Source organism: Pseudomonas sp. PICF6 (assembly GCF_009831705.1).
Classification (GTDB): domain Bacteria; phylum Pseudomonadota; class Gammaproteobacteria; order Pseudomonadales; family Pseudomonadaceae; genus Aquipseudomonas; species Aquipseudomonas rhizophila.
On record NZ_WUUD01000026.1, the window covers coordinates 392,378 to 441,225 of the forward strand.

At 59.6% G+C, this 48,848-nt stretch carries 35 protein-coding genes, 3 tRNA genes and 3 pseudogenes; 7 read left to right on the forward strand and 34 right to left on the reverse strand.

Annotated elements, in window-relative coordinates:
- Window positions 1-249: 249 nt before the first annotated feature.
- Both GSM73_RS18305 and GSM73_RS18310 read right to left on the reverse strand, forming a co-directional pair.
- On the reverse strand, window positions 250-1,833 hold the full coding sequence (locus tag GSM73_RS18305) for a peptide chain release factor 3 (protein WP_047229034.1): 1,584 nt from the start codon (window positions 1,831-1,833) through the stop codon (window positions 250-252).
- A 165-nt stretch (window positions 1,834-1,998) separates the two neighbouring features.
- Window positions 1,999-2,907: a hypothetical protein gene (locus GSM73_RS18310; protein WP_160893418.1), complete on the reverse strand. Its 909-nt coding sequence runs from the start codon at window positions 2,905-2,907 to the stop codon at window positions 1,999-2,001.
- A 176-nt stretch (window positions 2,908-3,083) separates the two neighbouring features.
- On the opposite strand from GSM73_RS18310, the pseudogene GSM73_RS18315 reads away from it, so the two are divergent.
- Window positions 3,084-3,275, forward strand: a pseudogene (locus GSM73_RS18315) (glycine/betaine ABC transporter ATP-binding protein); the annotation flags it as partial.
- A gap of 3 nt (window positions 3,276-3,278) precedes the next feature.
- On the opposite strand, the gene GSM73_RS18320 reads toward GSM73_RS18315, so the two are convergent.
- Both GSM73_RS18320 and GSM73_RS18325 read right to left on the reverse strand, forming a co-directional pair.
- Window positions 3,279-4,850, reverse strand: a complete 1,572-nt coding sequence (locus GSM73_RS18320; RefSeq protein ID WP_076383539.1) for a hypothetical protein — start codon at window positions 4,848-4,850, stop codon at window positions 3,279-3,281.
- A 50-nt stretch (window positions 4,851-4,900) separates the two neighbouring features.
- Window positions 4,901-6,346 carry a DUF2599 domain-containing protein gene (locus GSM73_RS18325; RefSeq protein WP_160893419.1) on the reverse strand — a complete coding sequence of 482 codons (1,446 nt, stop codon included), beginning with the start codon at window positions 6,344-6,346 and terminating at the stop codon, window positions 4,901-4,903.
- A gap of 629 nt (window positions 6,347-6,975) precedes the next feature.
- Here GSM73_RS18325 and GSM73_RS18330 point away from each other — a divergent pair.
- On the forward strand, window positions 6,976-8,139 hold the full coding sequence (locus GSM73_RS18330; protein WP_047229038.1) for a type III PLP-dependent enzyme: 1,164 nt from the start codon (window positions 6,976-6,978) through the stop codon (window positions 8,137-8,139).
- A gap of 191 nt (window positions 8,140-8,330) precedes the next feature.
- Complete coding sequence (locus GSM73_RS18335) at window positions 8,331-10,856, forward strand: sulfite reductase flavoprotein subunit alpha (protein WP_160893420.1); 2,526 nt, start codon at window positions 8,331-8,333, stop codon at window positions 10,854-10,856.
- A 139-nt stretch (window positions 10,857-10,995) separates the two neighbouring features.
- Here GSM73_RS18335 and GSM73_RS18340 read toward each other — a convergent pair whose 3' ends face one another.
- From GSM73_RS18340 to ptsP, 4 genes are all read right to left on the reverse strand, one after another.
- Entirely contained in the window at window positions 10,996-12,537 is a 1,542-nt protein-coding gene (locus GSM73_RS18340; protein WP_160893421.1) for an alkaline phosphatase, read from the reverse strand.
- A 200-nt stretch (window positions 12,538-12,737) separates the two neighbouring features.
- The gene (locus tag GSM73_RS18345) at window positions 12,738-14,480 is read right to left on the reverse strand and encodes a PTS fructose-like transporter subunit IIB (protein ID WP_107321866.1); all 1,743 of its coding nucleotides are present in this window, start codon (window positions 14,478-14,480) and stop codon (window positions 12,738-12,740) included.
- 14 nt (window positions 14,481-14,494) lie between these two features.
- Window positions 14,495-15,436 (reverse strand): 1-phosphofructokinase, encoded by a 942-nt coding sequence (gene pfkB / locus GSM73_RS18350; RefSeq protein ID WP_047229042.1) that lies wholly within the window; start codon window positions 15,434-15,436, stop codon window positions 14,495-14,497.
- Window positions 15,436-18,300, reverse strand: coding sequence for a phosphoenolpyruvate--protein phosphotransferase (gene ptsP / locus GSM73_RS18355; RefSeq protein ID WP_160893422.1), 2,865 nt, complete (start codon window positions 18,298-18,300; stop codon window positions 15,436-15,438). Before ptsP ends, pfkB begins: the two co-directional genes overlap by 1 nt.
- Window positions 18,301-18,589: 289 nt before the next feature.
- On the opposite strand from ptsP, the gene cra reads away from it, so the two are divergent.
- Together cra and GSM73_RS18365 are read left to right on the forward strand one after the other, a co-directional pair.
- Window positions 18,590-19,585, forward strand: a complete 996-nt coding sequence (cra, locus tag GSM73_RS18360) for a catabolite repressor/activator (RefSeq protein WP_139049123.1) — start codon at window positions 18,590-18,592, stop codon at window positions 19,583-19,585.
- A gap of 20 nt (window positions 19,586-19,605) precedes the next feature.
- Window positions 19,606-20,382, forward strand: a complete 777-nt coding sequence (locus tag GSM73_RS18365) for a TatD family hydrolase (protein ID WP_160893423.1) — start codon at window positions 19,606-19,608, stop codon at window positions 20,380-20,382.
- A 58-nt stretch (window positions 20,383-20,440) separates the two neighbouring features.
- Here the strand turns inward: GSM73_RS18365 and GSM73_RS28260 are convergent.
- From GSM73_RS28260 to GSM73_RS18385, 5 genes and pseudogenes are all read right to left on the reverse strand, one after another.
- Window positions 20,441-21,013: pseudogene (locus GSM73_RS28260) on the reverse strand (methyl-accepting chemotaxis protein); the annotation flags it as partial.
- Between the two features lie 333 nt (window positions 21,014-21,346).
- Window positions 21,347-22,438 (reverse strand): annotated as a pseudogene (locus tag GSM73_RS28265) (methyl-accepting chemotaxis protein); the annotation flags it as partial.
- A 307-nt stretch (window positions 22,439-22,745) separates the two neighbouring features.
- On the reverse strand, window positions 22,746-23,582 hold the full coding sequence (ampE, locus tag GSM73_RS18375; protein ID WP_160893424.1) for a regulatory signaling modulator protein AmpE: 837 nt from the start codon (window positions 23,580-23,582) through the stop codon (window positions 22,746-22,748).
- The gene (gene ampD, locus GSM73_RS18380) at window positions 23,579-24,139 is read right to left on the reverse strand and encodes a 1,6-anhydro-N-acetylmuramyl-L-alanine amidase AmpD (protein ID WP_047229048.1); all 561 of its coding nucleotides are present in this window, start codon (window positions 24,137-24,139) and stop codon (window positions 23,579-23,581) included. The genes ampE and ampD overlap by 4 nt, the downstream gene beginning before the upstream one ends.
- A 64-nt stretch (window positions 24,140-24,203) precedes the next feature.
- Window positions 24,204-26,414, reverse strand: coding sequence for a DUF1631 domain-containing protein (locus GSM73_RS18385; protein WP_076383531.1), 2,211 nt, complete (start codon window positions 26,412-26,414; stop codon window positions 24,204-24,206).
- A gap of 288 nt (window positions 26,415-26,702) precedes the next feature.
- Here GSM73_RS18385 and nadC point away from each other — a divergent pair, with 288 nt between their 5' ends.
- Window positions 26,703-27,551 (forward strand): carboxylating nicotinate-nucleotide diphosphorylase, encoded by an 849-nt coding sequence (nadC, locus tag GSM73_RS18390; protein ID WP_160893425.1) that lies wholly within the window; start codon window positions 26,703-26,705, stop codon window positions 27,549-27,551.
- A 38-nt stretch (window positions 27,552-27,589) separates the two neighbouring features.
- Here nadC and GSM73_RS18395 read toward each other — a convergent pair whose 3' ends face one another.
- The 17 genes from GSM73_RS18395 to rlmE form a co-directional block, all read right to left on the reverse strand.
- Window positions 27,590-27,895: a DUF6388 family protein gene (locus tag GSM73_RS18395; protein ID WP_047229051.1), complete on the reverse strand. Its 306-nt coding sequence runs from the start codon at window positions 27,893-27,895 to the stop codon at window positions 27,590-27,592.
- A gap of 201 nt (window positions 27,896-28,096) precedes the next feature.
- A tRNA-Thr gene (locus GSM73_RS18400) sits at window positions 28,097-28,172 on the reverse strand.
- A gap of 125 nt (window positions 28,173-28,297) precedes the next feature.
- Window positions 28,298-30,403, reverse strand: a complete 2,106-nt coding sequence (gene pnp, locus GSM73_RS18405; protein ID WP_047229052.1) for a polyribonucleotide nucleotidyltransferase — start codon at window positions 30,401-30,403, stop codon at window positions 28,298-28,300.
- A 175-nt stretch (window positions 30,404-30,578) separates the two neighbouring features.
- Window positions 30,579-30,848: a 30S ribosomal protein S15 gene (gene rpsO, locus GSM73_RS18410; protein WP_024684882.1), complete on the reverse strand. Its 270-nt coding sequence runs from the start codon at window positions 30,846-30,848 to the stop codon at window positions 30,579-30,581.
- 142 nt (window positions 30,849-30,990) lie between these two features.
- Complete coding sequence (gene truB / locus GSM73_RS18415; protein WP_076383530.1) at window positions 30,991-31,908, reverse strand: tRNA pseudouridine(55) synthase TruB; 918 nt, start codon at window positions 31,906-31,908, stop codon at window positions 30,991-30,993.
- A gap of 3 nt (window positions 31,909-31,911) precedes the next feature.
- Entirely contained in the window at window positions 31,912-32,313 is a 402-nt protein-coding gene (rbfA, locus tag GSM73_RS18420; RefSeq protein ID WP_003177871.1) for a 30S ribosome-binding factor RbfA, read from the reverse strand.
- A 159-nt stretch (window positions 32,314-32,472) separates the two neighbouring features.
- Window positions 32,473-34,995: a translation initiation factor IF-2 gene (infB, locus tag GSM73_RS18425; RefSeq protein ID WP_047229053.1), complete on the reverse strand. Its 2,523-nt coding sequence runs from the start codon at window positions 34,993-34,995 to the stop codon at window positions 32,473-32,475.
- 27 nt (window positions 34,996-35,022) lie between these two features.
- Entirely contained in the window at window positions 35,023-36,504 is a 1,482-nt protein-coding gene (nusA, locus tag GSM73_RS18430) for a transcription termination factor NusA (protein ID WP_047229054.1), read from the reverse strand.
- A gap of 59 nt (window positions 36,505-36,563) precedes the next feature.
- The gene (gene rimP, locus GSM73_RS18435) at window positions 36,564-37,022 is read right to left on the reverse strand and encodes a ribosome maturation factor RimP (protein ID WP_025211790.1); all 459 of its coding nucleotides are present in this window, start codon (window positions 37,020-37,022) and stop codon (window positions 36,564-36,566) included.
- 140 nt (window positions 37,023-37,162) lie between these two features.
- Window positions 37,163-37,239: transfer RNA gene (locus tag GSM73_RS18440), tRNA-Met, on the reverse strand.
- A 97-nt stretch (window positions 37,240-37,336) separates the two neighbouring features.
- A tRNA-Leu gene (locus tag GSM73_RS18445) sits at window positions 37,337-37,422 on the reverse strand.
- 21 nt (window positions 37,423-37,443) lie between these two features.
- Complete coding sequence (gene secG, locus GSM73_RS18450) at window positions 37,444-37,827, reverse strand: preprotein translocase subunit SecG (protein WP_047229055.1); 384 nt, start codon at window positions 37,825-37,827, stop codon at window positions 37,444-37,446.
- Between the two features lie 4 nt (window positions 37,828-37,831).
- Window positions 37,832-38,587 (reverse strand): triose-phosphate isomerase, encoded by a 756-nt coding sequence (gene tpiA, locus GSM73_RS18455; protein ID WP_047229056.1) that lies wholly within the window; start codon window positions 38,585-38,587, stop codon window positions 37,832-37,834.
- Between the two features lie 66 nt (window positions 38,588-38,653).
- Window positions 38,654-39,991 carry a phosphoglucosamine mutase gene (glmM, locus tag GSM73_RS18460; RefSeq protein WP_160893426.1) on the reverse strand — a complete coding sequence of 446 codons (1,338 nt, stop codon included), beginning with the start codon at window positions 39,989-39,991 and terminating at the stop codon, window positions 38,654-38,656.
- Between the two features lie 16 nt (window positions 39,992-40,007).
- On the reverse strand, window positions 40,008-40,859 hold the full coding sequence (gene folP / locus GSM73_RS18465) for a dihydropteroate synthase (RefSeq protein WP_139049105.1): 852 nt from the start codon (window positions 40,857-40,859) through the stop codon (window positions 40,008-40,010).
- 8 nt (window positions 40,860-40,867) lie between these two features.
- Window positions 40,868-42,781: an ATP-dependent zinc metalloprotease FtsH gene (gene ftsH, locus GSM73_RS18470; RefSeq protein WP_047229059.1), complete on the reverse strand. Its 1,914-nt coding sequence runs from the start codon at window positions 42,779-42,781 to the stop codon at window positions 40,868-40,870.
- Between the two features lie 192 nt (window positions 42,782-42,973).
- Window positions 42,974-43,624: a 23S rRNA (uridine(2552)-2'-O)-methyltransferase RlmE gene (gene rlmE, locus GSM73_RS18475; RefSeq protein WP_047229060.1), complete on the reverse strand. Its 651-nt coding sequence runs from the start codon at window positions 43,622-43,624 to the stop codon at window positions 42,974-42,976.
- Between the two features lie 107 nt (window positions 43,625-43,731).
- Between rlmE and GSM73_RS18480 the strand changes: the two genes are divergently transcribed.
- Window positions 43,732-44,040 carry a YhbY family RNA-binding protein gene (locus GSM73_RS18480; protein ID WP_003177852.1) on the forward strand — a complete coding sequence of 103 codons (309 nt, stop codon included), beginning with the start codon at window positions 43,732-43,734 and terminating at the stop codon, window positions 44,038-44,040.
- A 10-nt stretch (window positions 44,041-44,050) separates the two neighbouring features.
- Here GSM73_RS18480 and GSM73_RS18485 read toward each other — a convergent pair whose 3' ends face one another.
- The 4 genes from GSM73_RS18485 to GSM73_RS27530 all read right to left on the reverse strand — a co-directional run.
- On the reverse strand, window positions 44,051-44,455 hold the full coding sequence (locus GSM73_RS18485; RefSeq protein ID WP_047229061.1) for a hypothetical protein: 405 nt from the start codon (window positions 44,453-44,455) through the stop codon (window positions 44,051-44,053).
- 28 nt (window positions 44,456-44,483) lie between these two features.
- Window positions 44,484-44,960: a transcription elongation factor GreA gene (greA, locus tag GSM73_RS18490; protein ID WP_027911987.1), complete on the reverse strand. Its 477-nt coding sequence runs from the start codon at window positions 44,958-44,960 to the stop codon at window positions 44,484-44,486.
- Window positions 44,961-44,962: 2 nt separating this feature from the next.
- Window positions 44,963-48,184 (reverse strand): carbamoyl-phosphate synthase large subunit, encoded by a 3,222-nt coding sequence (gene carB / locus GSM73_RS18495; RefSeq protein WP_047229062.1) that lies wholly within the window; start codon window positions 48,182-48,184, stop codon window positions 44,963-44,965.
- Between the two features lie 105 nt (window positions 48,185-48,289).
- A partial coding sequence (locus tag GSM73_RS27530; RefSeq protein WP_256676952.1) for a carbamoyl phosphate synthase small subunit occupies window positions 48,290-48,848 on the reverse strand: 559 nt, incomplete at its 5' end.

Consider the following 48,848-nt stretch of genomic DNA (forward strand, 5'->3'; position numbering starts at 1 on the left):
CCGCTATCGCGAGCAAGCTTTGCTCCCACGGAGGAATCTGGGCCGAACACAATTTTTTTGCCCGCTGAAGTTCCAGTGTGGGAGCGAGCCTGCTCGCGATGGCGGTGGGTCAGCAGCTTTGAGATTGACTGACACTGCGCCATCGCGAGCACGCTCGCTCCCACCGGGGGTTGGTGGTGCCTAGTCGTTAAGTGGAAATAAAAAACCCCGCAGCTTTCGGTGCGGGGTTCTGGGTGTAAAGCTCAGCGCTTAGTGATGCTCACGCGTCGCACGGAAGTTCACATCCGGCCAGCGCTCTTCCATCAGCGCCAGGTTGACCCGGGTCGGGGCCAGGTAGGTCAGGTGACCGCCGCCATCCAAGGCGAGGTTTTCCACGGCTTTGTTGGAAAACTCTTCGAATTTCTTCTTGTCGCCACATTCGACCCAACGAGCGGAGTACACGGTGATCGGCTCGTAGGAGCACTCGACCTTGTATTCCTCCTTCAAACGGCTGGCGACGACGTCGAACTGCAGCACACCGACAGCGCCGAGGATGATGTCGTTGCTGCGGGTCGGGAAGAACACCTGGGTGGCGCCTTCCTCGGCCAGTTGCTGGAGGCCCTGGCGCAGTTGCTTGGATTTGAGCGGGTCTTTCAGGCGCACGCGGCGGAACAGCTCCGGGGCGAAGTGCGGGATGCCGGTGAAACCCAGGGCTTCGCCCTCAGTGAAGGTGTCGCCGATCTGGATGGTGCCGTGGTTGTGCAGGCCGATGATGTCACCGGCAAAGGCTTCTTCCAGTTGCTCGCGTTCCGAGGAGAAGAACGTCAGGGCGTCACCGATGCGTACGTCCTTGCCGGTGCGCACGTGGCGCATCTTCATGCCTTTTTCGTATTTGCCCGAGCAGATGCGCATGAAGGCGATGCGGTCGCGGTGCTTGGGGTCCATGTTCGCCTGGATCTTGAACACGAAGCCGGTAAACTTCTCTTCCACCGGCTCCACGGTGCGCTCGTTGGCGACGCGGGCCAGCGGGCGCGGTGCCCAATCGACAACGGCGTCGAGCACATGGTCGACACCGAAGTTGCCCAACGCGGTACCGAAGAACACCGGGGTCAGTTGGCCGTCGAGGAATTCCTGCTGGTCGAACTCATGGCAGGCGCCTTGCACCAGCTCCAGCTGCTCGACAAAACGGTCGTACTCGTCGCCCAGGTGGGCGCGGGCCTCGTCGGAGTCGAGCTTCTCGATGATTTTGGTTTCGGTGCGTTCATGACCATGCCCGGCGGTGTAGACGATGATGTAATCGTCGGCCAGGTGGTACACGCCCTTGAAGTCGCGATAGCAGCCGATCGGCCAGGTGATCGGCGCGGCCTTGATCTTCAGGACCGCTTCGATCTCGTCGAGCAGTTCGATCGGGTCGCGGATGTCACGGTCGAGTTTGTTGATGAAGCTGACGATCGGCGTGTCCCGCAGACGGCAGACATCCATCAGGGCGATGGTCCGTGGCTCGACGCCTTTACCGCCGTCGAGGACCATCAGCGCCGAGTCCACCGCCGTGAGGGTGCGGTAGGTGTCTTCGGAGAAGTCTTCGTGGCCCGGGGTGTCGAGCAGGTTGATCATGTGATCGCGATACGGGAACTGCATGACCGACGTGGTAATGGAAATACCCCGCTGTTTTTCCATTTCCATCCAGTCGGAGGTGGCATGGCGGTCGGACTTGCGAGATTTCACCGTGCCGGCCACCGCAATCGCCTTGCCCATCAGCAAGAGCTTTTCGGTGATGGTGGTCTTACCGGCATCGGGGTGGGAAATAATGGCGAAAGTGCGGCGTTTCGCGACTTCGGCGGCCTGTTTGGTCATGGGAAATCGCCTGGCAGGTGATTCAAAAAAGGGCGGCGATTATAGCCCAGAACCCCCTCTATGGACCACCTGCGCAAGAGCAGCCTAACGACTCGCCACCCATCGACGGCACACGTCCAACGCAAGAATCAGACATCTTCATCACCGCTGCCCAGCCCCAGAGGTTCAGGATGAGATAGCCTGATCAGCGGGAATAAACTCAAATCTCGCGTCATTTGCGGCCGTTTGGGGAAGCGTAATCTTGATCATGGGGATCCAAATGCCGGTCTGCGTTTTAAAGTCCCGTTGATCATATTGAGCGCCAACCTTACCCGTATCATTGATGTAAAAAACGGCCTCAATCGGAAGGGTCTGACCAATATTCTGAGCCCACTTTCTCACGCGAAATTCATTCTGCGTACCAAATGCGGAGGCTGGAAGTTGCCCCTGGGCCTTCACGCCCTCGGTGAACGCAACGGCGCCTCGTTCATCCAGCTCGTCACGAACATCGAAGCCACACAATGCACCGTACATACCTGCGTTAGCGTTGAAATGGGCAATATAGTGCGCGGCTTTGGTAATACCTTGGGATTGGCAAGGTCGGCTGTTGGGGCGATTGGGATATTGACCACAACCTTCGTCAGGTCGATGGTCAGTGGCGCCGTCGACTGGAAAGAAGCACAGCACCGCCAATGCGATCTTTCCTGTCGGTTTAAAAAAATCGGGATAAAGAATAAAGCCGTTATTGTAGCCAAATACTAATTTGCTGAACTTCGCGTCTTTACGCAGCCAGGAAAAAGAAACGCCCGTCGATGCTGGGTTGGGATTCCAAAAATGAAACTGCGTGGAGTGTTGGGTTGCCCGTAGCGTCACCCCTGTGCATAAAAACGACGGCGCCGAGGGGTTGTTGCGACACATGGTCAAGACGTTGTTATAGGCTTCCGTGAGATAGGCCGCTATTTCTGGACCGGTACCTGCGCCTTGGACGCCAACAGCCTGTCCTGACGGCTCATCAATAGTGCTCCTATCCAATTCATGTGTTGCACAGCCAGCCGTCAACAATAAAAACAGCACAATGCAAAATTGTCTTTTCATTTCAGACTCCCATACATGAACAGACAAGGCTCTAAGTAAGCTATGTCTTTTTCAGGCTTTTTCCGTTAACAGTTTTATCTACGCTACAAGAGCGCTCCCCTTCGAACACCTGTCAACTTTCACAGTGCTCAATACTTATTTGAAATAAAAAACCGAGTGTTCCTTCTTAATCCACCAGAGAAGAAGTGATCAGCGAGAGCAATCAGAACAAGGCCCAGGGTTTTGTACGACGCCGCGACTTGCACCGTCAGAACGGCGCCTGCTCGCAGTACCTGAGCGAATGAATCGATGCCGAGTACCTAAGCTCCGGCAAGTCCCGTGGGGGTAAGACCAGTATTGTTTCGCCAGCCGAGACAGCGTTGGCCTGACGTTTATAGCTGGACCCGGAGCACTTGGGAAAACAACCACTGCGGGCTGAGTTTGGTAAACACCGAATAATTGATCAGCACCGTTTTTCCCTTGTGTTTCGAGACCCAGGTCGGGTCAAGAACGAAAGAATTGGGCTTACCGGCCGTAACCAGCTGATGGGCCGTATCAAGGAAGGTTTCCCCTATGACACGTACGCGCAGGGTCGAGCCCGACGGAGCTGGAGAGTTGACTGTGACTGTCCCCGAGGCATAACTGGGTGCCGGAAGCACCAGCGCCTGGGGATCGATGGTCAGAAACCGCACCCCAGACTCCAGGGTTTCACCGGCACCGCTTTTCTTGATGGTGTAGCTCACCGGTACGGTGAGCCCGATGCTATCGACGACCTCAGTGCGGGGAATCAGCACCTGTTTGTTCGCGGGAAGCTCGCCGTATGCGACCGGCGGACTGCTGTATGGCACCCGGCCTCCCCACCGAACGCTCAAGATATCGGAGGCGGCAATTGCTTCGGTGGGCAATTGCACGATGAGGTATTCATCCCTATAGATATCCTGAGTGTTCAGACGGTCGCCAGAGACTGTGCTGTAAGCCTTGGGAATGGTGGGTGCAGCAAAAGCGGGCATCGGGATAACCGGGGAGATCGCTTGGTCCGCACTCACATATTGGAAACTGAAATGACCTTGTGGGCTGGGAGGCAATGTGACGCGAACGATGGGGATAAAAAGACCGTTGGTGCGCTCATGATATTTTTTTTGGTCGATTCGGGAGGCTTCCAGATCGTTTGAGCCGGTGATCCAGAAAAACGCCTGGATGGGCAGCGCAGCCGGATTTTTTTCTGGCCAGGCTTCGATGCGAAGCTCGTTGTGATTCTTGAAATTAAAATCGGCGCCCCCTGCCTCAAGCTCAACAAGTTTTCTGACTTGCAATCCCGCATTGAAGTTAGCCACGGCTTGCTCATTCAACGCATCGTTGAGCATCCACGCGCAACTGGCAGGATTTCCGTAACTGACCCTTCGAAAATGGGTCAGCCAGGCCCTGGCAGTGAAAATATTCTGTTCATTACAGGGTTTACTCAGGGGATAGACGAACTGAGTAATGCTGTCACGGCAACCGCGGGCGCCCGGTTTGCTGCGATAGATCGTCGCGCCATCGTAGGGAAAATAACAGATGATCGAGGGCCTTATTTTTCCCTGCGGAGCCCGGAGGGTGGGATAAAAAATATAGCCATGCCGCGCTTCGTTGTTGCCCCATGGCGCACCACCGAACTTGGCGTCGGCCCTCAGGTAGGAAAATGAAACCGCGCCGCTGGTCCTGGAAAATTCGCTATGGTCCCAAGGATCGAAGTTTCCTGCGTTGGTTGTGCGTGCCACGACACCCGTGCATAAAAAAGCCGGTGCCGTGGCAGCGCCACAGTTGACCGCGGTGTCGTAGTAGTTGCGGGTCAAGGCGGCTGCGGTTGCTTCTCCTGATTGCACGCTCGTGGCCACGAGCGCTTCGCTAAAGGACAGCGGCGAAACACAAAGACTGCCCAGTAGAATCAGCAGCTTTGTTGATTTTTTAAGCGTGAGAGTTGCCATGTTCGTCGTCTTGAGTATCCCGGTCGGGTCAGCAGGCTGATCTGACCCTTTCAATGAGGATTACACCGGTTATCACCCGGCAATTTAATAATCACATCGTGGGCCACATAGGGACGAGCGGGCTCAAGGCTCCACGTAGGTTTATTCTCGGCGATATCGGGGGAATCAAGATGGCAGGCCAACTGACGGCGCATGCTGCTGCCCATGTTATCGAAATTCCAGTCCTTGCGATTCGGTTCAAGGGCAGCAGCCTTGATCGCCAACTCGGCCAGCACGACATTGCTTTTCCCTACGCCGGCTTTTCTTCCGCAGGCCGTGGGCGTGACCTTAAGCGATGAAATTTTTCCCAATACGGGTTCTACATAATTGTTATCCCACTCGATCTTTTCTATGTAGTTATCGCAGGAACGACTATCCACCGGGGCTTGAACATGCTGATCGGCGGGGTAGTAAGCAAATTTCGCGTCCTCAGCGATCGAGTTCGGAAATTGTATTTTTATGATCGGCTTCCACGTATTGCCTTGCTCTACCCATCGGCGCTGATCATCTCGAGCAAACTCACGAGACGTAAAAGTCTTTGTAGTTCTGTCAATGTAATCAATACCACTCTCATAAATAAAAGCAGCGATAGGGAGCTCCAGGTACGTGGCTTTTGCTGAGTCGCTGTCACTGGCGACAGGCGCATCAAACTTCACCCGTTCCTGACTGCCCCAGTCCCTTTTCCAGTATTTATTATCCGGCCAGGTTTCAATTCGCAGCTCCGACTGGGTATGGATCGCATCGTCCTTTTCCTCTGGATCATTGGCCAAAATTTTTCGTGCCTCGACAAACGTATTGAATGCATCAGCCTTGTTATAGGTACCGAAGTAGTCTCTCGTGGTATCAAAGCCGCATTGAAACTTGTGCGCTTTGGTGGCTTCAGGGTCTCGGGTTTGACGGTCATAGTGCTCCATCCACGCCTTGGCATTGCTGATGCCCAGCTTCTGGCAATAGTCCTCGACAACGCCGAGGGAGTTCCCATTCTCCTGATAATCGCCGCAGCCGCTGTTGTTTCGATAATTCGTCCAGGAATCAATAGGAAAGGCACACAATACTTTGATTTTGAATTGCGTCTTTTCATTCACAAAATCATTGGGCACCAAGGCAAAGCCATTGAACCTGAGCATGCCAAGCCCATTGAACTCCACATCTTTTCTTAAATATGAAACCGATGTACCTCCGGCCGCTATACCGGTGCCTCCCGCTTCCAGGCTATGCGATAACGGACTGGGATCCCACGGCAAATAACTTTGTTTACTGGCGATCCCTCGAAGTATCAACCCAGAGCAATCAGACGCCAACCTGCCACTTCCACAATCCCGTGCGGTCAATCGATACCAGTACTCCATCAATTTGGCCGTATCGGTGCCAGGGCTTGCCTGCAACAGGCTGGAGCCCGATACAAAACCGAGAAACAAAGAAATGTTTAATATCCGTATGACCCGACGCTTGCGCATGACTCTCTCCTAGAGCTTTTCATCGCTCAGCTCAATCAGTTATGCAATCTCGCCTAATAACCTGCGTTCCCGGCATAAACCCAACACCGGTTTTATTCAGCGGCGAGTACAACTGGAGTCTTGAGTATTCGATGATCGCTTCGTCGCGCCCACTGTCGACACTTACAGTTTTTTAGATCTGTTTAAACGATTTCCTCATAACCGGCCGCCAATCAGTCAACAAATGATCTGCCATGAAACACCCTTCCAAGCTGCCATGTGCAAATGGCCAGCCTGGAGGCCTGTGTCGCATTGCCGAGGAACATCTGACTGTCACACAGGTCGGTTACATCAGGAGCTGTCGCGGGCCGCACGACGAATGAGTGCAAAAACGCGACATTTTTTGTTGATCTCAGGCCCCTCACGCCCTAAAGTTCGCGCCGAACGTCCATGCTGGAAACGATCCATCCGGCTCAAGTACTGACGACGAGACAGCAAGGCCAAGGGAATCAAGCATCCCGTGGCCTTTTTGCTTTCGGCGACATGCCTTGGGAAGTAGGCGAACCAAAGTGGGGATACGGAGGACGTTCACGAGGGCTGCTTGCCCTTACACCCATTGATCCTGATGTTTGCCAGTAGGAGTCCCAAGTATGTCGATCCAGGTCGAAGATTATTTCGCGCGCGAGACCTTTCAGAAAATGAAGGCGTTCGCCGACAAGCAGGAAACCCCGTTCGTGGTGATCGACACCGCGATGATCTCCCAGGCCTACGATGACCTGCGCGCAGGTTTCGAATTCGCCAAGGTCTATTACGCCGTCAAGGCCAACCCGGCAGTGGAAATCATCGACCTGCTCAAGGATAAAGGCTCGAACTTCGACATCGCTTCGATCTATGAGCTGGATAAAGTCATGAGCCGTGGCGTAGGCCCGGATCAGATCAGCTACGGCAACACCATCAAGAAATCCCGGGACATCCGCTACTTCTACGAGAAGGGCGTGCGCCTGTATGCCACCGACTCCGAAGCCGACCTGCGCAACATCGCCAAGGCCGCGCCGGGCTCGAAAGTCTACGTGCGCATTCTTACCGAAGGCTCGACCACCGCTGACTGGCCGCTGTCGCGCAAGTTCGGCTGCCAGACCGACATGGCCATGGACCTGCTGATCCTGGCCCGCGACCTGGGCCTGGTGCCGTACGGCATTTCCTTCCACGTCGGTTCGCAACAGCGTGACATCAGCGTCTGGGACGCGGCCATCGCCAAGGTCAAGGTCATCTTCGAGCGCTTGAAAGAAGAAGACGGCATCGTGTTGAAGCTGATCAACATGGGCGGTGGCTTCCCGGCCAACTACATCACCCGCACCAACAGCCTGGAAACCTACGCAGAGGAAATCATCCGTTTCCTCAAGGAAGACTTCGGCGACGAACTGCCGGAGATCATCCTGGAGCCGGGCCGTTCGCTGATCGCCAACGCCGGCATCCTGGTCAGCGAAGTGGTGCTGGTGGCCCGTAAATCCCGTACCGCCGTCGAGCGCTGGGTGTACACGGACGTGGGCAAGTTCTCCGGCCTGATCGAAACCATGGACGAAGCCATCAAGTTCCCGATCTGGACCGAGAAGAAAGGCGAGATGGAAGAAGTGGTCATCGCCGGCCCTACTTGCGACAGCGCCGACATCATGTACGAAAACTACAAGTACGGTTTGCCGCTGAACCTGGCCATCGGTGACCGTCTGTACTGGCTGTCGACCGGTGCCTACACCACCAGCTACAGCGCGGTGGAATTCAATGGCTTCCCGCCGCTGAAGTCGTTCTACGTGTAATTCGCTGGTCGCTGGACCCGAAAGCCCGTGACTGTGTCACGGGCTTTTTTGCAATAGCGCAAAACGCGCCCATCAGCGCAATGCTATTGACTTCAGGCTTGTCTGAATCATGTGGCTTTTATGTGTGTTTATGAATGGTTCTCGATAACATGCGCGCCATGATGAACAGCAATGACTGAAAGGCGAGTGACGTGTTTAAGAAAACCCTGTTCCAGTTGCACTGGTTTTTCGGCATCAGCGCCGGGCTGGTCCTGGCGTTTATGGGCATTACCGGTGCCGCGGTGTCGTTTCAGGACGAAATCCTGCGGGCGTTGAACCCCCAGGTGTTGATGGTCCCGAAACAACCGGAAGGCGTCCTGCCGCCTGCCGAGCTGGTGCAACAGATCGAGGCCGCTTCCGGTAAAACCGTCGCCATGCTTTGGGTCGAGACCGAGAGCGGCCACGCCGCACGGGCAATTTTCGCCGCCCCGCCTGGGGAAAAGCGCGGGCCCATGCGCTATTTCAACCCGTACAACGCACAATTCATGGGCGATGTGGTGGGCCAGGATCTCTTCGCTCTGATACTCAGGCTGCATCGCGTCCTGGCCTTGGAGGATGTAGGTCGACAGATTACCGGTGCCTGCACGCTGATCCTGGTGTTTTTCTGCCTGTCCGGGCTGTACCTGCGCTGGCCACGCCAATGGAAAAGCTGGCGTGCCTGGCTAACCCTCGACTGGGCGAAAAAAGGCCGCAGCTTCAACTGGGACCTGCACTCGGTGGCGGGCACCTGGTGCCTGGCGTTCTATCTGCTGGCGGCCCTGACCGGCCTGACCTGGTCCTACGATTGGTACAACAAAGGCGTGACTCACCTGCTCTCCGATTCCCCCGAAGAAGAACGGGTGCGCAACCGCGGCCCAGCGCCGAGCGGCCCGCCGCCGGTGGCCGACTATCGGGCCATGTGGAGCAGCATCTACAGCGCCGCGGGCCCTGGCCTGATCGCCTACAACGTGCGCATGCCGCCGGTGGCCGGGCAACCGGCAACGGTGTTCTACCTGCTGAAAAACTCGCCTCATGACCGGGCGCTGAACCAGCTCATCCTCGACCCGGCCACCGGTGTCATCAGTGGTCACAGCCGCTACAGCGACAAGAGCCTCAAGGCGCAGTTGCTGACCAGCGTCTACGCCTTGCATATCGGCAGCTATTTCGGCCTGATCGGGCGGATCCTGGTGACGGTCGCCGCGCTGACCATGCCGCTGTTCTTCATCACCGGCTGGTTGCTGTACCTGGACCGTCGCCGCAAGAAGCGCCAAATCAAGAATGCCCGCCAGGAGCTGGGTGCCAACCGCAGCGATGCGCCCGCCTGGCTGATCGGATTCGCCAGCCAGAGCGGTTTCGCCGAGCAACTGGCCTGGCAGACCGCCGGCCAGCTCCAGGCGGCCGGTTTGCCGGTGAAGGTCCAGCCGCTGGCCGGTGTCAGCGAGCAGGAGCTGAGCAATTGCAGCCACGCCTTGTTCGTCGTCAGCACCTTTGGCGACGGCGAAGGACCGGACAGCGCCCGGGGTTTCGAGCGCAACGTGTTGGGTCGGACCATGAGCCTGGAGCGCCTGCAGTATTCGGTGCTGGGCCTGGGCGATCGGCAATACGAAAACTTCTGCGGCTTCGCCCGACGCCTGCACACCTGGCTGTCGGAGCACGGCGGCAAGACTCTGTTCGCTCCGGTGGAAGTCGACAGTGGCGACCCTTACGCCTTGCGTCACTGGCAACAGCAATTGGCCGAACTGACTGGCCAGGCTCCGCTGGACACTTGGCAGGCGCCCAGTTTCGAGAACTGGACCCTGCACCAGCGCACCTTGCTCAACCCCGAGAGCAGCGGCTCTGGCGTGTATCTGTTGGGCCTCACCGCGCCCGGCCCGAGCAGTTGGCTGGCCGGTGACCTGGTGGAAATCCTGCCGCGCAATGACCTGTCGGCCATCGACCATTTCCTGGAGGGCCTGGGCATCGCCGGCGTTGCTCGCGTGCAGGTCGATGGCTTGCCCCAGCGCCTCGATCAGGCCCTGGCCAACCGCCAACTGCCGGAAAATCGCGCCCATCTGGTGGGCATGCATGCCCAGGCCCTGGTGGATGCCCTGGCGCCACTGGCACTGCGCGAATACTCCATCGCTTCGATTCCCGCCGATGGCCTGCTGGAACTGATGGTGCGCCAGGAACGTCACGCCGACGGCAACCTGGGTATCGGCTCCGGTTGGCTCACCGAACATGCGCCGCTGGGCAGTGCCATCAGCCTGCGGGTACGCCGCAACAGCGGCTTCCATCTGCCGCCTCAGGGCGTGCCCATGATATTGCTGGGCAACGGCACCGGTCTGGCCGGCCTGCGCAGCCTGCTCAAGGCGCGCGTGGCCGAGGGCATGCAGCGCAACTGGCTGCTGTTCGGCGAGCGCCAGCGCGAGCATGATTTCCACTGCCGTGATGAGTTACAGGAATGGGTGACATCCGGCGATCTGGAACGCCTGGACCTGGCGTTTTCTCGGGATCAGGAACAGAAAATCTACGTCCAGGACCGCCTGCGCGAATCCTCGGCCCTGCTCAAGCAATGGCTGGCCGACGGTGCGGCGATCTATGTCTGCGGCAGCTTGCAGGGCATGGCGTCGGGCGTGGATCAGGTGCTCAACGACGTGCTCGGCGCCGCGGCAGTGGAGCGCTTGATCGAACAGGGCCGGTACCGGCGGGATGTCTACTGACAAGCCACCCGCTAAAACACTGCCCTCTGTGGGAGCGAGCCTGCTCGCGATGGCGGAGTATCAGACGGCACTTTTGTCGACTGACACAGCGCATCGCGAGCAGGCTCGCTCCCACATTGATTGGTGGCGTACTTGAAACTCAGACCGGCTGCAACTTCTTCTCGAACACTGCCACGCCCTCCAGATCCCGCAACACCACGCTCATCTCCCCGCTCTGGCCGTCGATGTTCACCTCGCCAAAGAACTGGTATCCGGCAAACGGCGACGTGTTCTGCGCCGGGGGGGCTTTCTGGAACACCACTTCGGGACCGAACGTCTTGTCCAGAGGATTGGGCCCGAAGCTGCCGGCATTCAACGGCCCGGCGACAAACTCCCAGAAGGGTTCGAAATCCTGGAACGCGGCCTGTTCCGGGTGGTAATGGTGGGCGGCGCAATAGTGCACGTCAGCGGTGAGCCAGACGTAGTTGCGCACCTGATGTTTGCGTAGGTAGCCGAGCAACTCGGCGATCTCCAGTTCACGGCCCTGGGCCGGCCCCGGATCACCGTTGGCGACCGCTTCCCAGCGCGACACGCCGGGGCTGACTTCGCCGTCGGGCACACCCAGGCCGATGGGCATGTCGGCAGCAATGACTTTCCACTGGGCACGGGACCGCTTCAGTTCGCCCTTGAGCCAGTCCAACTGCTCGCGACCGAGAAAGGGTTTGGCCCCGCCGAGGTTGGCGTCGTTGGCTTCGCGGTAGCTGCGCATGTCCAGCACGAACACATCCAGCATCGGCCCGTAAGCGAGCTTGCGGTAGATCCGCCCGCCGCCGTCGGCCTTCTGCAAGCGCATGGGGGCGTATTCCAGCCAGGCCTGCCGCGCACGACCAACAAGACTGTGGATATCCTTGGTCTGGTAGCGTTCATCCAGTTGCTTGCCCGGCGACCAGTTGTTGACCACCTCATGATCGTCCCATTGCCAGATCTGCGGCACTTCGGCGTTGAAGCGGCGCACGTTCTCGTCCATCAGGTTGTAGCGGTAGTTGCCACGATACTCGTCCAGAGTCTCGGCGACCTTGCTCTTGGCTTCAGTGGTGAGGTTGCGCCAGATGCGCCCGCCTTCGGTGGTGATCTGCGCCGGCACCGGACCGTCCGCGTAGATGGTGTCGCCGCTGTGGATAAAAAAATCCGGCAGGCGCAAACGCATGGCTTCGTAGATGCGCATGCCGCCAATGTCCGGGTTGATCCCGAAGCCCTGGCCGACGGTGTCGCCGCTCCAGACAAACCGGATGTTGCGCTTGAACTGCGGCACGCTGCGCAGGTGACCGAGCCAGGGCTCACTGGCGACACCGGTCTGGGCGTCTTCAAAATGCACGCGGTAGAAAATTGCCTGGTCAGGCGGCAGCCCGGTGAGCTCGACCCGAGCGGTAAAATCGCTGCGGCTGTCAACCAGTGGCGAGACAAAACGCCGCGGGTTGGGCAACTGGCTGCGGGTGTCCCATTCCACCACCATCCGGGCCGGGCGGTCGCAGCGGCTCCAGATCATCGCCCGGTCGCCCTGCAAATCGCCAGACTGCACGCCATCGGTGAGCACCGGGCGATCCTTGACTGAGGCAATCACCGCCGGCGCCAGCCCCGGCAACAACAACCCCGCCCCCACGGCTTGCATCACACGGCGACGGCCCAGGTCAAATTCGCTCATGGTGTTTCCCCCAAATGGGGAAACTTAAGCATGGCAGTGTTAATCAGGCGTGACAGGGATCTTGTGAACACCCCAAAACCACTGTGGGAGCGAGCCTGCTCGCGATTGCAGAGTATCAGGCAACCCATTGTCGACTGATACACCGCTATCGCGAGCAGGCTCGCTCCCACAGGGAATTTTCATTGTTCAAACTTAAGTGATCAGGCCTTGGCCGGCTCCAACGCCATCTCCACCACTTCCGGCCGCTTGAGCAGCGCATAGGACACCGCCGTCAGCAGACTCCCCGCCACGATCGCCAGCAAATACAACAACGCATGGTTGATGGCGTTAGGGATCAGCATCACGAACAGCCCACCGTGAGGCGCCATCAGTTTGCAGCCGAAGTACATCGACAGCGCACCGGTCAGCGCACCGCCGGCGATGCTGGCCGGGATCACCCGCAACGGGTCCTTGGCGGCGAACGGAATCGCCCCTTCGGAGATGAAGCACAGCCCCAGCACCAGCGCCGCTTTACCGGCCTCGCGTTCGGTCTGGGCAAACTTGCGACGGGCGATAAAGGTTGCGATGCCCAGGCCAATCGGCGGCACCATGCCAGCGGCCATGGCCGCCGCCATCGGTGCATAACTTTGCGACGCCAGCAGTCCCACGGAAAACGCATAGGCGGCCTTGTTGATCGGCCCGCCAAGGTCGACACACATCATCGCCCCCAGCAAAACACCCAACAGAATCGCGTTGGTGGTGCCCATGCTGTCGAGGAAATGGGTCAGGCCATCCAGCATGCCCGCCACCGGTTTGCCAACGATGTAGATCATCACCAGACCGGTAAACAGGCTCGCCAGCAGCGGGATGATCAGGATCGGCTTGAGCGCTTCCAGGCTCTGGGGCAGGCGCGCGTAGCGGTTGATCGCCTTGGCCGCGTAACCGGCCAGGAAACCGGCGATGATCCCGCCGATGAACCCCGCGCCCAAGGTGCTTGCGAGCATCCCGCCGATCATGCCGGGCGCCAGGCCGGGACGGTCGGCGATGGAATAGGCGATGTAGCCGGCCAGCAACGGCACCATCAGTTTGAACGCGGTGTCACCGCCGATCTGCATCAGCGCCGCCGCCAGCGTGCCGGGCTCCTTGAACGCGGTAATGCCAAACACGAACGACAAGGCGATCAACAGACCACCGGCCACCACCATCGGCAACATGAACGACACGCCGGTCAGCAGGTGCTTATAGACACCGGTCTTCTCCGTTTTTGCCGCAGCACTGGCACCGCCCGACGCGCTTTCCTGGCGGCCTTCGGCAAGCGCCTTGTTCAGCGTGGCTTCGGCCTGCTTCAAGGCAATGCCGGTGCCGCAGCGATAAATTTTCTTGCCGGCAAAACGCTCGGTGGCGACTTCGATGTCGGTGGCCAGCAGCACCACGTCGGCCTCGGCGATGGCCTCGGGGCTCAACGGATTGCGGGCGCCCACCGAGCCCTGGGTTTCCACTTGCAAGTCGTAACCGAGCTTCTTCGCTGCCTGCTGCAACGCCTCGGCGGCCATGAAGGTATGGGCCACGCCGGTTGGGCAAGCAGTGATGGCGACCAGACGAGGAGCCCGCTCAGCCGAAACCGCAGGTGCCTCTTCCAGCACATCCGACTCGACAAAAACCTTGGCCTCTTCGGCGCCGCGACGCAGCACCGAATCGACATCCTGCAAGGCCTGGGCCGGGGTGCTGCGGAACAGACGTTTGCCGACGAACCGCGACATATCCACCGGGCCGCTGGCTACCAGCAACACCCACTCGGCCGCTTCCAGGGTCGCCGCCGATAATTGGCGCTCCGGATGGGCCGCGTCATGGACTTCCACGCTGGTGCTCCAACCCTGGCGCTGGGCTGCCGCGTCCAGCAGGCGGGCGCACAACACACTGGTGACCATGCCGTTCGGGCAGGCCGTCACAATGGCTAATTTCATTCTTGCGAACCCTCTTATTGTTCGGTCAGGGGGCGCACGCGCACGCCCTGTTCAAGCGACGCCAGCAACGCGGTGTCATGGATGCCAAAACCGATCTGCGTCACGGCCATGGCGGCGATGGCCGTGGCGGTGCGCAGGGTCTGTTGCGGCGTATCGGCGCTGAGCAGGCCATGCAGCATGCCGGCCAGCAGCGAATCGCCGGCCCCCACGGTGCTGGCGACAGTGACGCTGGGCGGCGAGGCATGCAGCGCCGAACCGACACTGAACCAGTTCACGCCGTCGGCGCCGTGGGAAATCACCACATGCTCGATGCCTTGGGCGTGCAATCGTTGCGCCGCTTCCGCCTGGGCAAATTCGCTCACCACGTCGCAACCCAGCGCATCGGCCAGTTCCTCGGTGTTTGGCTTGATCAGCCACGGCCCCGCCGCGAGGGCGACGCGCAAGGCTTCGCCGCTGGTGTCGAGGGCCACGTTCAAGCCCAGTGCCTTCAAGCGAATGATCAGCGCCTGCAACCATTGCGGGCTGACGCCCCGGGGCAGGCTGCCCGCCACTACCACGGCATCGTGGCCCGGGGCGATGTGTTCCAGTCGCTCAAGCAACGCTTGCTGCGCGGCGTCATCAACCACCGGGCCTGGACCGTTGAGGTCGGTGATGCGTCCGTCCTGCTCGGCCAGCTTGATGTTGCTGCGGGTCTCCCCTGGGACGCGAATAAAGGCGTCGACAAAACCGCGCTGGGCGAACAGCGTTTCGAATGCCTGGGCGTTGTCTTCACCGAGAAAGCCACTGACGGTCACAGTGTGGCCGAGGTCAGCCAGCACCTGGGCCACGTTCACGCCCTTGCCGGCGGCGTGGCTGTGCATGGCATCGCTGCGGTTGACCTGACCGGGTTCCAGGCGCGCCAGTTCCACCGTGAGGTCGAGCGCCGGGTTGAGGGTCAGGGTAAGGATCTTGGCCATTACAGCGCCTCCACTAATGCGCGCACGTCATTGGCGCTGCCCACGGCCAAGGCCTCTTGGGCGAGGATTTTTACCTGCGCCAGGCTCACTTCGCGTACCCGCGCCTTGACCTCGGCAATGCTGCGGGCCGAAACACTCAGCTCGTCTACGCCCAGGCCCACCAGCACCGGCACCGCCAAAGGGTCGGCCGCCAGCTCACCGCACACGCCGACCCACTTGCCATGCGCATGGGCGGCACGCACGGTGATGTCGATCAGTTGCAGCACCGCCGGGTGCAGGCCGTCAGCCTGAGCCGAAAGGGTTGGGTGACCGCGGTCAATGGCCAGGGTGTATTGCGTCAGGTCGTTGGTGCCGACACTGAAGAAGTCGACTTCCTTGGCCAGCACCGGCGCCAGCAGTGCCGCGGACGGCACCTCGATCATGATCCCCAGTTGCAGGTCCGCCACCGGGATCTCCAGGCGCAGGCGCTCGGTCATGTCCCGGGCCTGACGCCACTCATCGACGCTGCCCACCATCGGGAACATGATCCGCAACGGACGGTTGTCGGCAGAACGCAACAAGGCGCGCAATTGCGCTTCCATGACCTGCGGACGTTGCAAGGTCAGGCGAATGCCTCGCACGCCGAGAAACGGGTTTTCCTCTTTCGCGATCGGCCAGTACGGCAGCGGTTTGTCGCCGCCCACATCGAGGGTACGCACCACCAGCGGTCGCCCGGCCAGGCCATCGAGCACCTTGCGGTATTCGGCTTCCTGAGTCGCTTCATCGGGAGCCTGGGTATGAGCCATGAAAATCAGTTCGGTGCGCAACAGGCCAATGCCTTCGGCGCCCTGCTCCACCGCACTGGTGACCCCGGCGCTCTCGCCGATGTTGGCGAACACTTCCACGGCATGACCGTCACGGGTCAGCGCCGGTTGATGACGTTGTTCGGCAGCGACCTTGAGACGTTGCTCGCGGGTGTCGCGCTCTTCGGTGGCCCGTTGCAGCGTGGGCGCGTCGGGGTCCACGTGCAGGCGACCGCGCTGGCCGTCCAACAACAGTGAAGTGCCCGGCGCCAGCAGCAACACCGCCGCACCGGCCCCCACCAGCGCCGGGATCCCCAGGGCTCGGGCGACGATGGCACTGTGGGCGGTGGCGCCGCCGCGCGCGGTGAGAATCCCCGCTACGCGGGCGGGGTCCAGACGGGCGACGTCGGATGGGCCAACCTCGTCCATCACCAGAATGTAAGGTTGCTCGGGTTCGCTCGGGGTTTCGACGCCGCACAACTGCGCCAGCACACGCCGACCGACGTCCCGCAGGTCGGCGGCACGTTCGGCGAGCAGTGCGTCCTGCAGCGCTTCCTGTTCTTTGGCAGCCGCTTCGATCACGCCCATCCACGCCGCTTGCGCGCTCTCGCCCAGCTTCAATCGAGTGTCGACCTCATCGGTCAGCGCCGGGTCGTCGAGCATCTCCTGATGGGTGATAAAGATTTCGCGGATGGCCTTGGCCTTGGCGCGTTCGACCAGACCTTCGATGTCGCGGCGCACTTGGTTCAAGGCGTTTTGCAGGCGCTCACGCTCGATGGCCGCTGATTCGCCGCGCAATGGATACTCGAAGGCCTGCAACACCTGGATGTGGGCCGGGCCGATGGCAATGCCCGGAGCGGCGGCAACGGCCTGGATCAAGCTGCCGGATTCGGGCGCCAGCACGACGGCAGCAACCTCGGCCATGGTGGTTTGCTGTGGCGCACTCGGTGGCGGCAGCGGCTCGACTTCTTCGCCAAGGCCCTCTTCGATGGCGGCCAGCAGCGCCGGCAAGGCGTCAGCGGCGATGCTCGGTTCGGCGATGAACTCCAGGACCTGGCCGCGACGAGCGCCCAGGCTCAGCAATTTGCTCAGGCTCTTGACCGACACGGCGCTGTCCTGGCCGTCGACGATGCGCACGCGGATCTCGCCTTCGAAGCTTTTCGCCAGTTGCGCGAGGATCTTCGCCGGACGCGCGTGCAAACCATGGGCATTGGCCAGGCCGATGCGGGCGCTGGGCCAATCGGCGGGCAGTTCGCCGCCCAACACTTCCAGCACCTTGCGGCTGCTGGTGGCGCGACCCAGTTCATGGCCGCGGCCTTCGATCAACAACGCGCAGAGCCTTTCGAGCAAAGCCTGGTGAGCCTCGCCGAGGCTGGCGAGACAGAACAGACCGCTCAAGGGCTGACCGAGGTAACGGATGGGCTTGTCCGGCGTGACGAAGGCCAGGCCCGGACGCTTGACCGTCTGTTCGCTGTGCAGCCACCACAGGCCATCGCCCAATGGCAGCGCCTCGACCTGCTGCAACACTCCAGCAAAGCCGTTGCTCACACAGTCGGCCTGGCGCAGCAGACGGGCACCGCGCCAGACCAACTCTTCGAGATCGTCGGCCGACACGCCGAGGCCGATCATCTGCGCATCCAAGGCCAGTTCCTGTGGCGCGCCTTGCAGCAGCTTCAACAGCGCTTCGGCCGAACCTGCGCGGCGCAGGGCCTGGCCCAGGTCGGTCTCGCCGAGGGCGCGGGTCAGCAGTTGCAAAAGACGCAAGTGTTCGTCGGACTTGGCCGCGATACCGATCGCCAGGTAAACGATCTGACCGTCACCCCAGTCCACACCGTCGGGGAACTGCAACAGACGCACACCGGTGGAGTACACAAGATCGCGGGTTTGCGGGGTGCCGTGGGGGATGGCAATACCTTGGCCAAGAAAGGTCGAGCCCTGGGCCTCGCGAGCCTGCAAGCCGGCCAGGTAACCCTCGGCTACAAGGCCATCGGCCACCAGTTTGTCAGCGAGCAATTGCAGCGCGGCGTCTTTATCCACAGCCGTCTGGGCCATGGATATCTGCTCTAGAGTGAGCTCGAGCATGCTTTCTCCTTTTTGGCGTCGGGTTGGCGCCAGGTATTGTTTTGAATGAATCAGCTTAGCGTTACAGGACGGCTTTTGGCGCTATCGCGGCAGACGGGCCAAAAAATCCTGCTAACCTTGAAAATACGCCTGCTGAAACGTTTAATCTAGAAAGATTGGCACGTTACTCGATAATCTCTCATCCTTGAAGTGCAACTTGTCGCCGCTGTCGCGACAGTAACCGTCGTCCTGAATCGGGTAGGATGCCCCTCATTGTCGGGGCAAACTCGAAAAAACAAGGAAAACCGGGTTGAAACTCAGTGATATCGCCCAGTTGGCCGGTGTGTCCGTGACCACCGCCAGCTATGTCATCAATGGCAAGGCCGAACAGCAACGCATCAGCAGCGCCACCGTCGAACGCGTACGCGCCGTGGTCGAGGAGCATGGCTTCACGCCCAACCCCCAGGCTGCCGGGTTGCGCAGCCGGCATACGCGCACGCTGGGTTTCATCCTGCCAGACCTGGAAAACCCCAGTTACGCCCGCATCGCCAAACTGCTGGAACAGGGTGCCCGAGCGCGGGGCTATCAATTGCTGATCGCCAGCTCCGACGATGCGCCCGAGAGCGAACGGCAACTGTTGCAACTGTTCCGCGCCCGGCGCTGCGATGCGCTGATCGTCGCCAGTTGCCTGCCTGCCGGGGACGACAGTTATCGCCAGTTGCAGGCCAAGGGTATCCCGATCATCGCCATCGACCGGGTGATGGAGCCTGCGCACTTCTGCTCGGTGATCAGCGATGACCGCCAGGCCAGCCTGCAACTGACCCGTAGCCTGCTGGAAACCAATCCCCGCCAGATCGCGCTGATCAGCGCCCGGCCCGAATTGAGCATCAGCCAGGAACGCACCGCCGGTTTCAACGAAGCCCTGGCCGGGTTCGAAGGCCAGGTGCTGATCGAGCACGGCGAGTCGTTCAGCCGTGAATGCGGTCGCCAGTTGATGGACGAATTGCTCGCGCGACTGGGGCACCTGCCTGATGCGTTGATCACCACCTCCTATGTGCTGCTGCAAGGGGTGTTCGACGCCCTGCACGACTTCCCGCTCAAGTCGCGCCCACTACGGTTGGGCACCTTTGGTGATACGCAACTGCTGGACTTCCTGCCGCTGCCGGTCAACGCCATGTCCCAGCAGCACCAACTGATCGCCGACAAAGCCCTGGCGCTGGCCCTGGCCGCCATCGAAAACGATGATTACCAACCCGGTGTGCAGGCCATCGCACGCACGTTCAAGCAGCGCATTCATCAGGGCTGAGTATTCTTCAGGATTGAAGCATGGAACTGATCGATACCCACACCCATCTGGATTTCCCCGACTTCGATGCGGATCGCCCGGCGCTGCTGGCCGAAAGCCGCGCCTTGGGCGTGCGGCAGATGGTGGTGCTGGGGGTGTATCGGGATAACTGGCAACGGGTGTGGGATCTGGTGCAAAGCGACCCGGACCTGCACGCCGCGCTGGGCCTGCATCCAGTGTATCTCGACCAGCATCGCCCTGATGATCTGGGGCAATTGCGCCAATGGCTGATCCGCCTGGCTGGGCATCGGCAGTTGTGTGCGGTGGGGGAAATCGGTCTGGACTACTTCATCCAAACCCTGGATCGGGAGCGCCAGCAGGCATTGTTCGAGGCGCAACTGCAACTGGCGGCGGAATTCCAATTGCCGGCGCTGATCCATGTGCGCCGCAGCCACGCCGCCGTGATCGCCACCCTCAAGCGCATTGACCTCAAGCGCGGGGGGATTATCCACGCCTTCGCCGGCAGTTTTGAGGAGGCTCGCGAGTACATCAAGCTCGGCTTCAAGCTCGGCCTTGGTGGCGCCGCCACTTGGCCTCAGGCCCTGCGCATGCATCGGGTACTGGCAAAACTGCCGCTGGACGCGGTGGTGCTGGAAACCGATTCGCCGGACATGGCCCCGGCGATGTTCCCCGGCCAACGCAACAGCCCGGCGCATTTACCGGCCATTTGTGAAGCACTGGCTGGGATCATGACAATCAGCCCTGAGCAGCTGGCAGAGGCCAGCACGGCCAACGCCCGCCAATTGTTCAATTGGTGACCCCCTGTGGGAGCGGGCTTGCTCCCACATTGGATCGGTGGTGAGCACCATCCTTTAACTACACCCGAAACGCATTGATCAACTGCTTGAGCTGCACCACCTGGGCGGACAACTCACGGCTGGCGTCCTCGGTCTGGTGCGCCCCTTCGGCGGTGCGTTCACCGGCGCGATTGATCTCGACGATGTTCTGGTCGATGTCATGGGCCACGGCCGTCTGCTGCTCCACCGCTGCAGCGATCTGCTGGTTCTGGTCGACGATCATACCGACGGCACCGAGGATATTTTCCAGCGCCTGCTGGACCTTTTCCGACTGCCCCACCGTGCCACTGGCCATCTCATGGCTGGTGCCCATGGCTTTGACGGCAGCACCCACACCGCCGTGCAGGCGGGTGATCATTTCTTCGATTTCTTCGGTCGATTGCTGGGTGCGCTTGGCCAGGGTCCGCACTTCGTCAGCCACCACCGCGAAACCGCGCCCCTGCTCTCCGGCTCGTGCGGCTTCGATCGCGGCGTTGAGCGCCAGCAGGTTGGTCTGTTCGGCAATGCTCTTGATCACGTCCAGCACACGACTGATGGCCTGGCTGTCAGTCGCCAATTGATTGATCACCTGCACCGACTGATCGATCTCGCTGGCCAAGCGCACGATGCTGCTCTGTTGCGACTCCACCAGCCCGCGCCCGCTGAGGGTTTCGTCGTTCACGCTGTGGGCGCTACTGACCGCCGCGGCGGCGCTACGAGCCACTTCCTGGGCGGTGGCCGACATCTGGTTCATCGCCGTGGCGACCAGCTCGATCTGGCTGCGCTGCCCGGACACGGCCTGGTTGCTCTGGGCCGACACCGCCTCCACCTGCCCGGCCTGGCGCTCGACCTCGGCAACGGTCCGGCCGACCTGTTCGATCAGGTCATGGATCTTCGCCACCGTGCCATTGAACACTTCACCCAACTCCCCCAACTCATCCTTGCTGCGCGCCACGAAGTTGACCGTCATGTCGCCTGCGGCGACCTTGTCCATCATCTCGCCGAGATGTTTGAGGGTGGTGCGGGTCGAGGCGTAGAAGCCGGCGTACAGGTAAAAGATCAGCAGAAATACGGCGACCAGCGCAACAGCTTGCAGCACCATGTGGCTGCGGTTCTGCTCCAGGCGATGCTGCAACTGAACATCCAGAAAACCCAGGGTCACATCGTTCAGTCGGTAGGTCTGCTCCATCAGACTGCTGACCTGCTCGTAAAACGGCAGCCATGGAGCATCCAGCGTGTCAGCCATCACCACCTGTTCTTCGATCAGTTCACCGGCTTTCTTCAAGGTTGCCTTGCTGCCTTCGGCCTGACTGGCAAGCGCCTGCTCGGCCGCCTTGCTGGAACCCAGGGCGTCCTGAAGCTTGAGGTCATATTCACCCTGCAGCTTTTCGATTTGCCCCAGCAACTCGTCGAACCGGGTGCTCGACGCCGAATTGAGAAAGCCCAGGCCCAGGGACGCAGCGCCCAGCGCACGGCCTTCACCCAGGGTTTGGGTCACGTTGGGGGTCACGCTGATGATCAATTCGCTCAGTTGGCGGATGTCGCCCTGGTTGTCGCGGCTCAGGCCAGCCTGGCTGGCGATGATTTGACTGAACATCTGCGCGCTGTTGAGCAGCTTGCCAATCAGTGCGCTTTTGCTTTGCAGGGAGCGCTCGGCCTGCTGGGCCTTGAAAGCGGCAATCATTTCGTCGCGCTTGGCATCGAAGGCGCTGACCTGTTCAGGATCGACGGCCATGGCTTTCAAGCTCTGCAACCGCGCCAGGACCTGCTTTTCAAGGGCGCCGATCTTCGCCTCCACGTCCCCGGCCTTGCCGGACTGACCGAGGCTGGCATTGATCTGCACCAGATTGTTCAGGGTTTCCAGGTCGCGCCGCAGGGTCAGGCTGTTGCCCAGCAGATCGAGGCTTTGCAGCTCCACTTGCGTGCCCTGGAATTCGCGATAGGAATCGCGCACCAAAAAGAAATTGGTCACCAGCATCGGCAGCAGGAACAACACGCTGATCAGGCTGAACTTCATGCCGAAGCTCAGGCGGTTCATCAGCGCGACGGCGGGCCAGAGCAAACTCTTCACAAGGAAGTCTCCCGGTTGTATTTCTTGTTTTTATGGGCAGGCGCACAGAGACAGCAGATAGCCACTATTTGGGCGCTGTCCCTGTATAGCCTAAATCGGCGGGAAGATTTGTAACTTAAGGTTAACGACGAGCCGTGGCACGGTTCTTGTGGCGAGGGGATTTATCCCCGCTGGGGCGCGAAGCGGCCCCTAGCTATCTTAAAGCCCGCAATCAAATGAGGCTGCTGCGCATCCCAGCGGGGATAAATCCCCTCGCCACAGAGCGTGCGTTTGCCTAAGCCAGCACTGTCCACAGTGCAAACCCGGCATACCAGAGCACCGCCGCACGCAACAACAGCTCCCACAGCCGATCCAGGCTGTTGATGCCGTCCGGGCCCGCGACAGGGTCGGGAATCTCGCCGGCCATCAGCCCGACCTTGCCGATCAGGTCTGCTGCGCTGATGTTCCAGTTCAGCAACTCATGCAGCATGACCCGGCTGACTGCCACGAAGTTGCCCACCAGGGCGAAGCTCGCGGTCAGCAACCGCACCGGCACCCAATCGAAGGCATGGCGCAACTGCGTCGCCCGCTCGGCCACGCCGGGGTTCTGACTGTGCTCGGCGGCCAGCGCCAGCAGGCGATAGCTCAGCGCCGCGACCGGCCCGAGCAGGAAATACCAGAAAATCACCGCGAAAAAACTCTGATAGGCCTGCCACAGCAGATGCCCCTGGACCCGCTCCAGCAACTGCTCGCCGCTATCGGCCTCGATATTCAGGTCGCGCTTGGCCACATGGTCGGCCGCCTGCAGGTCTTCCCGTCGCCAGGCGTCACGAAACGGCCCCAGGTCAGCGAGCAGATCCCCTCGACCGAGGCTGTAAATCACCACCAGCAGATGCACCGGTAGTGCCAGCAGACCATAGGCCACCGGCTCCAATACCCACAGTAACAAGGCCAGTAGCGCCACGGGCAGCAGGACCAGCACAACCAGCACCAGCCAGGGCCGGTTGACCCAGCGTGGGTTCGTCTCGAGTTTGTTCAGTTCGCGCAGCCAACCGCCGTCACGCTGGACCCGATGGCGCAACGCCGAGAATTTCTCGATCCAGATCGCCAGCAGCAGCACCAGAAAACTCATTGCCCTTCCCCTTCTATCAAGGCAGCGCGGTAGCGCGCCCAGTCGAATGCCGGTCCCGGATCGGTCTTGCGACCCGGGGCGATGTCGCTGTGCCCGCAGATGCGCTGCAGCGTGATCGCCTTGAACGCCGCCTGCAACTGCCGGGTCAGGCAGACCAATGCGGCATATTGCGCGTCAGTGAAGGGCAGATCGTCGGTGCCTTCCAGCTCGATGCCCAGGGAAAAATCGTTACACGTCTCCCGCCCTTCAAAGCACGAAACGCCCGCGTGCCAGGCACGATCCAGACAGGAGACAAACTGGGTAATCGCGCCGTCACGCTCGATCAGAAAATGCGCAGACACACGCAGATCGGCGATACCGGCAAAATAGGGGTGTTGCGTGACATCCAGACGATTCTGGAAAAACTCCTGCACCTTGCCCGTGGAAAACTGTGCCGGCGGCAGGCTGATGTTGTGGATCACCAGCAGTGAAATTTCGCCTTCGGGGCGCGCATTGAAGTTGGGTGATGGGCAATGCCGCACGCCATCGCACCAACCACTGGCGGGGTCCAACTGCATACAGGTTCCTTCGATGACGTCAGTGAATGCCGCCAGTATGCCGCGATCGGCCCTGGCTGTGCGATCACTTGCCGCGATTGAGCTGACGCAGATTGCCCAGCACCGATTCCAGCGCCCGGTCGAACAGCAAGGTGTCGTCCAACAGACGCGCCGTCCCTCGGCGAAATTCCAGGGCCAGGCTGGTGCGGCTGTGCTCCAGCACTTTGAGGCCCGTGCGGTTGACGAAGACATATTTGCCGGTGGCCTCGATGATCGCCGCCAGTTTGCAACGCAGGCTGTTGTCATCGTCCTCCTGGAACTCAACCCAGCTTCCCAATCGCAACTGATCGACCTGAAGCAGGCCCACATCATCGGCCGGCAAGTGCACCGCCGCACTGTCTTCCGGGGCCTTTTGAGCGGTGCGCAGGACAATTTTCTCCGAAACCTGGACCATGACCGGCGAATTGAACGACTGGGTTTGTTCCGTTGCCTGTCCCATGCGTTCGAGGGCCAGCACGTGGAGGGTTTCCAGCTCGCTGAAAAACTCGCTGGTGGCAAACGGGTCGAACGCCGAACGGCTCAGGCCTTCACGCAAGGCTTTGAGCAGCTGCGGCACTATCGTCAGCAAGCGCAGGCCGGCATCCGGTTCTTCGTGATGCTGGACGCTCCAGATCAGTTCTTCCAGCGTCAAAACGTCGGCCTGCCACTCGGCTGAATATTTGCCGTGCTTGAAGCAGGTCAGCAATAACACCTGGCTCCAGGCGTGCTGCACAAACTCCACCACCGCCTGCGGCAACACTTTGCCCAGCATGACCTGATTCAGCACGCCTTCGACGCGCAGGCGCGCCAGTTCGGCCTTGGCCCGACCTTCTTCGGCGTCACGAATACGCTGTTCGAGCAATTCGCTGCGACGTCTTTCATCGCTGGTGAAGGCCAGGAAATCGGCCAGCAATTCAGAGAAGATCGCCGGGTCATCGACAAAGTCATTCAACAACCGCTGCACCACCTGTTCGATGCGCAGATAGAGGCTGTCGCGCTGATGGTCGTCGCAATCGCCCCAGCCGGTGGCAGCAGCGGCGATTTCATTGAGCAGCCGTCGGGCCGGATGATTGCCCCGGCTGAAGAAGCTCTTGTCCTGCACCGCAACCTTGAGCATCGGAATCTGCAGACGGCCGATCAACGCCTTGAAGGAGTCCGGCAGGTTATGGTCGTCGAGGATGAATTCAAACATCATCGAGATCAGGTTGATCACGTCTTCATCGGCGTCGTCGACCACCCGCGACTTGCCGCTTCTGACGCTGACCCGGGTCAGCAACTGTTCGAGTTGGCTGCGCAGGTCGAACTCATCCTCGATGGCAGGCGCCGGCACGTACTGCTGCAAATGGGAAAGCAGGCGCAGCAAATCACGGGTCGAGATCGGTTGAGCCGGTGCGCTGGCCTCCAGAGTCGGGGCCACGCTGCCACGCACCTGCATCAATAGTTTCTGCAACGCAGCAAATACTTCCTGCACGCTGTCATCGACTTCGGCGGCCTTGGGGCCGGCACTTTCAGTCTTGGTACGCGGGGCCTCATCGGCGCGATCCGACGCTCGTCGCGAGGGTGAAATCTTGAGATCCGGCAGGATGCCCGTAGCGGCCAGCAACTGGTTGGCCTCGGTATACAGTTGATCGCACTCGCTGAGCACATAGCGCTCAAACAATTTGAGCAGGATCAGCTTGACCTTGATCTCCACCCCCAGGTTGCGACCGGCCTGTAGAAAGTTTTCACACAGCAGCGCCGGGCTCAAAGGGTTCTGCTGGTTTGCCAGCGGCCTGGTGAGCAAGACGCTGAGCCGCGCCGTCAGTTGCTCAAGAGCCACGCTATCGCGACTGAGCACCCGGGTGACCATGGCCTCCACCGCCAGATGACGCTCCAGGTCATCATGCGTGCGCTGAACCTGAGGGCCGGAGGCCTGCGCCGGCGCCAAGGTGGCTTGGGTCGGATCGTATTGGGCGAGGCTGACAAAGGCTTCGAAAAACTGCTCGATAAATTCGCGCTCAATGCTTTTGCGCTTGAGGCGCAAGTCCCGCATGGCTTCGAAGAACAGGTTCTGATCGACATCGTTGCGCGCCCGATCGGCCATTTCAAACAGCGTGTCGTCGGCATTGTCGAACAGCCCCTGCAAACCAAGGCGCAACTGCTGGGCGGCCTTGTCGCGCACCTGAAGCAGAATCACAGGCAGGCGGGCGAGCGGCGAGCGGTTCGCCTGATCGGTAGAAACCTTGTGCAAGGGCACTACATTCCCGTCGTTGTGCATCCTAGTCTCCTGAAAGGGTGCTCTTGCGCTCGAAACGTCAAAGCCATGACGTCAATCGAAAGGCGGATTATCTGGTAAAAGAACCCGGTCATGCCAGCAGACTCTGTGACCCAAGTCGAAATACTCCGCAATAAGTGACCGGACAATCGGGGAAATGTTGCGAGGATGCGACCAAATGCAGGTTTCGATGCCTGGCGCAGACGTCCGGCGCCGTCCCCCATAAGGAACATTGTTTGTGAGACAAGCCACTGGCCCTATAATCGGGCCACTTTGTTTGTGGAGCCCGTTATGCCGAATCTACGTCTCGCCGATCTGACCGCCGAAATCGAGGCCAACGTGCGCCGCGCGTTGCTCGAAGACATCGGCAGCGGCGACATCACCGCGCAACTGATCCCCGCCGAACGCCTGGCCAAAGCCACCATCATTACCCGGGAAGCCGCAGTCATCAGCGGCACGGCCTGGGTCGATGCCGTGTTCCGGCAACTGGATCCGCGCGTCGCCGTGCATTGGCAAGTACGCGATGGCGACCGGGCAAGCCCCGACCAGGCGCTGTTCCACCTCGAAGGCCCGGCCCGCTCGCTGCTGACCGGCGAACGCAGCGCGCTGAACTTTCTGCAGATGCTTTCTGGCGTGGCCACCCGAGCCCGCTACTTGGCCGACTTTGTGGCCGACACCCAGGTCAAGCTGCTGGACACTCGCAAAACCCTCCCAGGGCTGCGCTTGGCCCAGAAGTACGCCGTCACCTGTGGCGGTTGCCATAACCACCGCATCGGCCTCTACGATGCCTTCCTGATCAAGGAAAACCACATCGCAGCCTGCGGCGGCATCGCCCAGGCCATTGCCGCCGCCCACAAGATCGCACCGGGCAAACCGGTGGAAATCGAAGTGGAAAGCCTGACTGAATTGAAAGAAGCGCTGGCGGCCAATGCCGACATCATCATGCTCGACGAACTGAGCCTGGATGACATGCGCGAAGCCGTACGCCTGAACGGCGGCAAGGTGAAGCTGGAGGCCAGCGGCGGGATCAACGAAAGCACGTTGCGCCCGATTGCCGAGACCGGGGTGGACTACATCTCGATCGGGGCAATGACCAAGGATGTGAAAGCGGTGGACCTGTCGATGCGGCTCAGTCTCTGACAACAAAAAACGCCAGCCTCAAAAGGCTGGCGTTTTTATCAGACCACCAGATTATTCATCTCGCAGTATTCATCCCATTCCACACCCAGTACCTCGGCCGCTTCCTTGTGCAAGGCAAGGCGCTGTTCCTCGAACTCTTCAGGTGTGCTGGTGTACTTGAGCGTCAACTCCCAAGGCTGTAATCCCTGGGCTTCGGCCTCATCCTCGAACGCCCACTGGATCTGGTCTTTTTGATCGTCGGCGCTCAGGTCCTTGATCTCTTCGAGCAACTGGGGCGCATCCAGCACGTACTTCTTCAGTGCTTCTTCGTGTCTGGCTTCCTGGGTCAATGCTTTAGCAGTCATGGCGTTCTCGTTGATCTGGGGAATGGAAGATGGATCTGGATCATCAAGGATCTCTCTGACGCAAAAAACCGTGTGAAGCCCGGTTTATCTGGCCTTCAGAACCATTCGGGGATCATCTGAAAACAAATGTGTGTGCTTTTTGGGACAAGGGAATCCTAACAGAGACACAAGCCTGTGCAACAACCGCAAGTGAGAAGAACCTGGTGCCCGAGACAGGAATCGAACCTGCGACCTTCGCGTTACGAGTGCGCTGCTCTACCGGCTGAGCTACACGGGCGGTGGGCTAAACCTAGCACTGAGCTTATGGCCAGGCAACCTGCGACACGGTGATTTCCCGCACACAGCAAAACGCCCCGAACCAGTCGGGGCGTTTGCTTGTTCAGCGGCTAAGCGAGGGGGTGATTAAACGCCCGACGCCTTGGCTGCCGCTACGTCCTTGATGGACAGCTTGATACGACCGCGGTTGTCCACGTCCAGTACCAGCACTTCCACTTCCTGACCTTCTTTGAGGATGTCGGTCACTTTCTCGACGCGAGCATCGCTCAGCATGGAGATGTGAACCAGACCGTCCTTGCCCGGCAGGATGTTGACGAACGCGCCGAAGTCGACGATACGCTCAACCTTGCCCACGTAGATCTTGCCGATCTCGGCTTCTGCGGTGATGCCCAGGACGCGCTGACGTGCTGCTTCTGCCGCTTCCTTGGTTTCGCCGAAGATCTTGATCGAGCCGTCGTCTTCGATGTCGATCGAAGCCTTGGTTTCTTCACAGATCGCACGGATGGTCGCGCCGCCTTTACCGATGACATCACGGATTTTGTCGGTGTCGATTTTCATCGCGATCATGGTCGGAGCGTTTTCCGACAACTCGGTACGCGACTGACCAATGATCTGGTTCATCTGGCCGAGGATGTTCAGGCGCGCTTCCAGGGCTTGGCCCAGGGCGATTTCCATGATCTCTTCGGTGATGCCCTTGATCTTGATGTCCATCTGCAGTGCGGTCACGCCTTTGGCGGTACCGGCCACTTTGAAGTCCATGTCGCCCAGGTGGTCTTCGTCACCCAGGATGTCGGTCAGGACGGCGAACTTCTCGCCTTCTTTCACCAGACCCATGGCGATACCGGCAACCGGAGCCTTCATCGGCACACCGGCGTCCATCAGGGCCAGGGAAGCGCCGCAGACCGAAGCCATGGAGCTCGAACCGTTGGACTCGGTGATTTCCGATACCACGCGAATGGTGTACGGGAACACGTCAGCGGCTGGCAGCATGGCCTGGACCGAACGACGGGCCAGACGGCCATGACCGATTTCGCGACGACCGGCGCCACCCATGCGACCACACTCGCCCACCGAGAACGGAGGGAAGTTGTAGTGCAGCATGAACGGGTCTTTTTTCTCGCCTTCCAGGGTGTCCAGCAGTTGCGCGTCACGGGCGGTGCCCAGTGTTGCAACGACCAGGGCCTGGGTTTCGCCACGGGTGAACAGCGCCGAACCGTGGGTCTTTGGCAGAACGCCGACTTCAATGTTCAGCGGACGCACGGTGCGAGTGTCGCGACCGTCAATGCGTGGCTTGCCGTTGACGATGTTTTCGCGAACGGTGCGGTATTCGATTTCACCGAAAGCGGCTTTGACTTCAGCGGCAGTCGGCTGGCCTTCTTCACCGGACAGCTTGGCAACCACCTGGTCTTTCAGCTCGCCCAGGCGCGCATAACGATCGGCCTTGACGGTGATGGTGTAAGCCTGGGAGATCGCTTCGCCGAACTCGGCACGGATCGCGCCCAGCAGTTCGGTGGCTTCGGCTTGTGGAGCCCAGGTCCAGGTTGGCTTGGCGGCTTCGGCGGCCAGTTCCTTGACGGCGTTGATCACCACCTGGAACTCGTCGTGGGCGAACAGTACAGCGCCCAGCATCTGGTCTTCGGTCAGCTCTTTGGCTTCGGATTCAACCATCAGCACGGCTTCGGAAGTACCGGCCACGACCATGTCCAGGCTCGAAGCTTTCAGTTGCTCGTAGGTCGGGTTCAGCAGGTAGCCGGTGCTTTCGTGGAACGCAACGCGGGCAGCGCCGATCGGACCATCGAAAGGAATGCCGGAGATCGCCAGCGCGGCCGAAGTACCGATCATCGCAGCGATGTCCGGATCAGTCTTCTTGCTGGTGGAAACGACGGTGCAGACAACCTGCACTTCGTTCATGAAGCCTTCTGGGAACAGCGGACGGATCGGACGGTCGATCAGTCGGGAAGTCAGGGTTTCCTTCTCGGAAGGACGGCCTTCGCGCTTGAAGAAACCGCCAGGGATCTTACCGGCAGCGTAAGTCTTTTCCTGGTAGTGGACAGACAGAGGGAAGAAGCCCTTGCCTGGATCGGCTTGCTTGGCACCGACAACGGTCACCAATACGCTGACGTCGTCGTCAACGGTGACCAGCACTGCGCCGGAGGCCTGACGGGCGATACGGCCAGTCTCGAGGGTAACGGTCGACTGACCGAACTGGAATTTTTTGATTACCGGGTTCACGGTGTCCTACCTTCTTTGTGGCTCTTGGGGAACTTGTCTTCTTGCGAAATTCTTGGGCAGTGCGGGGAATCGGCCCAACGACTGTCCAGATAAAACTTGAGGCTGGGAGCCTGCCGGCTGCCGGCGCAAAACGCAGGCAACAGGCAGACAACCAACCTCATAGCGCAATCGCTGATTAGCGACGCAGACCCAGGCGACCGATCAAGGTGCTGTAACGACTTACGTCCTTACCCTTGAGGTAATCCAGCAGCTTACGACGCTGGTTTACCATGCGGATCAGACCACGACGGGAGTGGTGATCTTTACCGTTGGCCTTGAAGTGACCCTGCAGTTTGTTGATGTTGGCGGTCAGCAGTGCAACTTGCACTTCTGGCGAACCAGTATCACCAACAGCTTGCTGGTAGTCGGTCACGATCTGAGCTTTTTCTTCAACGCTGAGTGCCATGTGGCTTTCCTCTTGTAAGGTACCGTTCCCAAGGAAACCGTACCAACAGGCCAGGGACAAATCCCTGTATCTATAAATGAGTAGTGACCGTGCCTGTTAACAGCCACACTCGCCAACCTGCTGTTACACAGGCTGGTTCCGGTCATTCCGACCGAATCAGTCGACGCGGCGCAATGCGCCCGTCTTCGCTCACTTCACCGATACCGATGAAGCGGCCATTGTGATCCTGTACCCGTACCATGCCGAACTTCGGTGCATCCGGAGCACGTACCGGTTGGCCGTTGAGCCAGTAGAACGCGCTGTGCTCGGAGAACTGCAACAGTGGCCAGTCCAGCAGGCCGCTGTCCGATGGCATCAGGAAACGGTCGACCGCTTCGTTGCCGCCTTCGGCATGTACCGCTTCGAGCTCTTCCAGCGTGACCGTCTGGGCCAGCGTGAAAGGTCCGGCCTGGGTCCGTCGCAGTTCGGCCACGTACGCACCACAGCCGAGCTTTTCACCAATATCCTCCACCAGGGTGCGGATATAGGTGCCTTTGCTGCAATCGACTGCCAGCCGCGCAGTATTACCGTCAAAGGCCAGCAATTCCAAGCGCGCAATAGTAACAGAACGCGGTTCACGCTCCACTACTTCGCCTGCACGGGCCAGTTTGTATAACGGCTGGCCATCACGCTTGAGAGCAGAGTACATCGGCGGTATCTGGCTGATTTGTCCGCGAAAACCCGGCAACACAGCCTCGATATCAGCCTGACCAACGGTCACCGGCCGCTCCAGCAACACCTCACCTTCGGCGTCCGCCGTGGTGGTGGTCTTGCCCAGTTGCGCCAGGGTTTCGTAACCCTTGTCCGAATCGAGCAAATACTGAGAGAACTTGGTCGCCTCGCCAAAACACAGTGGCAACACGCCGGTAGCCAGCGGATCAAGGCTGCCGGTGTGCCCGGCTTTCTCGGCATTGAGCAGCCAGCGAACCTTCTGCAACGCCGCATTGGAGGTGAACCCCAGCGGTTTGTCGAGCAGGATGATGCCGCTGACGTTACGGCGGATACGTTTGACCTGAGCCACCGATTACTCCTTGGTGTCTTCGGGTTCAGCCGCAACCGGGTGCTGACTGTCTTCAGCCACGGCGCGCTCGATCAGGGCCGACAGATGCGCGCCCCGCACGACGCTTTCGTCGTAGTGGAAGTGCAACTGTGGAACGCTGCGCAGCTTCATCTCCCGGGCCAACTGCATCCGCAGGAAACCGGCAGCCGAGTTGAGCACCTTGATGCTTTGGGCGATTTCTTCGGCGCTGTCCTGCCCCATCACGGTGATGAAAATCTTTGCATGACCGACGTCACGGCTGACTTCCACTGCGGTAATGGTGACCAGGCCGACGCGCGGGTCTTTGACTTCGCGACGGATCAGTTGGGCCAGCTCGCGCTGCATCTGATCGCCGATTCGTTGGGTACGGCTATATTCTTTTGCCATGTCTTGTTACCTGTTACTGCCCCACGGTCAAACCCGTGAGGTCTGAAAGCGGCAAACGCCCGGCCTGACAAAAGCCAGACCGGGCGTTGCGTTTAGAGTCCGCCTGAGAGGCAGCGCATGTTCATGCGACTGCCCGGTGCGGCTCTTGAAGTACGCGAGTCAGAGGCTGCGAGCAACCTGGACCTTCTCGAAGACTTCGATCTTGTCGCCGACCTTGACGTCGTTGTAGCTCTTGACGCCAATACCGCATTCCATGCCAGCGCGGACTTCCGAAGCGTCATCCTTGAAGCGGCGCAGGGATTCCAGCTCGCCTTCGAAGATAACGATGTCTTCACGCAGTACACGGATTGGACGGTTACGGTGAACGACACCTTCGATCACCATGCAACCGGCGATCGCGCCAAACTTCGGCGAACGGAACACGTCACGCACTTCAGCGGTACCCAGGATGTTCTCGCGAACATCGCTGCCCAACATACCGGTCAGGGCTTTCTTGACGTCTTCGATGATGTCGTAGATCACGTTGTAGTAACGCATATCCAGACCTTCCTGCTCGACGATCTTGCGAGCGCCGGCATCGGCACGCACGTTGAAGCCAAACAGTACAGCGTTGGAGGCCAGTGCCAGGTTGGCGTCGGATTCGGTGATACCACCGACACCGCCACCGACCACGCGCACTTGCACTTCGTCGTTACCCAGGCCATTCAAGGCGCCGTTCAACGCTTCCAGCGAACCACGGACGTCGGATTTGAGGACGATGTTGAGCGTCTTCTTCTCTTCCTGGCCCATGTTCTCGAAGATGTTTTCCAGCTTGCCGGCGTGAGCACGAGCCAGTTTGACTTCGCGGAACTTGCCTTGACGGAACAGAGCCACTTCACGGGCTTTCTTCTCGTCAGCCACAACGCTCATCTCGTCGCCAGCGTCCGGAGTGCCGTCCAGGCCGAGGATCTCGACCGGGATAGCAGGACCTGCTTCCTTGATGGGCTTGCCGTTCTCGTCGAGCATGGCGCGCACGCGGCCATAGTTCGAACCGACCAGCACCATGTCGCCCTGGCGCAGGGTACCGTCTTGAACCAGAACGGTCGCAACCGGGCCACGGCCCTTGTCGAGACGCGATTCGACGACCACGCCACGGCCAGGAGCCGAAGGTGTAGCAGTCAGTTCCAGAACCTCGGCTTGCAACAGAACGGCTTCGAGCAGTTCGTCAACGCCGGTACCCATCTTCGCAGAGACCGGTACGAATGGAGTGTCGCCACCCCACTCTTCGGAAGTCACGCCGTGAACCGACAGTTCGCTACGGATGCGATCGAGATCGGCGCCCGGTTTGTCGATCTTGTTCACCGCAACCACCAGAGGGACGCCAGCTGCCTTGGCATGCTGAACGGCTTCGATGGTTTGTGGCATCACGCCGTCGTCCGCTGCTACCACCAGGATCACGATGTCGGTCGCTTTGGCACCACGGGCACGCATTGCGGTAAACGCAGCGTGACCCGGGGTGTCGAGGAACGTCACCATGCCGCGGTCGGTTTCAACGTGGTAGGCGCCGATGTGCTGGGTGATACCACCCGCCTCGCCTGCCGCAACCTTCGCACGACGGATATAGTCGAGCAGGGAGGTTTTACCGTGGTCAACGTGGCCCATTACGGTCACGACCGGAGCACGGGAAACCGCCTCGCCTTCAAACTTCAGGGACTCGGCCAGGGAATCTTCCAGGGCAGTGTCGCTGACCAGGGTCACTTTGTGGCCCAGCTCTTCAGCAACCAGTTGGGCAGTTTCCTGATCCAGTACCTGGTTGATGGTGGCCGGCGTACCCAGCTTGAACATGAACTTGATGATTTCAGCAGCCTTGACCGACATCTGCTGGGCCAGATCGCCCACAGTGATGGTCTCGCCGATTTTCACTTCACGCACGACAGGGCCGGTAGGGCTCTGGAAACCGTGGGCGTTGCGTTTCTTCAGCTTGGCCTTGCCGCGACCGCCACGACGGAAGCCATCGCTTTCTTCGTCGGTGGTACGTGGCGCAACGCGTGGCGCTGGCGCCTTTTCCTTGACCGAAGCACGATGAGGAGCGTTTTTGCGCTCGCCATCACCACTGCCCCGACGGTTGTCGTCGGCACGTGGTTTGTCCGGACGACGCTGTTCGTCGCGCTTGCGGGTATCGGCCGCAGGTGCTGGAGCGGGTGCCGGGACCGGCGCGCTTTCACGCACAGGCTCGGCTGCCGGGGCTGGAGCCGCAACGGCTTCGGCCGGAGCGGATTGCGCAGCAGCAGGCTGGCGACGCGCTTCTTCTTCGGCGCGACGCTTGGCTTCTTCTTCAGCCTTCTGACGTGCAGCATTTTCTACTGCGCGACGTTCTTCCAGTTCGCGTTTGCGCTCGGCTTCGATTTCTTCCGGGCTGCGCTGTACGAAGACTTTCTTCTTGCGTACTTCAACGCTGATGCTTTTGCTACCGGCAACACGCAGGGTGCTGGTGGTTTTACGCTGCAGAGTGATCTTGCGCGGTTCTTCCACTTTCGCCTTGTGACTGCTCTTCAAGTGAGTCAGCAGGGACTGCTTCTCACTGTCGGTCACATGTTCCTCGGCGGCGGTGTGCGGCAGACCTGCCTCACGCATCTGCTGCAACAGGCGCTCTACCGGTGTTTTGACCTCATCGGCCAGTTGTTTCACCGTGACTTGCGTCATGCACTTCTCTCCTCAGGCCGCGCCTAATTACTCGAACCAGTGGGCTCGGGCGGCCATGATCAACTTGCCGGCACGATCATCGTCAATGCCGTCGATGTCGAGCAGATCGTCAATAGACTGCTCGGCCAGGTCTTCGCGGGTAATTACGCCGCGCACCGCCAGTTCCATCGCCAAATCCTTGTCCATGCCCTCAAGCGAGAGCAGGTCTTCGGCCGGATGGGCGTCTGCCAGCTTTTCCTCAGTAGCGATGGCTTTGGTCAACAAACGATCCTTGGCCCGAGCGCGAAGCTCGTTGACGATGTCCTCGTCAAAGCCGTCGATGTTGAGCATTTCCTCCACCGGTACGTAGGCAATCTCTTCCAGGCTGGTAAAGCCTTCATCCACCAGCACCTGCGCCAGTTCTTCATCGACTTCAAGCTCTTCGATGAAGTTGCGCAGGATATCGCCGGTTTCAGCTTGCTGCTTAGCCTGGATGTCCGATTCGGTCATCACGTTCAGTGTCCAGCCAGTCAATTGGCTAGCCAGACGCACGTTCTGACCACCGCGACCGATGGCCTGAGCGAGATTGTCTGCGCCAACGGCGATGTCCATTGCATGGGCATCTTCGTCGACGATAATTGCCGCCACTTCAGCAGGCGACATGGCGTTGATCACGAACTGAGCCGGGTTGTCGTCCCACAGGACGATATCCACACGCTCGCCGCCCAACTCGCCGGATACGGCCTGGACACGCGAACCACGCATGCCAATGCAGGCACCTTGCGGGTCGATGCGCTTGTCCTTGGAGCGGACCGCGATCTTGGCACGCGAACCCGGATCACGGGAGGCGGCCATTACTTCGATCAGGCCTTCAGCAATTTCCGGCACTTCGATGCGGAACAACTCGATCAGCATTTCCGGCGCGGTACGCGACAGGATCAGCTGCGGGCCCCGGTTCTCGGTGCGGATTTCCTTGAGCAGCGCACGCAGTCGCACGCCAACCCGGAAAGTTTCGCGAGAAATGATGTCTTCACGAGCCAGCAACGCTTCAGCGTTGTTGCCCAGGTCGACAATCACGTTGTCGCGGGTGACTTTCTTCACGGTGCCGGAGATGATTTCACCCAGGCGCTCGCGATAAGCATCGACGACTTGCGCACGCTCGGCTTCGCGAACTTTCTGCACAATGACCTGCTTGGCGGTCTGCGCAGCAATACGACCGAACTCGATGGATTCGATCTTCTCTTCGACTACATCACCTACCTTGGCGCCAGGATGCGTTTCTGCAACCTTGCTTGGCCAGGTTTCGATAGCCGGATCGTCCAGGTCGGCTTCTTCGACGACCGTCCAGCGACGGAAAGTCTCATAGGCACCGGTGTGGCGATTGATTTCCACACGCAAATCAACTTCGTCTTCAAACCGCTTCTTGGTAGCAGTGGCCAGAGCCAGCTCCAGCGCTTCAAAAATAACGTTAGCCGGTACGCCCTTTTCATTGGATACCGACTCAACAACCAGCAGTACTTCTTTGCTCATCGTACGCCTCGCCTTTCGCAAGCCATTGGATCCGCGGGATCCGCAGTATCTGGCACGTATCAGTCAAAACTGGGAATAATGTTGGCCTTGTCGATCATATCGATCGGCAACAGGAACTCATGGTCTTCTACCTGCACCACGACATCCTGCTCTTCTACACCGCGCAGAAGGCCTTGAAAGTTGCGTCGACCCTCGAAGGGCGAGCGCAGCTTGATCTTCACTTGTTCACCGGCAAACGAAGCGAACTGTTCAAGGGTGAACAGAGGGCGTTCCATGCCAGGCGAGGAAACTTCAAGGGTGTATTCGGAAGTGATTGGATCTTCGACATCCAATACACCGCTGATCTGACGGCTGACGATGGCGCAGTCATCCACCAATACGCCGCCTTCCTTATCGATATAAACGCGCAACAGTGAGTGGCGACCTTGAGCCGAAAACTCAATACCCCAGCATTCATAGCCAAGGGCCACGACCACCGGGGCCAACAAGGCCTGCAACTGTTCTAGCTTGCTCGACACCTGAACCCCCTCGTGCATGTTTGTGCATGCTGTGCAAATAAAAAAAAATGGGCGAATAGCCCATCCCTGAAACGCCGTTGAACAGCGGCGTTATAAAGTGTCCAGCTAACAAAAAGCCCCTTGGAAGGGGCCCCTGAAACTGGTTGCGGGAGCCGGATTTGAACCGACGACCTTCGGGTTATGAGCCCGACGAGCTACCAGACTGCTCCATCCCGCGACAAAGCTGGGGCGGAAGTATACGACCGATCCCTTACAGGGTCAATGTAACCCTTCCACCTACAAGAAAGCCCGCAATCGCGGGCTCTCCTGATAATTGGTACCGAGAAGGGGACTCGAACCCCTACACCCTATGGGCACAACCACCTCAAGGTTGCGTGTCTACCAATTCCACCACCTCGGCAATACAGCGTTTGAAACCTTCTTACTTCTGCTCTTGAGCTGGAGGCACGTCAGTCGCCGGATTGGCCGACTGTTGCTCTTGAAGCACCGGTACATCATCAGAAGCCGGTTGTTGCTTTGGTACTTCCAACACTGCTGGATTTGGCAAACCTACTTGAGTCAGCTCTTGAGCCTTCTCTTTAGCAAAGTAACCTAACCCCAAGCTGGTTATGAAGAAACCGGCGGCAAGTATAGCAGTAAACTTACTAAGAAAGGTAGAGGAACCTTGGCTTCCGAACACAGTATTTGAAGCACCTGCACCGAAAGACGCACCAGCATCCGCACCTTTACCCTGCTGCAGCAATACCAGGGCAACTACACCCAATGCACCCAGCAGATGAAAAACGACTACGACTGTTTCCAGCATTTTTTCAGTTTCCCGCGGCGCGACAGATCGCACCGAACTCATCTGCATTCAGGGACGCTCCACCAATGAGCCCCCCATCGATATCCGGCATGCCGAACAGTTCGACCGCATTGGCCGCCTTCACGCTGCCGCCGTATAGAAGCCGCACACCTCGTGCCACTTCAGAATTCTCTGCCGCCAACTGCGCGCGGATGGCGGCGTGCACATCCTGCGCCTGTTGCGGCGAAGCAGTCAGCCCGGTGCCAATGGCCCAGACCGGCTCGTAAGCAATGACCGCCTTTGCAAAAGCACCGACACCCAGCTCCTCGATGATGCTGCCCAGCTGACGCTCGACAACTTCAAGGGTCTTACCGGCTTCACGCTGCACAAGGGTTTCACCTATGCACAACACCGGAATCAGACCGCAGGCCTGGGCCGCAGCAAACTTGCGGATCAAGGTCTTGTCCTGCTCGCCCATGATCATGCGGCGCTCGGAATGCCCGACCAAAACCAGGGAACAACCTGCATCCACCAGCTGACTCGGCGCAATTTCACCGGTCAACGCGCCCTGCATGGATTCCACCGCGGAATTCTGCGCACCAACCGCAATCGACTTGCCTTTCAAACCATCAACCACTTGATTGATATACAGGCAAGGCGGGAATACCGCGACGTCAACACCGCTTGACAAGGCCAGATGACGAAGGCCTTTGATCAGCTCAGCGACGCTGGCGCGGGTACCGTGCATCTTCCAGTTACCAGCTACCATAGGGCGACGCATGCTGTACCTCGTCGGTCAAAGTGGGCGCAGATGTTACCCAACCGATTGATGACTGGCAAGCCGAATTCAGGCAGAAACTTCACTAACAAGCTTCGCCAGCTCTTCAGCATAACCGCGGACCTGTGCTTCATCCTCGCCTTCGACCATGACCCGCACCAACGGCTCGGTACCAGACTTGCGCAATAGCACGCGCCCACGCCCGGCCATAGCCTGCGTTACGCGCTCGCTGGCTTGCTTGACCGTCGCATGCTCCAGAGGGTTCGCACCACCGCCGAAACGCACATTAATCAGCACCTGCGGGCATTTGCGCAACGCCTGACGCGACTGCGCAAGCCCTTCATTGCGCGCCTTGAGTGCCATCAGCACTTGCAAGGCAGCAATAATCGCATCGCCAGTGGTGGTGTGGTCAAAACAAACAATATGCCCGGAGTTCTCGCCACCGATCACCCAATTGCGCTCCAGCAGCTCCGAGATCACATAGCGATCACCGACGTTGGCCCGCACGAAGGGAATATCCAGGTCCACCAGGGCCAACTCGAGCCCGAGATTGCTCATCAACGTCCCGACCACGCCGCCCCGCAGCTTGCCGCGCCCGTGCAGATCGCGAGCAATGATGAACAGCAGCTCATCACCATCGACGACAGTGCCGGTGTGATCGACCATCAGAACCCGGTCACCGTCACCATCAAAGGCAATCCCGAGATCAGCCTGCTCGGCCAGCACGGCCGCTTGCAGCGCCTCGGTATGAGTGGAGCCGCAGTTGTGGTTGATGTTCAGCCCGTTAGGCTGGGCGGAGAGCACGACAACCTCTGCTCCCAATTCGCGAAATACGCTTGGCGCGACTTTATAGGTCGCACCATGAGCACAATCGACGACGATTTTCAGACCCGAAAAGCTCGTACCGGTGGGCACGCTGCCTTTGCAAAACTCGATATAACGACCTGACGCATCGTTGATCCGCGACACTTTACCGATCTTGCTCGACTCAACCACAGTCATCGGCGCGTCCAGCAGCTCTTCGATCATCAGCTCGATATCATCCGGCAGCTTGGTACCCTGGCCGGAGAAGAACTTGATGCCGTTGTCATCATGCGGGTTGTGCGAAGCACTGATTACGATGCCTGCCTGGGCCTGGAACGTACGCGTCAGGTAGGCAATGGCCGGCGTCGGCATCGGACCGAGCAGCATCACATCGGCGCCCGCCGAAGTCAGGCCGGCCTCGAGCGCCGATTCGAACATGTAGCCGGAAATTCGCGTGTCCTTGCCAACCAGCACTTTGCAGGCGCCCATCTTGCGGAATGCCATACCGGCAGCCCAGCCGAGCTTGAGCATGAAATCAGGGGTAATGGGGTATTCGCCGACCCGACCACGAATACCGTCGGTGCCAAAGTATTTCTTGCTCATAAGTGCTCCGTCATTCTTATTCGGCTGAATCCACTGCTGCGATCATCCGCACAACATCCATCGTTTCGACCACATCATGCACCCGCAATATGCGTGCGCCTTTTGTAATAGCCAGGGCCGCCAGCGCAAGACCGCCGTACAGGCGCTCCCCCACGGGACGACCCAGGGCATTGCCTATCATGCTCTTTCGCGAAACCCCGACCAACAGGGGCCGCCCCAGGGTATGCAAGGCTTCCATATGTTTGAACAGGCTCAGATTGTGAGCCAGCGTCTTGGCAAAGCCGAACCCGGGATCAAGAATGATCCGCTGCGCAGGAATACCTGCGGCGGCACATTGATCCAGGCGCTCCACCAAAAACTCTCCGACTTCCCTGGTCACATCATGATAGTGCGGGTCGTCCTGCATCGTTCCGGGCTCGCCCAGCATATGCATCAGACACACCGGCAACCCCGTAGCCGCTGCGGCATCCAGGGCACCATCGCGCCGCAAGGAGCGAACGTCGTTGATCACCCCCGCTCCAAGCCGTGCAGTCTCACGCATGACCGCGGGCGTGGATGTATCCACCGAGATGATGACATCAAGTTCGCGATGAATGCGCTCGACAATCGGCGCCACCCGCTCCAGCTCTTCGGTGGGCGAGACTGCCCGCGCGCCTGGCCGGGTCGACTCACCGCCGACATCGATCAGCGTTGCGCCGGCGACGACCATCGCCTCGGCATGCCGCAACGCAGCATCAAGCTGACTGAATCGACCGCCATCGGAAAAGGAATCGGGAGTGACATTGAGAATGCCCATGACATGGACATGGGACAAATCAAGAACCCGGTTGCCGCAAGGCAACCGGGTTGAGGACTGAACAGAAGTCATTTCAAGCCTTAAACGTCAGCAGCCGGACCGCCGATCGGTGTCTCCGGACGCTCGCCCTGTACCGCCGGAGGCGTACCGGACGTACCGGTGCCGCCGCCCGACCAGTCACGAGGCTCGCGAGGCTCGCGACCTGCCATGATGTCGTCGATCTGCTCGGCATCAATGGTTTCATACTTCATCAGGGCATCAGCCATGGCGTCGAGCTTGTCACGGTTATCCGTGAGGATCTGCTTGGCGGTGCCATAGCACTGGTCGATGATGCTGCGTACTTCAGAGTCGATCAGCTTTGCCGTCTCGCCAGAGAAGCTTGCGTGCTGGCCACCGCCACCACGACCGAGGAACACTTCACCCTCTTCTTCGGCGTACATCAGTGGGCCCAGTTTTTCGGACAGGCCCCACTTGGTGACCATGTTCCGGGCGATCTGGCTGGCACGCATGATGTCGTTGGACGCGCCGGTGGTTACACCGTCAAAGCCCAGTGTCATTTCTTCGGCAATACGGCCGCCGTAGAGCGAACAGATCTGGCTGATCAGCGCACGCTTGGACAGGCTGTAACGATCTTCTTCCGGCAGGAACATGGTCACACCCAAGGCACGACCGCGCGGGATGATCGAGACCTTGTAGACCGGGTCATGCTCGGGCACCACACGACCAACGATCGCGTGACCCGCCTCGTGATACGCCGTGTTCTGCTTCTCTTTTTCGGACATGACCATGGATTTGCGCTCCGCGCCCATCATGATCTTGTCTTTGGCCAGTTCGAACTCTTTCATCTCAACGACACGCTTGCCGGTACGAGCAGCGAACAGCGACGCCTCGTTGACCAGGTTCGCAAGGTCGGCACCGGAAAAACCCGGTGTACCACGAGCGATCACTGCCGGAGCGACGTCGTCACCCATCGGCACCTTGCGCATATGAACCTTGAGGATCTGTTCGCGACCACGAATGTCCGGCAGCCCCACCACGACCTGGCGGTCGAAACGGCCTGGACGCAACAGCGCAGGATCGAGCACGTCCGGACGGTTGGTGGCGGCAATCACGATGATGCCGTCATTCATTTCGAAACCGTCCATCTCGACCAGCAACTGGTTGAGGGTCTGCTCGCGCTCGTCGTGACCACCACCCATGCCGGCGCCACGATGGCGACCGACAGCGTCGATTTCGTCGATGAAGATGATGCAAGGCGCGTGTTTCTTGGCCTGTTCGAACATGTCACGCACACGACTGGCGCCCACACCGACGAACATTTCCACGAAGTCGGAACCGGAAATCGTGAAGAACGGCACTTTGGCTTCGCCGGCAATCGCTTTGGCCAGCAAGGTTTTACCGGTACCCGGAGGACCAACCATCAGCACGCCGCGTGGGATACGGCCGCCCAGGCGCTGGAACTTGCCCGGATCACGCAGGAATTCAACCAGCTCGCCGACCTCTTCCTTGGCCTCATCGCACCCGGCGACGTCGGCCAGGGTGGTCTTCACCTGGTCTTCAGAGAGCAGTCGGGCCTTGCTTTTGCCGAAACTCATCGGCCCGCCCTTGCCACCGGCACCGCCCTGCATCTGGCGCATGAAGAACATGAACACCGCGATGATCACCAGGATCGGGAAGCTGGCCACCAGAAGCTGGGTCCAGATGCTCTGCTGCTCAGGCTGCTTGCCTTCGACCACGACATGATTGTCCACCAGGTCGCCGATCAGGCCGTTGTCCTGAATCGCCGGACGAATGGTCTTGAAGCTGTCACCATCGGTGCGCTTGCCGGTAATCACATAACCATCGACGGCAACGCGCTCGACCTTGCCATCCTTGACTTGCTGGATGAAGTCGGAATAGTTGAGGGTCTGCGGCTCGTTAGGGCTGGAGAAGTTGTTCATCACGGTCACAAGGACAGCGGCGATGATCAACCACAGGATCAGATTCTTTGCCATATCGTTCAATTAACTACCCTCTGAAGCAAGCTCCGCTACTGGCGCGCGCTTCGCATGATATTCACCGGCCTAACTTACTACATTACCTACGACTCTGGCAGGCGCCGTCTGTAACCCTTTGTGAAACTCTGACCGCGTAATTTTCGTAACACGGCTCTTGCAAGGCGAGACAAAAAAAACTATCGGCCTTTATCAAAGACGCTCATCACTGGCTGCGCCTTCAATTCCCCGGAAGCCTCGCGCCAGCAGATACTGCTCACGAGAGCGATCGCGCGACGACAATGGCTTGCGCATCTGCACTTTGTCGAACAGCTTGCGCATCCCCTTGTGGTACTCATCAAAACCTTCACCCTGGAAGACCTTGATCAAAAAATCACCACCTGGGCGCAACACCCGCCCGGCAAGATCCAGGGCCAGCTCGCTGAGGAACATTGCTCGAGGCATGTCGACAGCCGCCAATCCACTCATATTGGGGGCCATATCGGAAATCACAAGGTCAACCTGCGTATTTCCGACAGCCTCGAGAATCTGCGCCAGCACGGCATCTTCGGTGAAATCGCCCTGGATGAAGGTCACGTCGGGGATGCTGTCCATTTCCAGGATGTCGGAAGCAATCAATCGCCCCTGACCGCCGATCAGACGACTGGTCACCTGAGACCACCCCCCCGGCGCGGCGCCAAGGTCGATCACGGTCATGCCAGGGCGGATCAGACGATCCTTTTCCTGGATTTCGAGCAATTTATAGCTGGCACGAGAACGATAGCCGTCTTTTTGCGCCATTTTGACGTACGGATCGTTGAAATGCTCTCTGAGCCAGTTCTGGCTAGTCTTGGAACGGGCCACGGGCCACCTCTAAAAAATAAAACGGGTCGTGATTAACTGGGCGGTCCCGGACTCGCTCGGGTAAACTGGCCGCCGCTTTTTACAAGATCAGACGCAGGGGTCAGATTATGCCGCTCACTCAAGAGCAGAAGAAACAATACAAATCCATTGGCCACCATCTGAAACCGGTTTTGACTGTGGCTGACAACGGTTTGACTGAAGGTGTTCTAGCTGAGCTGGAACGCGCCTTGGGCGATCATGAGCTTATCAAGATCAAGCTCAATATTCTCGATCGCGAAGCCCGCCTGGCTGCCGTTGCCGAACTGTGCAAGACCGGCAAGGCAGACCTGGTGCAGGTCATCGGCAAGATGGCACTGATTTATCGCAAGAATTTCAGCGTCAACAAGCAACTGTCGAACGTTCACCGCTTCAAGTAATGCCAAAGGGTCAAGGGTGTGCTTCGCGCACCCTGCTGCTCCATCCGGGTACCGGTTGCAACACCAGCACCAACCCGGAAAAACCCAGCACCAGGTAGCTGAATACCTGCCACAGGCTCGCATCCGGCCAGCCGAGACGTACAGCAAGAAACATCCCGCACGCATACAACGACATGAGCAGCAACTGCCCACGAATGTCGCGCCATAGACTGTCAAGGCCCTCGGCCTGAACCAGCACCAAAGCCTGAAACACTACGCATGCCGAGGAAAAACCCACCAGAAGCGACGTCAGCATAGCTGCGATTTCATCGATGAGCAGCGGTGCCAGGCCGATTCGACCCAGCACCGGTAGCAAACCGACGTGCAACAACCAGACGCCGCCCACCCACAACATCTGGGTGAGCTGCCAGATCATGGCGCCGGCTCGCAGCGGACGCCTTCGCTCAGATGTGACGGACTTCGACAATCTCATACTCGATGACACCACCCGGCGTCTTCACAACCACTACATCGCCCTCTTCCTTGGCAATCAAGGCGCGAGCAATGGGGGAGCCGACGGAAATCTTGCCAAGCTTGATGTCCGCCTCGTCCTCACCAACGATCTGGTAAGTGACGCTTTCATCAGTCTCAACGTTGGCGATTTCCACTGTGGTGCCGAAAATGACCTTGCCAGTGTGCGGGATCGTCGTGACATCAATGATCACGGCATTCTGCATGCGACCTTCGATATCACGGACTCGCGCCTCGACCATACCCTGCTCCTCGCGGGCAGCGTGGTATTCGGCGTTTTCCTTGAGATCGCCCAGCTCACGCGCTTCGCCAATCGCCTGGCTCAAGCGCGGACGCTCGACCTTGGTCAGGAAAGCGTGTTCTTCTTCCAGGGCCTTCGCGCCCTGAACCGTCATCGGGTACTTGGTTATGCTCATGCCTTCAATCCTGCATGTAGATCCTGCAAGCGACGCACGGTCTTCTCGGGACCGAACTTGAGCGCTTCGCAGATAGCTTCGCCCGCAGCAATGGTCGTGGTGCAGTAGATCTTGTGCTGCAGCGCGTTGCGACGAATGGAATACGAATCGGCGATCGACTGGCGACCTTCGGTGGTGTTGATGATCAGCGTGACTTCATCATTCTTGATCATATCGACCACGTGCGGACGCCCCTCGGTCACCTTGTTCACGCGGCGCACCTTCAAGCCAGCCGCCTCGATCAGCTTGGCGGTACCGGCAGTGGCGACCACTTCGAAGCCCAAGTTGATCAGATCACGGGCCACGCCTGCAACCAGCGGCTTGTCGTCATCACGCACGCTGATGAACGCCGTGCCGCCAGTTGGCAGAACTTCGCTGGCGCCCATCTGGGCCTTGGCAAAAGCTTCGCCGAAGGTATCGCCCACGCCCATGACTTCGCCGGTGGACTTCATTTCAGGGCCAAGGATCGGGTCCACGCCAGGGAACTTGGCAAACGGGAACACCGCTTCTTTGACGCTGTAGAAGTTCGGAATGATTTCCTTGGTGAAGTTCAGCTCTTTCAGGGTCTTACCGGCCATGACCCGTGCAGCGATCATCGCCAGGGACACACCGATGCACTTGGAGACGAACGGTACGGTACGGGACGCGCGCGGGTTGACTTCGATGACGTAGATGTCCTCGCCCTGCAGGGCCAGTTGCACGTTCATCAGGCCGACCACGCCCAGCTCCAGGGCCATTTTCTTGACCTGCTCGCGCATTTCGTCCTGGATGTGGGCCGGCAACGAATAAGGCGGCAGCGAACAAGCGGAGTCACCGGAGTGAACACCGGCCTGCTCGATGTGCTGCATGATCGCGCCGATCACCACGTCCTTGCCGTCACAGACCGCATCCACGTCCATTTCGATGGCGCAGTTGAGGAAGTGGTCCAGCAGCACCGGGCTGTCGTTGGACACCTGAACCGCTTCGCGCAGGTAGCGCTTGAGTTCGTCTTCCTGGTAAACGATTTCCATCGCCCGACCGCCCAGTACATAGGACGGCCGCACCACCAGCGGGTAACCGATCTTGGCGGCGGCGCGAATCGCTTCGTCTTCGCTGCGCACGGTAGCGTTAGGTGGCTGACGCAGGTTCAGACGCTCAACCATCTGTTGGAAGCGCTCACGGTCTTCTGCACGGTCGATGGCATCCGGACTGGTCCCGATGATCGGCACACCGGCCGCTTCAAGGGCACGTGCCAGTTTCAGAGGGGTCTGGCCACCGTACTGGACGATCACGCCTTTTGGCTTCTCGACACGGACGATTTCCAGCACGTCTTCCAGGGTCACTGGTTCGAAATACAGGCGATCAGAGGTGTCGTAGTCGGTGGACACGGTTTCCGGGTTGCAGTTGACCATGATGGTCTCGTACCCGTCGTCGCGCAGGGCCAGTGCCGCGTGCACGCAGCAGTAGTCGAACTCGATGCCTTGGCCGATCCGGTTAGGACCGCCACCCAGGATCATGATCTTGTCACGCGTCGACGGCGCGGCTTCACACTCTTCCTCGTACGTGGAGTACAGGTAAGCAGTGTCGGTGGCGAATTCGGCGGCGCAAGTGTCCACGCGCTTGTAGACCGGGAACACTTCAAGCTTGTGACGATGACTGCGCAGGCTCTTCTCGGTCACACCCAGCAGTTTTGCCAGGCGCATGTCGGAGAAGCCCTTGCGCTTGAGGCGGAACATCGTGTCGTGGTCAATGCTGGACATGCCCAGGGTCTTGACCTTCTCTTCTTCCTTGATCAGATCTTCGATCTGCACCAGGAACCAAGGGTCGATCATGTTCATGCCGAAGATCTGCTCGACGGTCATGCCGGCACGGAAGGCGTCCGCCACGTACCAGATCCGCTCGGCGCCCGGCACGGTCAGTTCACGCTTGAGCTCGCTCATGGCGTCCGGGTGGCTCAGGTCCAGTTTCGGATCGAGGCCGCAAACACCTACTTCCAGACCGCGAAGGGCTTTCTGCAGGGATTCCTGGAAGGTCCGGCCGATGGCCATGACTTCACCGACCGATTTCATCTGAGTGGTCAGGCGGGCGTCGGCCTTGGCGAATTTCTCGAAGGCGAAACGTGGCAGCTTGGTGACAACGTAGTCGATGGACGGCTCGAAAGACGCCGGGGTCTTGCCACCGGTGATGTCGTTCGACAGTTCGTCCAGGGTGTAACCCACAGCCAGTTTGGCCGCGACCTTGGCGATCGGGAAGCCGGTGGCTTTCGAGGCCAGGGCCGAGGAACGGGATACCCGCGGGTTCATCTCGATGACCACCATGCGACCGGTGTTCGGGCAGATGCCGAACTGGACGTTGGAGCCGCCGGTTTCCACGCCGATCTCGCGCAGTACCGCCAGGGAGGCGTTCCGCAGGATCTGGTATTCCTTGTCAGTCAGCGTCTGGGCGGGTGCGACGGTGATGGAGTCACCGGTGTGCACGCCCATCGGGTCGAAGTTTTCGATGGAGCAGACGATGATGCAGTTGTCCTTTTTGTCGCGGACAACTTCCATTTCATATTCTTTCCAGCCGATCAGGGATTCGTCGATCAGCAGCTCTTTGGTCGGCGACAGATCCAGACCACGAGCACAGATTTCTTCGAATTCTTCACGGTTGTAAGCGATGCCGCCACCGGTGCCGCCCATGGTGAAGGACGGACGGATGATGCACGGGAAGCCGAGGCGCTCCAGGACGGCGTTGGCTTCTTCCATGCTGTGGGCGATGCCCGAGCGTGGGCAGTCCAGGCCGATGGATTTCATCGCCTTGTCGAAGCGCGAACGGTCTTCGGCCTTGTCGATGGTGTCGGCGTTGGCGCCGATCATTTCCACACCGAACTTCTCCAGGACGCCTTCACGTTCCAGGTCCAGGGCGCAGTTCAATGCAGTCTGGCCGCCCATGGTCGGCAGCAGTGCGTCCGGGCGCTCCTTTTCGATGATCTTGGCAACGGTCTGCCACTTGATCGGCTCGATGTAGGTGGCGTCGGCCATGGCCGGGTCCGTCATGATGGTGGCCGGGTTGGAGTTCACCAGGATGACGCGATAGCCCTCTTCGCGCAGGGCTTTACAGGCCTGGGCGCCGGAGTAGTCGAATTCGCAGGCCTGGCCGATCACGATCGGGCCAGCGCCGAGAATCAGGATGCTTTTTATGTCTGTACGTTTTGGCATGGGTTTGTCACTCAAATCCGCAGGTCAGTCGGCTAGGCCGTCGAACAATCTTTGCAGCGCCCAAGGGGACCACCGGTTTCGGGGCCGCCCTCAGGCTTCACGCGGTCAGCGTCGCTTGGCCATCTCGGTGATGAAGCGATCGAACAGCGGCGCTACATCGTTCGGGCCAGGGCTCGCTTCAGGGTGGCCCTGGAAGCTGAATGCGCTCTTGTCGGTACGCTCGATGCCTTGCAGCGTGCCGTCGAACAGCGACTTGTGGATCGCCCGCACGTTTGCCGGCAGGGTCGCCTCATCCACCGCAAAGCCGTGGTTCTGACTGGTGATCATCACCACGCCAGTATCCAGGTCCTGGACCGGGTGGTTGGCGCCGTGGTGGCCGTGCCCCATTTTCAAGGTCTTGGCGCCCGAAGCGAGGGCCAGCAACTGATGACCGAGGCAGATGCCGAACACCGGGATCTCGGTTTCCAGCACGTCCTTGATCGCCTGGATCGCGTAGTCGCAAGGCTCGGGATCACCCGGGCCGTTGGACAGGAACACGCCGTCAGGATTGAGGGCCAGGACATCTGCCGCCGGAGTTTGCGCCGGCACCACGGTCACGCGGCAACCACGCTCCACGAGCATGCGCAGGATGTTCAGCTTGACGCCGTAGTCGTACGCAACCACG

What these genes read in the sequence shown, in the direction of transcription:
- GSM73_RS18305 (WP_047229034.1), bottom strand. Translation starts at nt 1,833, where the DNA reads ATGACCAAACAGGCCGCCGAAGTCGCGAAACGCCGCACTTTCGCCATT.
- GSM73_RS18310 (WP_160893418.1), bottom strand. Translation starts at nt 2,907, where the DNA reads ATGAAAAGACAATTTTGCATTGTGCTGTTTTTATTGTTGACGGCTGGC.
- GSM73_RS18320 (WP_076383539.1), bottom strand. Translation starts at nt 4,850, where the DNA reads ATGGCAACTCTCACGCTTAAAAAATCAACAAAGCTGCTGATTCTACTG.
- GSM73_RS18325 (WP_160893419.1), bottom strand. Translation starts at nt 6,346, where the DNA reads ATGCGCAAGCGTCGGGTCATACGGATATTAAACATTTCTTTGTTTCTC.
- GSM73_RS18330 (WP_047229038.1), top strand. Translation starts at nt 6,976, where the DNA reads ATGTCGATCCAGGTCGAAGATTATTTCGCGCGCGAGACCTTTCAGAAA.
- GSM73_RS18340 (WP_160893421.1), bottom strand. Translation starts at nt 12,537, where the DNA reads ATGAGCGAATTTGACCTGGGCCGTCGCCGTGTGATGCAAGCCGTGGGG.
- GSM73_RS18345 (WP_107321866.1), bottom strand. Translation starts at nt 14,480, where the DNA reads ATGAAATTAGCCATTGTGACGGCCTGCCCGAACGGCATGGTCACCAGT.
- pfkB (WP_047229042.1), bottom strand. Translation starts at nt 15,436, where the DNA reads ATGGCCAAGATCCTTACCCTGACCCTCAACCCGGCGCTCGACCTCACG.
- ptsP (WP_160893422.1), bottom strand. Translation starts at nt 18,300, where the DNA reads ATGCTCGAGCTCACTCTAGAGCAGATATCCATGGCCCAGACGGCTGTG.
- GSM73_RS18365 (WP_160893423.1), top strand. Translation starts at nt 19,606, where the DNA reads ATGGAACTGATCGATACCCACACCCATCTGGATTTCCCCGACTTCGAT.
- ampE (WP_160893424.1), bottom strand. Translation starts at nt 23,582, where the DNA reads ATGAGTTTTCTGGTGCTGCTGCTGGCGATCTGGATCGAGAAATTCTCG.
- ampD (WP_047229048.1), bottom strand. Translation starts at nt 24,139, where the DNA reads ATGCAGTTGGACCCCGCCAGTGGTTGGTGCGATGGCGTGCGGCATTGC.
- GSM73_RS18385 (WP_076383531.1), bottom strand. Translation starts at nt 26,414, where the DNA reads ATGCACAACGACGGGAATGTAGTGCCCTTGCACAAGGTTTCTACCGAT.
- nadC (WP_160893425.1), top strand. Translation starts at nt 26,703, where the DNA reads ATGCCGAATCTACGTCTCGCCGATCTGACCGCCGAAATCGAGGCCAAC.
- GSM73_RS18395 (WP_047229051.1), bottom strand. Translation starts at nt 27,895, where the DNA reads ATGACTGCTAAAGCATTGACCCAGGAAGCCAGACACGAAGAAGCACTG.
- rpsO (WP_024684882.1), bottom strand. Translation starts at nt 30,848, where the DNA reads ATGGCACTCAGCGTTGAAGAAAAAGCTCAGATCGTGACCGACTACCAG.
- rbfA (WP_003177871.1), bottom strand. Translation starts at nt 32,313, where the DNA reads ATGGCAAAAGAATATAGCCGTACCCAACGAATCGGCGATCAGATGCAG.
- infB (WP_047229053.1), bottom strand. Translation starts at nt 34,995, where the DNA reads ATGACGCAAGTCACGGTGAAACAACTGGCCGATGAGGTCAAAACACCG.
- nusA (WP_047229054.1), bottom strand. Translation starts at nt 36,504, where the DNA reads ATGAGCAAAGAAGTACTGCTGGTTGTTGAGTCGGTATCCAATGAAAAG.
- secG (WP_047229055.1), bottom strand. Translation starts at nt 37,827, where the DNA reads ATGCTGGAAACAGTCGTAGTCGTTTTTCATCTGCTGGGTGCATTGGGT.
- tpiA (WP_047229056.1), bottom strand. Translation starts at nt 38,587, where the DNA reads ATGCGTCGCCCTATGGTAGCTGGTAACTGGAAGATGCACGGTACCCGC.
- glmM (WP_160893426.1), bottom strand. Translation starts at nt 39,991, where the DNA reads ATGAGCAAGAAATACTTTGGCACCGACGGTATTCGTGGTCGGGTCGGC.
- folP (WP_139049105.1), bottom strand. Translation starts at nt 40,859, where the DNA reads ATGACTTCTGTTCAGTCCTCAACCCGGTTGCCTTGCGGCAACCGGGTT.
- ftsH (WP_047229059.1), bottom strand. Translation starts at nt 42,781, where the DNA reads ATGGCAAAGAATCTGATCCTGTGGTTGATCATCGCCGCTGTCCTTGTG.
- GSM73_RS18480 (WP_003177852.1), top strand. Translation starts at nt 43,732, where the DNA reads ATGCCGCTCACTCAAGAGCAGAAGAAACAATACAAATCCATTGGCCAC.
- GSM73_RS18485 (WP_047229061.1), bottom strand. Translation starts at nt 44,455, where the DNA reads ATGATCTGGCAGCTCACCCAGATGTTGTGGGTGGGCGGCGTCTGGTTG.
- carB (WP_047229062.1), bottom strand. Translation starts at nt 48,184, where the DNA reads ATGCCAAAACGTACAGACATAAAAAGCATCCTGATTCTCGGCGCTGGC.